Below are 57671 nucleotides of genomic sequence, written 5' to 3' on the forward strand. Positions count from 1 at the left end.
GCAGCGTCAGATGTGTATAAGAGACAGGCCATGCGCAGCGCCGTGTACCCGGCCGAGCCAAATCCCAGAATCACGACGGGATTGGCGTCTGGCTGGCTGCCATTCAAGTTCACGATGCCAGCGCGCACATCGCTCTGAACGTCGAGATTGAAAGACTCGCTCAGCAGCGCGTCCGGGTGAGTAGAGATCTGCGCCGCGCCGCGCTGGGCGCAATCGATCACCAGCGCTACGTATCCGGTTCGCGCCACCTCGCGCGCCAGCTCTTGCAGGTCCTTGGTAATTCCCGGGCTGTCGTGAAGGATGACGACGGTCGTGCGATTGTCCGCGCCCATCGGGACGGCCACGTACGCGGGTAACAGCGTTCCGGCGTTATCGACGGTGAGCCCGCGGCCCTCGATGTCCCACACTGTGGTGGCCGCATCGGCAGCAACCGCCGTCGCGCCGAACGCCGACGCGGCGGTCAGCTGCAAAGCCGTCGCAAGGAACTCCCGTCGCGTCGGTGGTGGCTCATCATCGTCTAAACAACCCAGGCACATACCGCCTCCCGCAGCATGCTCATCGCATGCGCGCCCATTATCGGCACGAGCGGCGAGTGCGCAAGGATGCGCCGTGAAGATGTGATCTACAGCTCACCGTTTACTTGCCGCCCGTTCGGTATCGAGCAGCACACGCTTGCGCTGCATTCCCCAGCGATACCCACCCAGCTCGCCGGTGCCTCGCACGACGCGATGACACGGGATCAATAGCGCCACCGAGTTAGTGGCACAGGCCCTGGCGACTGCTCGTGCAGCACTGGGTTTGCCGATACCGGCCGCGACTTCCGAATACGATCGGACTTCGCCATACGGCAGTTTCTGCAGGTAACGCCACACGATCAATTGGAACGCGGTGCCTCGCACGTCCAGCGGCAGGTCGAGTCGCGGCTCGAGCCCGCTCAGATGTCGATTGAGCGCGGCCATCCATGACTCGAATTCGGTCCGAGAGCTGTCAGGCATCGCTTGCACGGTGGCGGCGGGGAACTGCTGTCGCAGATCGTCGAGCAGCGCTCGATCGCTATCCCCAAACTGCAGGAAACAAATGCCGCGATCGGTGGCGCCGATCATCATCGATCCCAGCGGCGTGGGTCCGCTCGCGTAGGAAATGGTGAGGCCTTTGCCGCCACTGCGATATTCACTCGGCGTCATGCCGAGCTGGCCATCGGCCTTCTCGTAGACGCGGCTGCCGGAACCGAAACCAGCTTGATAGATCGCATCGGCGACGGGCGCTTCGTTGCGAAGCTCCTGCTTGAGCATGCGGACGCGTGCAGCCGTCTGATATTCCTTCGGGCTGCTGCCCATGATGGCCTTGAAGCTGCGCTGCAAATGGAATGGGCTGTAGCCGGAACGTTTCGCGAGCTGTTCCAGGCTGAGCTTGCTGTCGGGCGCAGCTTCGATCTGCCGAGCCAACTCGTGCACCACTTGATTCAACACGTTTGCCGTCGCGCCGGTCGGACGGCAGCGCTTGCATGGTCGCAATCCCGCGCGCTCGGCTGCCTCGGGAGTCGTAAAGAAACGAACGTTCTTGCGCAACGGCCGGCGGGAATTGCACGAGGGCCGGCAATAGACTCCGGTCGTCATGACGCCGTAGAAGAATTCACCATCGCGGCTGGCGTCCCGACTCTGCACCGCGCTCCACAGTTCCTCATCGTTCAATCGTGCGTTCGGCATGGCGGCTCTCCTCTTTGCCTGGCTCGCAGTTTTGCGTGCGGCCGGCTCGGAAGATTCCCGCCTCTTGCTGTGCAATTTTTTGGATTGATGCTTTGCCATACGAACTGAACCCGTGGCCGAAGTGTAGCCGGCCCCTGGCGAAAGTGAGCAGCGGCGATGGCTCTTCCGGGCCAGTGTTCGCTGCCCGTTGGTACGCTGTAATCCAGCCATCGATATGCAGAATACGACGCCATGAACAAGCTCATGAAAATCGTCGGGGGCTCGCTGGTGGGACTGGCCGCGAGTGCCGGTATTGCTGCTGGCGCAGCCGTGTTGCTCAGCGAGCACAAGATGAATCGCGTCGTCGACGTGCCCATCGAGTCGGTGAACTTCAGCTCGTTCAATCCGAGCCTCGAGCGCGGTGAATATCTGTTCACGACGCGCGGCTGCTCGGAATGCCATGGCACGCGCGGCGAAGGCAAGTTGGTGATGGAAGATCCGAGCAGCGGCTTTTATGTTCACTCGCCGAACATCACTCGCGGTGGCGGCGGCGCGGCTGCGACATACAGCGACACCGATTGGGTCGCACTCCTTCGACATGGCCTCAAGCCCGGACGCAAAGCCGCCTTCATCATGCCAAGCGAGGATTACGCACAAATGGCTGACGAGGACGTCGTATCGCTCGTTGCGTACATCCGCTCCATGGCCCCTTCGGCCGAGCGCAAGACGGAGATGCATTTTCCGCTGTTGATGAAAGCGCTCTATGTCGCCGGCATCGCCCAGGACGCGTCCGAGAAGATCGATCACACCAATGTCGCGCCGCGCCGGGTTCCGGAAGAGACGCACGCCCAGGGCGAGTACATCTCCAAGACCTGTAGCGGCTGCCATGGCCCGGGCTTTTCCGGGGGTCAGATTCCTGGTGCTCCGCCGACCTGGCCCGCTGCGGCGAATCTCACTTCCGCGCCGGATAGCGCGATGACGACTCGTTACGCCTCGCTCGAGCAGTTCCGTCAGATGATGCGGAGTGGCAAGCGCGCCGACGGCACCAGCATCGGCCTCATGCCGTTCGAAAGCCTGAGCGCGATGAGCGATTCGGAGCTCGATGCGCTGTTCGGGTTCTTGAAGACCCTGCAACCGAGAGCGACCGGAACGCGCTAGGAGGCCTTCCTCAATCGCAGGCTCAGAGCACGCCAGTGCGCTGCCGCGAACGCCCGCGCTTCGATTTCGTAGCAGTTATGCCAGTAGCCATTGCGCGCCGACTCCTTTAAATATCGCCAGATGGTGAGTCGCCGGTTTTGCCACTGACGCAGCACATGGAAGTACTCGTGCAAGATCAGCTCAGGATCATTCCAAAAATCGTTGGCTGAACCGCTCAGTAAGATGCGGCCTCGGCGCGTAGTCGCTCTCGCGCCGAGGTGGATGCGTGCGTAAAGGGAGTTTTCGATGACGCGGATGTGATCTACGGGCTGGCCGAAGATCTGGCGGAGCGCGTTGGCGACGGGGGCGGGGATGGAGGAACGATGGCCGAACATTGGGCCGCCGCTCGCTACTTGCCTATGCAGAACGTCGTGAAGATCCGCCCCAGCAGATCGTCCGGCGTGAACTCGCCGGTGATTTCGCCGAGGCATTGCTGGGCTTGTCGAAGTTCTTCGGCCATCAATTCGCCGGCGCGCTTGTCCGTGAGTTGTCGTTGCGCTTCGGTCAAATGAGCGTACGCACGATTCAACGCATCCAGATGGCGGCGGCGGGCGGAGATGGTGCTGGTGCCGGCACCCTGGAAGCCCATGCATTCCTTCAGATGCTCACGCAGCAGATCGATGCCTTCGCCCGTTGTCGCCGATACATGCAGCCGCGGCGGTTGTGACTGCTCGTAGCGAGATTGGGCCTGCGCGAGATCGATCTTGTTCAACACCACGCTCACCGGGATTTCCGGCGGCAAGCTGGCGAGTTCGGCTTTCATGCTCTCGTCATCGAGAGCACGCATCGCATCGATCACATAGAGGATGCGGTCGGCGCGAGTCATCTCGTTGCGCGCGCGACGGATGCCTTCGGCTTCGACGACATCGGCGTCTTCGCGAAGACCGGCAGTGTCGGCGACATGCAGAGGCATGCCGTCGATGTGAATGCGCTCGCGCAGCACGTCGCGAGTCGTGCCGGGAATGTCGGTCACGATGGCAGCTTCGTAGCCGGCAAGGCGATTAAGCAAACTGGATTTACCCGCGTTCGGGCGGCCGGCGATGACCACAGTCATGCCTTCGCGTAACAGGGCGCCCTGCTGAGCCTTGGCAGTGATCTGTTCGCAAAGTTCGATGGTCGAAGCGATGCGCTCGTGCAGGACGGTGTCGGCGAGGAAGTCGACTTCCTCTTCTGGAAAATCGATCGCCGCTTCCACATGCATGCGCGTTTCCGTCACCGCTTCAGTGAGCGAATGCACGGCGACGGAAAATTCACCTTGCAGCGATCGCAGCGCTGCGCGCGCCGCCTGGCTCGAACCGCTGTCGATGAGATCGGCGATCGCTTCGGCCTGTGTCAGATCGATCTTGTCATTCAGGAAGGCGCGCTGTGTGAATTCACCCGGCTGGGCGACGCGCGCGCCGAGGCTGAGCACTCGCGCGAGCAGCATGTCCATGACGACAGGACCGCCGTGGCCATGCAGCTCCAAGACATCTTCGCCAGTGAACGAGTTTGGCGCGGGGAAATAGAGGGCGAGACCGCCGTCGAGCATTTCGCCATCGGCATCACGAAAGATGCGCAGCGCGGCGTGACGCGGCTCGGGAAGATCCCCGAGCACTTCGGCAGCGATGGTGGGGACGAGGCGTCCCGAGATTCGCACCATCCCGACGCCACCGCGACCCGGCGGCGTTGCAATCGCCGCGATGGTGTCAGTGTCGCCGGGACGGGTCGTCATCGACTATCGACCGGGTCAGCTCCGGTCTTTCTCTCGCTTGTCTTCCGCCGCGACCAGCTTGTTGATGCGCCACTGCTGAGCGATCGACAGCAAGGTGTTGGTCAGCCAGTACAGCACCAGACCCGCGGGGAACCACGCCATCGTCACCGACATGATGATGGGCATGAACATGAAGATCTTCGCCTGCACCGGGTCGGTGCTCGGCATCGGCTGCAGCTTGAACTGCGCGAACATCGCGCCACCCATCAGGATGGGCAGGATGAAGAACGGATCGCGCGAGCTCAGATCGGTGATCCAGCCGAGGAACGGCGCCTGCCGCATCTCGACGCTCTCCAGCAGCACCCAGTAGAAGGCGAGGAAGAACGGAATCTGGATCAGGATGGGCAAACAGCCGGCGAGCGGATTGATCTTCTCGGTCTTGTAGATCTCCATCATCTTGCGGCCGAGCTGTTCGCGGTCGTCCTTGTAACGTTCCTGAATCGCTTTGATGCGCGGACCGAGGTTGCGCATCTTGGCCATCGAGCGGCCGCTCGCCGCGGTCAGCTTGTAGAACGCCAGCTTGATCAGGAAGGTGACGATGATGATCGCCCAACCCCAGTTGCCGATCACGCTGTGGACCTGTTCGAGCAGCCAGAACAGCGGTCGAGCGAGCACGGTCAGGTACTTGCCATAGTCGGCCACCAGATCGAGCCTGGGTCCGGTCTCGGAAAGCTGCGCCTGCAGCTTGGGTCCGACGAACAATGTTTCCTCTAACGACTGCTTGCCGCCGGCCGGCACCGTCACCAGCGGACCGCGATACGACAGCACGAAATCGTTGCCGCGATCGAGGCTCAGCTGATAGTCGTAAGGCTCGCCGGCGGGCGGCACGGCGGCCGCGACGAAATGATGCTGCAGGGCGGCCATCCAGCCACCGGTAATGGTCGCCTTGAAGGCTCGATCTTCTTCCTTTTCGATGTTGAGCTTGCGATAGCCCTTGCCGTCGAAAATGGCCGGGCCGCGATAGGCATAGGTCTCGACGTTGAAATAGGAACGCTCGACGTGCTCGTAGTGGCGCACCAGCTGCACGTAGGAAGCAGCTCTGTAGTCGCTGCCCGAGGTGTTCACGACGTCATAGGTCAGATCGATCCGGTAGCTGCCCGGCTTGAACTTATAAGTCTTGACGACGGTAATGCCCTGGCCATCCGTCCACGTCAGCGGCACGGACATTTCCTGCTGACCCGCCGCCAGGGTGTATGCGCTGTTGGCGGATTGATAGAGGGCTTGATGCGTCGGCTCGGCACGTTGATCGGCAGCTCGCAGGCCGGAGCGGGCGACGAACAGTGGCGGCGTCGGAGAGAACAGGCGGACCGGCACGTCGGGCCGGTTCTTCTCGACCGGGTATTTCAGCAAGTCGGCGCGGATCAGCTCGCCGCCGCGCGTGCTGATGTCCATCGACAACACGTCGGTCTGCACGTGGATGATGGGTGCGCTGGTGGCAGCTGCCTCGTTTGGTGCAGCTGCCGACGCGCCGGGAGCGGCCGGTGCTTCGGAACGCGCAGACGGCAGGTCGGGCAGCGTTTCGTTGGTCGCGGGTGCATTGCCGTCTGCAGACTGCGTTTGTGTAGACGCAGTGCTCGCCGGGGCAGGCGGAGGAGCATAGTCCTTCTGCCAGGTGATGAAGTTGAGGTACAGGACCAGCGCAAGCGCGGCCCATATGAATACGCGTTGGTTATCCATGAGGAACCGGCTTGGTATTGTGAGGAGGTGGCACCGGATCGTAGCCGCCTTCATTCCAGGGATGACACCGCATCAGGCGGCGCACCGTGAGATAAGTTCCGCGCGCCGCGCCATGCTCTCGCAAGGCTTCTTCGGCGTAGCAGGAACAGCTCGGGTAGAAGCGGCAAGTCGGCCCGAGCATGGGGCTGATCAGATAGCGATAAGCGCGAATGGCGGCGGTCAGCCCATTGACGACTACTGGGCGCATTGCTTTACGACCGTGCGCCAATGTTTTTCCAGACTGCGCACGATGACGGCATTGTCCGCATCGCGAGCACCGGAGCGCGCATTGACGACGATGTCCACCGCAGGCAGTTCATGCTGATGCTGACGAAAAGATTCCCGAACCAGACGCTTGATGCGGTTACGCCGCACAGCGTTCCCGATGATGCGTGCGGCAATCGATAATCCAAGTCTTGGAATCGAACCGCCGCTGTTGCGAGTGAGAACCGCGAAACAAGCGTCGGTGGAGCGGCGTGAGTCCCGGTAGACGCGATCGAATTCGGATTTATGCCGGAGTCGTTGCGCCGGTTGAAAACGTCGGGCCGGGACTGGCAAGTCTGGGGTCGAACGAATGCGAGCGCCGCTGCAAGCGACGCTCTTAGACGGTCAGACGCTTGCGGCCCTTGGCGCGGCGGCGGGCCAACACCTGGCGACCAGCACGGGTGGCCATGCGCGCGCGAAAACCGTGGGTGCGCTGACGGTGAACTTTGCTGGGTTGGTAAGTACGCTTCATGCGGGCATCTCAACGATGTCGTTACTTTGGCTCGGGCCAGAAATCGCGCTAAAACAAGTACATGCTCGCGCGCATAGAGGGCCGGCAAGACTACGCACCACCCCTTCCAGTGTCAAGCGCGAGAGTGCCTTTCGACGCACAAAATTCGCACCCTGAGCCTGTGGATAACTGGCTGTCCAACGGTATAGACTCGCCGCCTCTCGCGTTGACCTGGCGCAGAACAATTCTTTCTTGAGTCGATTAGGGGACGAAACCGTGCAGGGTTCGTTGTGGCGCCGCTGTCTCGCGCAATTGGAAATCGAATTGCCGGAGCAGCAGTTCAATACGTGGATCCGGCCCCTGCAGGCCGTTGAGGACGGACAGACGTTGCGCCTGCTCGCCCCGAACCGTTTCGTGGTCGACTGGGTGAACGAGAACGTCGCCGGTCGGATCACTGAGTTGGTCGATGCGGTGGGCGAACAGCCCGTACCGGCAGTCGTGCTGGAAGTCGGCTCTCGGCCGGCCGCTCCGGCGATGACGATCAATACTCATCAGCCCGCCGCTGCGCGTGCTGCTCCCATCGCGCCGCCGCCGGTCCGCGATATCCCCACTGTCCTGGGCAGCCGGCTCAATCCCGATTTCACCTTCACGAACTTCGTCGAAGGTAAAAGCAACCAGCTCGGCCGTGCCGCGGCCTTCCAGGTCTCGGAAAATCCCGGTCGCGCCTACAACCCGCTGTTCATCTATGGCGGCGTGGGTCTGGGCAAGACACACCTGATGCACGCCGTCGGCAACATGATCAAGGTTCGCAACGAGCGGGCCCGGGTGGCTTACGTGCACTCGGAGCGTTTCGTCGGCGACATGGTCAAGGCGCTTCAGCACAACACCATCAACGACTTCAAAACCGCGTATCGCTCGCTCGATGCGCTGTTGATCGACGACATTCAGTTTTTCGCCGGCAAGGATCGCTCGCAGGAAGAGTTCTTCCACACCTTCAACGCATTGTTCGAAGGCCAGCAGCAGATCATCCTGACCTGCGATCGCTATCCCAAGGAAGTCGACGGCCTGGAGGAGCGCCTCAAGTCGCGCTTCGGCTGGGGACTGACGGTCGCCATCGAGCCGCCCGATGTGGAGACCTGCGTCGCCATCTTGATGAGCAAGGCCGCGCAGACTCGCGTCGAGCTGCCCGAGGAAGTCGCGTTCTTCATGGCCAAGCGCATTCGCTCCAACGTTCGCGAGCTCGAAGGCGCACTGCGTCGCGTGGTCGCCAACTCGCAATTCACCGGGCGCGCGATCACCATGGATTTCGCGAAGGAAGCGCTGCGCGACCTGCTGGCTTTGCAGGATCGGCTCGTGACCATCGAGAACATCCAGAAGACCGTCGCGGAATACTTCAAAATCCGCGTTGCCGATCTTCTGTCGAAACGTCGCAGCCGCTCGATCGCACGGCCGCGGCAAGTCGCGATGGCGCTGGCGAAAGAGTTGACCAGTCATAGCTTGCCGGAGATCGGCGATGCGTTCGGTGGCCGCGATCACACGACGGTGCTGCATGCCTGCCGGGTGATCAAGGAGCTCAGAGAGACGAATACGCGCACCAGCGAGGACTACTCAAACCTGTTGAGAACCCTGGCTGGATGACTGTGGATAATTTGTGCGTTAAGCGTGGGCTTTATTTATCCACAGACAGCACACAGTTTCGAGACAAGCTCAGGCGCAGTTCTCAGAATGGTTTTGATGGCGATAAGCAGCTGATGGAACACGGAAAAAACGGGTTATACACAGGCGACTGCCGCCCTCATAATCATCATAAATTCTTTAAATACTTAATCACTAATTAAGATTGCTAAGGTGACCACGATGAAGTTCAGCGCTGAGCGGGAAAGCATCCTCGCGCCACTGCAAGCGGTAATCGGCGTTGTGGAACGGCGCCAGACCATGCCGATCCTGGCCAACGTCCTGATCGCAGGTCGCGACGATCAACTCTCGATCACGGCTACGGATCTGGAAGTGGAGCTGGTGGCCAAGGCCTCCGTCACTTTGCAGACGCCGGGCGAAATCACACTGCCCGGCCGCAAGCTGCTGGACATCATCAAGGCGCTGCCAGACAAGGCGCAGGTAACCATTGCGGTGGAAGGCGAGCGCGCCACGGTTCGCTCCGGCAAGAGCCGCTTCACGCTGGCCACTCTGCCGGCCAGCGACTTCCCGACCGTAGAGGACATTCGAGCGCAGAAGGCACTGCTGATTTCTCAATCCGCCCTGCGTCGGCTGCTCGACAAGACTCATTTCTCGATGGCGCAGCAGGACGTGCGTTACTACCTCAACGGCATGTTGCTAGAAGCTGACGGGAAAACGCTGCGAACTGTCGCGACTGACGGCCATCGTCTTTCATATTGCGAAACGTCGCTCGAACACGAAGCCGGTGCGGCCCAACAGGTCATCGTGCCGCGTAAAGGCGTGCTGGAGCTGCAGCGGCTGCTCGCCGGCGAAGGCAATGTCGAGCTGGCGATCGGAACCAATCACGTTCGCGCCCAGATCGGCGATATTCGCTTCACTTCGAAGCTGATTGACGGCCGTTTCCCGGAATATAGCCGCGTGATCCCGAGCAATCCGACCAAGCGGATCAATGCCAATCGCGATGTGCTCCGCTCCGCCTTGCAGCGCGCGGCCATTCTTTCGAACGAAAAGTACCGCGGGATTCGCCTTGCGGTTCGTCCCGGGCTCCTGGTTCTGCAGTCGCATAACCCGGAGCAGGAAGAGGCCGAGGAGGAGTTGGAAATCAATTACGCCGGCGAGGAGCTGGAGATTGGCTTCAACGTCAACTACCTGCTCGACGCTCTGGCGGCGGTCGACGGCGGCGATGTGGTGCTCGGTCTGACCGATGCCAACAACAGCTGTCTGCTGAGCTCGGATGGCGCGCCTGGGGCCAAGTACGTCGTCATGCCGATGAGGCTGTAACCCCATGGCGGGCGTGCTCCGGTGCTGACTGCAATTACGGTCGACAACTTCCGTTGCATCGAACACGCCAGCCTCGATTTTGATTCTCGCTCGACCGGCGTCATCGGTGACAACGCCTCCGGCAAGACCAGCTTGCTGGAGGCGATTTACTTTCTAGGTCACGGACGCTCATTCCGCAGCGCTCAAGCGGACAAGCTCAAACGCGAAGGCACCAGCTTCTTTCGGGTGGTCGGCAGGATTGCGGCTCATCGCGGACTGCTGACCGCTGGGCTCGAGTACACCGGCGGCCGAACCCAAGGCCAGCTCGCCGGCCAGGGCATTTCCGGTATCGCGGACATCGCCGAAGTGTTGCCGCTGCAGATCATCGACCCGGGCGTCCATCGATTGGTGGAGGAGGGCTCGGCCCGCCGGCGCCGGTTGATGGACTGGGGAGTGTTTCACGTGAAACGTGAGTTCCTCGGTTACTGGCGCCGGTACCAGCGCGCCCTGTCTCAGCGGAACGCTGCGCTTCGCACCGCTCACGGCGAGGAGTTGATCCACGCCTGGGAACAGGACTTCTGCGCCGCCGGTGCCGAGGTCGATCGATTGCGATCTCACTATGTTGAAGAGCTCAAGCCGCACTTCGAGTCGCTTGCCGCTCGCCTGGTCGGACCAGGCACGACTCTGACCTATCGGCGTGGCTGGCCGGCGGAGGTCGACTTGAGAGAGGCACTCCACGACTCCATTTCTAGAGACCTGCGGCTCAAGACCACGCATGTGGGTCCGCATCGTGCCGATCTCGGTTTCTTGATCGATGGCACGTCCGCCAGGGACCGGGTTTCGCGGGGCCAACAGAAGATGCTGGCGGCGGCTTTTATCCTGTCGCAGCTGCAGTGCCACACCGCTCTCGGAGCGGTCCCGACGACCCTCATGTTGGACGATCCGGCGGCCGAGCTGGATGTGGATAACTTGGGGAAACTTCTTCTGGCGATCGCTGAGATCCCCAGTCAACTGATCGTTACTTCAGTCCACGAGCGGGGGCTGAAGGGCATCGAAATTGGTCGGAGGTTTCACGTGAAACAAGGCCAATTCGAGCCGATGCTATAATCCCGCGGCACTCATTTCAGGCCGGACTATGTCAGATAAAGACGTCTACGATTCCAGCAAAATCAAAGTCTTGAAGGGCCTCGACGCGGTCCGCAAGCGCCCCGGCATGTACATCGGCGATACCGATGACGGTACCGGTCTACACCACATGGTATTTGAGGTCGTCGATAACTCTGTCGACGAAGCGCTGGCGGGACATTGCTCACAAGTGACCGTCACCATCCATGCCGATCAGTCGGTCACTGTGTCCGATGACGGCCGTGGAATACCTGTGGATATCCATCCGGAGGAGGGTCGTTCGGCGGCCGAAGTCATCATGACGGTGCTGCACGCCGGCGGAAAATTCGACGACTCTTCCTACAAGGTTTCGGGCGGCTTGCACGGCGTCGGCGTGTCGGTGGTGAATGCCCTTTCCGAGTACCTGCTCCTGACCATCCACAAGGACGGCAAGCTTCACCAGCAGGAATATCGTCTCGGCGATCCCCAGGCTCCGTTGGCCGAGGCCGGCACGACGCAGAAGCGGGGCACCAGTATTCGCTTCAAGCCCAGCGCCTCCATCTTCACCAATATTGAGTTCGACTACAGCGTGCTGGCCAAGCGGCTCCGCGAGCTGTCGTTCCTCAACTCCGGTGTTCGCATCGAGCTGATCGACGAGCGCGACGACAAGCACGAGACCTTCCACCACGAGGGTGGCATCCGAGAGTTCGTCCGCTACTTGAACCGTAACGCCCAGCCCATCCACGACACCATCATCTGGTTCCGCACTCAGCAGGATGCGATCACGGTGGAGCTGGGCCTGCAGTGGAATGACTCGTACCAGGAGAGCATGTCCTGTTACACGAACAACATTCCCCAGCGGGACGGCGGCACCCATCTGGCTGGCTTCCGTAGCGCGCTGACCCGCACGCTCAATGCCTACATCGACAAGGAGTTCTCGGCCAAGGACAAGGTAGCCATGAGCGGCGACGACGCCCGCGAAGGTCTGACCGCGATCCTGTCCGTGAAGATGCCGGACCCGAAGTTCTCCTCGCAGACCAAGGACAAGCTGGTTTCGTCCGAGATCAAAGGCATCGTCGAGTCGGCGGTGGGCGCGAAGCTGGAAGAGTTCCTGATGGAGCATCCGCCGCAGGCCAAGGCCGTCGCCAACAAGGTGCTGGAGGCTGCCCGCGCCCGCGAAGCGGCGCGCAAGGCTCGTGAAATGACTCGCCGCAAAGGCGCCCTGGACCTGGCCGGCTTGCCCGGCAAGCTGGCCGACTGCCAAGAGAAGGATCCGGCGCTGTCCGAGATGTTCCTGGTCGAGGGTGACTCCGCAGGTGGCTCGGCGAAGCAGGGCAGAGACCGGCGCACTCAGGCCATCCTGCCGCTGAAGGGCAAGATCCTGAACGTCGAGAAGGCACGCTTCGACAAGATGCTGTCGTCAGCCGAAGTGGGCACGCTGATCACCGCGCTCGGCTGCGGAATCGGCGCGGACGACTTCGACGTGAACAAGCTGCGCTATCACCGCATCATCGTCATGACCGACGCGGACGTGGACGGCTCACACATCCGCACCTTGCTGCTCACCTTTTTCTATCGCCAGATGCCGCAGCTGATCGAGCGCGGGCACATCTATATCGCGCAGCCGCCGCTGTTCAAATTGAAGAAGGGCAAGGCCGAGCACTACGTGAAGGACCAGGTCGAGCTCGATTCCATGTTGCTGACTTACGCACTGGAAGACGCGCAGCTGTTCGCCGATCCGGCGCAGACGCCGATGACCGGCTCGGCGCTGGAGACGCTGGCTCGGCGCTGGATGGAAGTGGCCTCGATCATCAGGCGCTCATCGCGTCGCTACGACGAGCGCGTGCTCGAGCAGCTGCTCTACATGCCCGAAGTCACCCCGGCGAACCACGACCAGCTCGACTGGCTGACGCAATGGGGCCGCACGCTGGAGACGCAGCTCAACGCTTACGACGATGCTGCTCGGAAGTATCGCGTGCGAGTTCTGGCTGCTGTCGATGGCGGAACGCCGCGCTTGCTGGTCGCTCGCATCGAGCACGGCATCACTCAAGAGAAGCACATCCATCGCGAGTTCTTCGAGTCGGCCGAGTACCGGAGCATTGCGGATCTCGGCGGCACCCTGTCTGGCTTGTTCAAGCCGGGGGCTTACATTGCCAAGAACGACAACAAGCAGGAAGTGGGTGGCTTCAAGGAAGCGATCAACTGGCTGCTGGAAGCCGGGCGCAAAGGTCAGACCATTCAGCGCTACAAAGGTCTGGGCGAGATGAATCCCGATCAGCTCTGGGATACGACCATCAATCCGGAGACCCGTCGTTTGATCCAGGTGCGCATCGAGGATGCCCTGGCGGCAAACGACATTTTCGCGACCCTGATGGGCGATCAGGTCGAGCCGCGGCGTGAGTTCATCGAAAAGAACGCACTCGCAGTTGCCAATCTTGACATTTAATTAATTTTAATGTAGGGCGGCAGAGGTCAAGGCTTCTGCCGCCCGATACTCAAGATCGACTAAACGGTCAGCCAGCAGCGATTGGCCGACCCGAGGCATCCGACACACCGTTCGCACCGCTTGGCGTAAGAGTCGCGAGTTTCTTCTCGATCCACGCCCGCACCTCTTCGTTGAGCTCGCGAGGATCGCGACCTGCCGCATCGATGGGCGGGCCGATGACCACGCGGATCGTGCCCGGCTTCTTCACCCAGCCGCGACGCGGCCAGTAGTAGCCAGCGTTGTGAGCGACAGGAATGATTTTGCAGCCCGCCTTAGAAGCGAGCAGCGAGCCGCTCACGCCATACTTCCGAGTCTCACCGACGGCGACACGCGTGCCTTCCGGAAAGATCAGAATCCACAGGCCTTCCTGAAGACGCTGCTTGCCCTGCTCGACCACCTGCGTGACCGCCGTGGCGCCGGCCTTGCGATTGATGGCAATGGGCTTGAGGCATTTGACTGCCCAGCCGACCAGCGGGATCCACATCAGCTCGCGCTTGAGTACCCAGGCCTGCGGCGGAAAGACCGCAGCCTGCGCGATGGTTTCCCACGCTGAGGAATGTTTCCACATCGACACGTGCGCGCCCGGCGGAATGTTCTCCTCGCCCTCGACGGTGTAGGTGAGACCGCAAAGCTTGGCGAGGAGCCACATGTTCACGCGGCCCCAACTGCGAGCGATCGCGTACAGCTTCTGGCTGGGCAACCAGCCAAAAAGCAGTACGACCACCGCATAAAGCAGTGTTCCCAGAAACAGCGCGGTGGTGAATAGAATCGACCTCAGCAGCTGCATTACTACTACTACCTCGTCTCAAGTACTACCTCGTCTCAAGCAGCCATCCATGGAGCCTTGGCCAGCCAGTACGTCCGTGTACTGTCGTTCGCCCGGTTCGAGGCGACGTTAAGTCGCCTCGAAAAGACATCCGGGCTCACCCAGGCAGTTTCGACAAGTCCGCTACCTGCAGGAACAGCCCGCGCAGGCGCACCAGCAAGCCTAATCGATTCGCGCGCACGTCCGGATCGTCCGCCATGACCATGACCGAATCGAAAAAGCGATCCACGTCGTCCTTCAAGGTCGCAAGCTGAGTCAGTGCACCGGTGTACTCGCGGCGCGAGAATAGGGGATTGACCGCTCGCTCCATGGAAACAACGTGATCGAACAGCTGGCGTTCCGCCGGCTCGCGGAATTGCCCGATTTCCACCACCCCGGAAAGATCGCCGGTCGCTTTGCGCAAAATGTTCGCGATGCGCTTGTTCGCAGCAGCCAGGCTCGCGGCTTCAGGCAATGCTAGAAATCCTTCCAGCGCCTGCAGGCGTACGTCGATATCGAGCGTCGATTGCGGCTTGCTCGCCAGCACGGCGTCGAACATTTCCGTGGTGATCGTGCGGCCGCTCGCGTCCTCCAGGTATGAGGAGCGCAAACGTTCCATCAAATATCCCCAAATCTCTTCGCCGACGCTTTCGGGCGCCGCGACCGGTTGCAACGAGACCGCTCCGGTCACCAGCTGGCGCAGATCCAAATCGAGCTTGTGCTCGTTGATGGTGCGCAGGATGCCCAGCGCCGCTCGACGCAGTCCGTAAGGATCCTTGGTGCCGGACGGTTTCTGGCCAATGCTGAAAATGCCCGCGATGGTATCGAGCTTGTCTGCGATCGACAGTGAGATGCCGGTCTTCGTGGCGGGCAATTTGTCGCCGGCGAAGCGCGGCCAATACTGTTCCTCGAGGGCCGAGGCGACTTCATCGTTCTCGCCGTCGAGCTGCGCGTAGTACTTTCCCATCAATCCTTGCAGTTCGGGGAACTCACCGACCATGGCAGAGAGCAAGTCACACTTGCTCAGCTTCGCGGCGCGTCCCGCGAGCTCGGCGCTGCCGCCAATGCTTTCGGCAATCCGCTGCGCGAGCGTAACGACGCGCGTGCTCTTGTCGGCGAGAGAGCCGAGCTTCGCCTGGAAGGTAACTGACTTCAGCGCGGCGAAGCGCGTCTCGAGACGCTCCTTCCGATCGGTGTCCCAGAAGAAAGCCGCGTCGGCCAGGCGCGGGCGCACCACGCGCTCATTGCCATCGCGCACCCGATCGGGGTCACGGCTGGCGATGTTTGCAACCGTGATGAAGTAGTTCATCAGCTGCCCATCGGCCGTGCGCACCGGAAAGTAACGTTGATTGTCCTGCATGGTTGCGATCGGCACTTCCTGCGGCAGGCGCAGGAACTGTTCATCGAAGCGGCCCGATAGCGCGACCGGCCATTCGACCAGCGCCGTGACTTCATCGAGCAGCCAATCCTCGATCACCGCGTGCCCGCCGATCGCATCGGCGATTACATTCACCTCGGCGCGAATGCGCTCACGGCGGGTGGCGACGTCGGCCACGACGTGCGCTTTCTGGAGCAGCACTTCGGCGTATTTCGCCGGATTGCTGATCGCCAACTGCTTCGGTCCGTGGAACCGATGGCCCTGCGATTGTTTGCCGGCGCGAATGCCGAGAATCTCGGCTTCGACCACGCTCGAGCCGAACAACATCACGACCCAGTGCACGGGACGAACGAACTCCTGCGAGCCCGCGCCCCAGCGCATGCGCCGCGCGATCGGCAGATCGTCCAGCGACGTGGTGACGATGCCGGGCAACAGTGAAGGCGTAGCCGCGCCCGGCTTCGAACCTTCGAATTGCAGCACCTTGCCTTTCGGACCGTCGACCTGCAGCAGCTGATCGAGAGTCACACCGCACGACGCCGCGAAGCCGAGCGCCGCTTTGGTCGGCTGACCATCGGGACCGAACGCATTCGCAACCGCCGGACCCTGACGTTTGATTTGCTGATCCGGCTGTTGATCCGCAACGCCCGCAACGAACACCGCCAGGCGCCGCGGCGTGGCGTACCACTTCACATCGCCGTGTTTGATAGAGGCGTCGTCGAGGCCCTTGGTCACACCGGCGGCAAATGCCTCGGCCAGCGTGAACAACGATTTCGGCGGCAATTCCTCGGTGCCGATTTCGACCAGAAAGTCACGTTTGCTCATGGGCTCAAACTTCCGCAGGCGCGCGATTCAGCATCGGGAAGCCCAATGCCTCGCGGGTCTTGTAATAGGTTTCGGCGACTTCTTTCGCGAGCGCGCGCACGCGCAGAATGAAGCGCTGGCGCTCGGTGACCGAAATGGCCTTGCGCGCATCGAGCAGATTGAAAGTGTGCGACGTCTTGAGCATCTGCTCATACGCCGGCAGCGCGAGCCCGCTCTCGAGCAGCTTTTTGCACGCCGCTTCATGATCGTCGAAGTGACGGAACAGCAGCGCGGTATCCGCCAGCTCGAAGTTGTACTTGGATTGCTCCACTTCGTTCTGGTGATAAACGTCGCCGTAGGTCACGCGGCCCAGCGGACCGTCGGCCCACAGCAGGTCGTAGACGCTCTGCACGCCTTGCAGATACATCGCCAGGCGTTCCAGACCGTAGGTGATTTCGCCCATCACCGGCTTGCAGTCCAGGCCGCCGACTTGCTGGAAGTACGTGAACTGGGTGACTTCCATGCCGTTGAGCCAGATCTCCCAGCCCAGGCCCCAGGCGCCCAGGGTGGGCGATTCCCAGTTGTCCTCGACCAGGCGGATATCGTGGGTCAGGGGATCGAAGCCGAGCGACGCCAGCGATCCGAGATACAGATCGACGATGTTCGGCGGCGAGGGCTTCAGCACCACCTGGAACTGATAGTAGTGCTGCAGGCGAAACGGATTGTCGCCATAGCGACCGTCCGTTGGCCGGCGCGAGGGCTGCACATAGGCGGCGCTCCACGGCTCGGGGCCGACGGCCCGCAGCAGGGTGCCGGTGTGAAACGTACCTGCGCCCATCTCCATGTCGTAGGGCTGCAGGATCACGCAACCCTGCTTCGACCAGTACGACTGGAGGGCAAAAATCAGGTCCTGAAATGTCCGTGGCGGGACGACGGCTTTCGCTGCGGCCATCTGGGGTCCAGTTCGTGGGGAAAAGCGCGCGAGTATACCGTGCGGGTTATGTTCCAAAACCGCGCTCGATGAGTACCAGGTCTCACGGGCACAGTCCGCAACACCCGTGAAACGCTGATCTGCTACAGATTGGGGCTGAGACAGGCCTGTGGGTGCACGCCTATGGTGCGCGATCCGGTCGATATGCTCCAATTTGGGGCGTGGCTTCGCGGCGTTTTATGCGGCGCTCCATCAATTCCAGGCATTTGCGCCATGACGGTGCGCTGGCATGGTTCCTGCAATTTTGACCTGCGATTCGATGGGCCCAAGCTCGAAGAAAACTCCAGCCATGGCCCATAGCACTGAACAACCTCCTGGCGTCGTAGCGGCGAGCGGCCCGGGACATCTCAATCTCGCTGTCTACCGGAGGAGAACTCATGACGACCCCCGCTGAAGTCCTCAGCATGTTGAAAGAAAAGGAGGTCAAGTTCGTTGACTTGCGCTTCACGGATACCCGCGGCAAGGAGCAGCACGTCACTGTTCCCGCGCACACCGTGGACCAGAGCTTCTTCGACGACGGCAAGATGTTCGACGGCTCGTCGATTGCCGGCTGGAAGGGCATCAACGAGTCCGACATGGTCCTCATGCCGGATCCCACCACCGCGATCCTGGATCCCTTCTTCGAAGAGACCACCCTGATCATCCGCTGCGACGTGCTCGAGCCCTCGACCATGCAGGGTTACGAGCGCGATCCGCGCTCGATCGCCAAACGCGCCGAGGCGTACCTGAAGTCCACCGGCGTCGGTGACAAGGCGCTGTTCGGCCCGGAAAACGAATTCTTCATTTTCGATGACGTGAAGTACGGCACCAACATGCAGGGGTCGTTCTTCGAGATCAATTCCATCGAAGCGGCCTGGTCGTCGGGCAAGGCCTTCGAAGGCGGCAACATGGCGCACCGTCCGGGCGTCAAGGGCGGCTACTTCCCGGTCCCGCCGGTCGACTCCTTCCAGGACATCCGTTCGGCCATGTGTCTGGCGATCGAAGAGCTGGGCATGAAGGTCGAAGTGCACCACCACGAAGTGGCGACTGCCGGCCAGTGCGAAATCGGCGTGAACGCCAACACGCTGGTGAAGAAGGCTGACGAGGTGCAGTTGCTGAAGTACGCGATCCACAACGTCGCGCACGCCTATGGCAAGACCGTCACTTTCATGCCGAAGCCGATCGTCGGCGACAACGGCAGCGGCATGCACGTGCACCAGTCGATCTCGAAGGACGGCAAGCCGCTGTTCGCGGGCGACAAGTACGCCGGCCTGTCGGATATGGCTCTGTATTACATCGGCGGCATCATCAAGCACGCCAAGGCCATCAACGCGTTCACGAACCCCAGCACCAACAGCTACAAGCGCCTGGTGCCGCACTTCGAAGCGCCGGTGATGCTGGCGTACTCCGCGCGCAACCGTTCTGCTTCCATCCGTATTCCCTGGGTTGCGAACCCGAAGGGTCGTCGTATCGAAGTGCGCTTCCCGGATTCCACCGCGAATCCGTACCTCGCGTTCGCGGCCATGATGATGGCCGGCCTCGACGGCATTCAGAACAAGATCCACCCGGGCGAAGCTGCGGACAAGGATCTGTACGACCTGCCGCCGGAAGAGGCGAAGAACATTCCGGAAGTCTGCTACTCGCTGGAACAGGCGCTGCAGGCGCTGGATGCGGATCGCGCCTTCCTCAAGGCCGGTGGTGTGTTCACCGACGACGTGATCGATGCGTACATCGCGCTGAAGATGCAGGAAGTGACCAAGGTGCGTATGTCGACGCACCCGCTGGAGTTCGAGCTGTATTACAGCGTCTAACTACAGCAGTCAGCGGCGGTTCATGTTGGGCGCCGGGTGTCACCACCCGGCGTTCAGCTCCGGACCAGCACCGGTGGGCCGTGCCGTTGACCAATTTTTGCTAATGGTGACGGGCATCACAAATGCGCCGTCACCGCTTTTGTCAGGTCGAGGTGGAGCGGCTATGCTCATTACATATGCGTACGGCGCTTTATGTTCTCCTCGCACTGGCGGCACCGGCCTTCGCCGGCCAGACCGTTTACAAGTGGGTGGACGAAAAAGGCGTCACGCATTTTTCGGATCAGCCCAGGAGCGGGGCGGAAAAAGTGGAGCTGAGCAGCGGCACCAATCGTGCCGACAGCCCGCCGCCTTCTTACACGCCGTCAGCGCCGCAGGAGCCGAAGGCCAAGCCCGGTCCGGCTTACACGCGCTTCGTGATCGCCAGTCCGCAGCAGGATCAGGCCATCATCAACACCGGCGGCAAAGTCACTGTGCAGCTGTCGGCCACGCCCGCAGTCGGGCCGGGTCATACTGTGGCGCTGTATCTGGACGGCGCGCCTGTGTCGGAATTCGGTCCGAACGACATGAGCTACGAGTTCTCGAACATGCCGCGCGGCACGCACACCGTGAAGGCGGTCGTCAGCGAGAACGGCAGGGTGATTCAAGAAACTCCGCCTGTGACTTTCCATGTGCGGCAGGAAACGATCTTCTCAAAGCCGCCGGTGGGACCGGCGCTGCGCAACAACAACCCGCCCAAGCGTACGGCCGGCAACAAGATGACGGCCAAGCAGCCGAGCTACGCAACGCTGAATGGCGGCACGGCGCAGTTCGATCCGCGCACCAATATGCCGGTGAACACCAAGCCTACCAAGCCCGCTGCGGCCGTCGGCCCGAAGGCCGGCATCTAACATCTGTTTCTACCCGCGGGTCGCTCGAGCGAGCGGCCGCGTCGTGCCTTCACTCGTGGTTAGGGTGAACGACACGAATGGCTGCGCAGCCCTCACAACTCATGGCTAGCGTCATGGCCGACTCCGGGCGAATTCTCGACAGCCTCAGCACCAGCGTGCTGATCGTCGATCGCAGCCGTTCGCTGCTTTATCTGAATGTGGCAGCCGAGGCGCTGTTCGGCGTCAGCCGCAATCAAGTGCGCGGCCGGCCGTTGGCTGAATTGTTAGAAGATTCCGCGGTGCTCGATTCAGTTATCGATCGAGCGGCAACCACTTCGCGTCCATTTTCACGACGTGAGCTGGAGCTGCGCCCGATCTACGGCGACGGCGAGCTCATCGTCGATTGCACCGTCGCTCCTTATGAAGAGAGCGGAGCGCCCGGCGCGGTGCTCATCGAGATCAGCGATGCAACTCAGCATCAGCGCATCACGCGTGAAACCGCGTTGCTGACCCAGATCGGCGGCAGTCGCTTGATGATTCGTCAGCTCGCGCATGAAATCAAAAATCCACTCGGTGGCTTGCGAGGAGCCGCGCAGCTGCTGGCGCGTCAGCTCGACGACGCATCGATGCGCGAGTACACGACGGTCATCATCAGCGAAGCCGATCGACTGGTGACACTGGTCGACACCTTGCTCGGTCCCGGACATCTACCTCGCAAGGAATCGATCAACGTTCACGAGCTGCTGGCGCACGTGGGGCATTTGCTCGCGGCCGACGCGCCCGCCGGCGTCGTGATCGATCGCGACTACGATCCGAGCCTGCCGCCCTTGTACCTGGATCGCAATCTGATCATTCAAGCGATGTTGAATCTGGGCAAGAACGCCATGCAGGCGCTCGCGCACAACGTGGCCCAGAACGACGCTCGCGGTGGCCGTTTGGTGTTGCGTACCCGTGCGCTCACCAATGTGAATATCGGCGCACGTCGTCATCGACTCGTTGCCAGCGTGCAGTTCGAGGACAACGGTCCAGGTGTGCCGGAGCATCTGCGCGACACTTTGTTTTATCCGCTCGTCACGGGGCGAGCCGACGGTACTGGACTTGGTCTGGCAGTGGCGCAAGACCTGGTGAGTCGTCATGACGGCCTGATCGAATTCGAGAGCAGGCCCGGTCTAACCATCTTTACTATCTTGTTGCCATTCCATGTTACAGACCACACCGTTGAAGCCCCTTAACGTCTGGCTCGTCGACGACGACGCCTCCATCCGCTGGGTATTGGAGCGCGCGTTGCGCCAGGGCGGTATGGCACCCACGGCCTTCGATCATGCTGACACGGCGCTCGCAGCGCTACGCAGGGATCGTCCCGATGTTTTGATTACTGACATTCGCATGCCCGGTCGCAGCGGCCTGGAGCTGCTGACCGAAATTCGTGACAGTCAGCCCGAGCTGCCAGTCATCGTCATGACGGCGCATTCCGATCTGGACAGCGCGGTCGCTGCTTATCAGGGCGGCGCCTTCGAATATCTGCCCAAGCCGTTCGATATCGATCAGGCGGTCGATCTGGTGCGCCGCGCCGCTCAGCAAAAGACCCGCGTCGAGGAAGCGTCGACGGAAGCGCGCCGCATTCCGGAAATGCTCGGCCAGGCGCCGGCCATGCAGGAAGTGTTTCGCGCGATCGGTCGGTTGTCGCGTTCGAGCATGACAGTGTTGATCACGGGCGAATCCGGTACCGGTAAGGAACTCGTCGCGCGTGCTCTGCATCGTCACAGCCCGCGGGCGAACAAAGCTTTCATCGCCTTGAATACCTCGGCGTTTACGGCCGATCTGCTCGAGTCCGAATTGTTCGGTCACGAGAAGGGCTCGTTTACAGGCGCCGACGCGCAGCGTCGCGGGCGTTTCGAGCAGGCCGATGGCGGCACATTGTTCCTCGACGAAATTGGTGACATGTCCCCGCAGTTGCAGACGCGACTGTTGCGCGTGTTGGCGGAAGGCGAGTTCTATCGTGTCGGCGGTCAGGTGCCGGTGCGAGTCGATGTGCGAGTGATCGCGGCGACCCACCAGGATCTGGAAGGACGTGTGAAACAGAATCTGTTTCGTGAAGATCTGCTGCACCGGTTGAATGTAATTCGTATCGAAGTGCCGCCCCTGCGTCAGCGTCGCGAGGATATTCCCGAGCTGCTGATGCACTATCTGAGCGAGGCCGCGGTCGAGTTGGGCGTTGAGCCGAAAGTGCTGACGCCGGAAGCGGCGGCAGCGTTGTCCAACTTCGATTGGCCGGGCAATGTTCGACAGGTGGTGAACGCGTGCCGTCGCCTGACGGTGACCGCACCGGGTCGCGAGATCAAAGCCGAAGATATTCCCAGCGATCTGGGGGGTATCCCGGGGCCCGCGAAGTTGCAGGACGAGTGGACGCGCCAGCTCACCAACTGGGCCGAGAAGCGGCTCGCCGCCGGCGAGACTCCGCTGCTCGACGACGCCATGCCCGAGTTCGAGCGCACGCTGATCCGCGCCGCTTTGCGTAAGGCGGAAGGCGGTCGTCAGGAAGCGGCGAAGCTGCTCGGCTGGGGGCGAAATACGCTGACGCGCAAGCTGAAAGAGCTGGCGATGGACGACGAATAACAGCGGGCCTGCTACTCTGCCGCCGCCAAAACGGTGGCAGAAGGCCCGCAGTGTTTCACGTCATTCTTTTTCAGCCGGAGATCCCTCCGAACACGGGCAACATTATTCGCCTGTGCGCCAACTCCGGCTCCTCCCTGCATCTGATCCGGCCGCTGGGCTTCGACATCAGCGAGAAAGCCGTGCGCCGTGCGGGCATGGACTACGCCGATCTCGCCAATGTTCGAGCGTGGGATTCTCTGGAGGAGTGCTTCAACGCGATCGCGGTGAAACGCTGGTTTGCGATCTCGACGCGCGGCCAGACCCGCTACGATCAACCGCATTTCGTGCCCGGCGATGCCTTCGTCTTCGGCCCGGAAACGCGCGGGCTGCCGCAGGATCTGTTGGAAACCTGCCCCATCGAGCAGCGCCTGACCATTCCCATGCGCGCCGGCAATCGCAGCTTGAATCTTTCCAATGCGGCCGCGGTCATCGTTTACGAAGCCTGGCGGCAGCTCGGATTTACTGCCGGGCCCTGAGCCTCAGGCCAGATTCAGCTGCCACGACACGCCGAAACGATCATTCACCCAGGCAAATTGCCGGCTGAAACCGTAGTTACCGCGCGGCATCAGCGTCGCTCCCTGCTCCGACAATGCCGCCAACAGCCGGCCAAGCTCTTGTTCCGAGCTGCACTCGATAAAAAACGAAAACGCCGGCGTGAAGGTGAAAGCATGCTTCACGGGACTGTCGATGCACATCACGCTCTGACCGGCGATCGAGAGCGTGGCACGGATCACCGAACCTTCCTGGCCGGGCGCGCCGGGTCCGTAGCGCTGGATGTCGGTGATCCGGGTATCGGGAAACAACGAAGCGTAAAAATTCATCGCCGCTTCGGCTTCGCCCTGGAACATCAGAAACGGTCGAATCGATTCCATCGCTTAACCTCACTCCGGCTTGAGTGCCCGACTCATCAATTCCTTTACGGCATCTTGCGGGGCTACGCCTTCGTAGACGACGCGATAGACCTGCTCGCAGATCGGCATCTCCACAGCGGCGCGCTGCGCGACAGTTCGAACGGCATCGGCGGCAAGAACACCTTCGACAACCTGACCAATCGTCTTCTGTGCGGCGTCGACGTTCTCGCCTGACGCCAGTGCCAAACCAAACCGTCGATTGCGCGACTGATTGTCCGTGCACGTGAGCACCAGATCGCCCAGTCCGGCCAGTCCCATGAAGGTTTCTTTCTTGGCGCCGAGCGCCACACCCAAGCGCGTCATTTCCACCAACCCGCGAGCGATCAGCGCAATGCGCGTGTTGGCGCCAAAACCGAGGCCATCGGAAATGCCTGCGCCTATTGCCATCACATTCTTGATCGCACCGCCGACCTCGACACCGGTGATGTCCGTCGACGTATAAGCACGGAAATTCTGACCGGAGAAGCGCTGCGCCAACTCAGCGGCATAGCTCGGATCCGACGCGGCGATCGTCATCGCAGTCGGCAAGCCGGCGCCAACCTCCTTGGCAAACGTCGGTCCGGAGATAACGGCGGTGGGAACACGCTCGCCCAACACCTCACGCGCCACCTGATGCGGCAGCAAACCCGTGGCAACCTCGAACCCCTTGGTCGCCCAAGCCACTCGTGCGTCAGGCAACAAATGAGGCGCGATCTCCTGCAGCATCCCGCGCAGGGCATGACTTGGCACAGCCACGATGACATCGCGGCTCGCCTGCAGGGCCGTCCTTAGATCAGGCTCAATGCGCAGCTGCTCCGGAAACGGAGCGTCTGGCAAATAGCGGGTGTTACGCCGATCGCGTTGCAGCTCGGCGAGATGCGTCGGGTCGCGTCCCCACAGCAAAGTGGGCAGCGCGACCCGAGCTAACTGGATTGCAAGCGCCGTGCCCCAGGAGCCGGCGCCCAGCACCACGCATGTTGAGCCGTCGGGTGCCGCAGTGGCAGCCTCTGGCGCGACAGACATGGCGCGATCAGTTGACCGTGGCGCTCGGGGCGTCCGGCTGCTGCCCTTGAGCGCGAGCCGCGGCCTGCGCGAACAGCGCGTCGAAGTTCACCGGCGGCAGCAGAAACGGCGGGAAACCGCCCTTCATGAGCAGATCGGAGATCACCTGGCGCGCATAGGGCAGCAGGTAGTTCGGGCAGAAGATGCCGAGCAGACGCTGCATATCGGCCTGCGGCACATTGCGGATGCCGAACGCGCCTGCCTGCTGCAACTCGACCAGCCACAACGTCTTGTCGTCCGCCTGCGCTTCCACGCGCACGGTCAACACCACTTCCTTCATGTCACCGCCGATGTCGTTCACCGCGGTGTTGAGGTTCAGGTTGATCGTCGGGTTGGTGTTCGGATTGACGCGCGGGCCGGTCGGCGCTTCGAAAGACACGTCTTTCAGATACACCGCCTGCGGCGCGAACTGCGGCGCATTGGGGTCGGCGTTCTGGCCGTTGGAGGCGGGTACTTCGTCAACCATGTCGAGTCCTCTGTCGTATTCGTCGAATAATAATGTGCGCGGAATACACGAATGTGACCGGACCCGCGCCGGTCGGCCGCCGGGGCCTGCCAGCCGGCAGGACCTTTACTTGGGCAATTGGGGCAATTGAGCCAGCAGTTTATCCAATTCGCCGGCTCGATCGAGAGCCGCGAGGTCGTCGTAGCCGCCGACATGGCGTTCGCCGATGAAGATCTGCGGCACGGTCCGACGCCCGTTGCTCTTTTGCAGCATCACTTCACGCTCGCCCGGCACTTCGTCGACCTTGATCTCGCGAAAGGCGGCGCCTTTGCGCTCGAACAGATTGCGCGCGCGCTGGCAGTAGCCGCACCACGCGGTCGAATACATCACGATCTCGCTCATCAGTGCTTACCATCCTTCTTGGCGGCACCCTTGACCAACGGCAGGTTCTCCTGCCGCCAGCTGTTCAGACCACCGCTCAAGGTCACCACTTTGTTGAAACCCGAAGCGCGCAGCTGACGCGCGGCCCCGGCCGAGGTAAACCCGGCATCGCAATAGACGATGACCGGCTTCTCCTTGAATTTCTTCAAGGATTCCGCGCGGCTGGCAACTTCAGCCGCAGGGATGTGGCGCGCCTCGATGATGTGTCCAGCCTCGTAGTCCTGGCTGTCTCGAACGTCGACTACCAGCGCGCCGGTGTTGGCGAGCCGGACCGCATCCGCCGTGCCGATGCTGCTGGCACCTCGAGAGCGATGACGCAGCTCGATCACGATCGCAAGAACGGCGAGAATCGCCGCAGCGGCGACCAGGTACGGATGGGCGGTGATGTATTCAACGAATCGATTCATTGCAGCAAGTCGGGATTCAACCCGTGGGGCTGACAAAAGGGCGCGAAGTATAACAGCCGGGCCGCTGCGCCAGTTTCCAAAGGCTTCGGTCCGGAATTAAGCGTAGTAATGTCAAAATTGCGTCTGGTCACGGCCGTGCTGGCGGCCATCGTGTGCACAGGTGGGTTGGGGGCCGGGGCTTTTCAAGCCTGGGCTGCCGGCGCGCCCACCCCTGCGGCCAAGGAAGCCGAGCTCAAGCAGGTCCGTAATCGAATCGACTCCATCCGTCGGAGCATCCAGGCCGAGGCCGAGCGCCGTGATGCGCTGGCAGGGCAGGTCAAGGAGGCCGAACTGAAGATCCAGTCGGCGCGCGAGCGCCTGTCGGATGTTCGTGCCCGCCGCATTGCTGCCGAAAATCGCCTGGCCGATCTCAAAGCCGAGCAGCAGACCACCAACAAGCGCATCGACGAACAGCGGGAGGCGCTCGCCGCCGAAGTGCGCGTCGCTTATATGAACGGCCGCCAGGAGCAGCTGAAGCTGCTGCTCAACCAGCAGGACCCGGCGCAGCTGGGCCGCATGATGGCGTATTACGGATACTTCGGCCGGGCGCGCGCCGAGCGCATCACCGCGATCAGTGAGCATCTGGCCCACCTGGAGCTGCTGGCGGAGGGCATTGCCACCGAAACGGAGCAACTGCGCCAGCTCGAGCAGGATCAAGCCAAGGACGTGAAAGAGCTGGCCGGCGCCCGCGATCAGCGCGCCCGCACGCTCGCGCAGGTGCAATCGAAAATAAAGAATCGCAATGACGAGCTCGCCAAGCTGCAGCGGGAAGCGCAGGCGTTGGAAAAGCTGGTCGAAGAGCTGCGGCGAGCCATCGAAGAATTTCCCGAGCTGGCGGACCAGCCGTTCCAGCGCGTGAAGGGCAAGTTGCCATGGCCGGTGAAAGGCTCGCTGCTGGCGCGCTTCGGACAATTGCGCGCCGGCGGTCCATTGAAATGGCAGGGCTTGGTGATCGGTGCCGAGCGGGGCACCCAGGTGCGCGCGCCGTTTCATGGCCGCGTGGTGTACGCCGACTGGCTACCGGGATTGGGCTTGCTGGTCGTGCTCGATCACGGCGGTGGCTTCATGAGTTTGTATGGTCACAACGAGCAGGTGTATCGCCGTGTCGGCGATCGTGTTCAGCCTGGCGATGTACTTGCCGCTGTAGGCGATGCTGCAGGCATGGGCAAGCCAGGTTTGTATTTCGAGATCCGCAAAGGTCGCTCCGCGCTCGACCCGGCCGATTGGCTGGTGAAACGCTGATTGCGTCGACCACGTAGCTTGTTACATCTGGCAAAGAACATTGAGCGCCGCGCAACGCAGGCGCAGCCGACAACGGCCAGCATCGATATGCATTCTCGCGCAGCTGACACGGCGCGCGGCATGTATCTCTTTTATTGCGCGACGGCGCGGGCTTCCGGGATCGTGCGTCAGCCGATTCTGGTGCGTCCGAAGCGGCTGCTCAGCCGAATCAGCTGTGGGCTGATTGTCGCTGCCAGCATCGGCCTGACAGCCTAGCGTCACCGCGCTTTGACGGGGGTCACGGTTTGGACATCGCGATCTCTCAGTCACAGGTTTTTTGGCCATTCCTTGACCGGTATCCAGGATTCGCGGCGCCCGTGGCCGCATTGTCGCCGTGAGCTGGACGTGTACTATGTTTAAAGGCCGCCGAACTTGAATTCTCAACCCCTCATGTCACGCGTAGTCATGCCGTTCCGTTTCGCGCTGGTGCTGGGCGTCGGCGTCATCATGGGCTTTGGCCTGTCGGTGGGGCGCACGGTCCAGGCGCAGCGGGAGATCGACCGGCCGGTCAGCGTGTTGAGCGACCAAAGTGACAATGACAAGACCGTGCCATGGCAGGACGCGCGACTACTCGCCGAAGTGCTCGAGCACGTCCGCAAGGAATATGTCGAAAAGATCTCCGACCAGGAGCTGATCGAGGCGGCCATCCGCGGCATGATCGCCGACCTCGACGCGCACTCGGCGTTCCTCGATCCGCAGCAGTTCGACGAGATCCGCATCAGCACCACGGGTGAATATTCCGGTGTCGGCATCGAAGTCGCGCTGGAGAACGGCGTGGTGAAAGTGATCAATCCGATCGAAGGCACGCCGGCAGAGAAGGCGGGCGTGCTCGCGGGCGACACCATCCTCGCGGTCGATGGCGTGCCGGTGAATGTCGAGAACCTCAACGACACTATCGACCGGATGCGTGGCAAAGCCGGCACTGCGGTAAAGATCAGCATCGCGCGCGCCGACGTCAAAGATCCTTTGGAATTCACGTTGTCACGTGCCGCTGTGCAGGTTCACAGCGTGCGTAACAAGTTGCTCGACGGTGGCGTCGGCTACGTGCGCATCTCGCACTTCAGTGAGACGACCACGTCGGATCTGGAGCGCTCGCTCGCATCGCTGAAGAAAAAGAACGGCGCTGCGCTGAGCGGTCTGGTGCTCGACCTGCGTAACAATCCCGGCGGCCTGCTCGAAGCGGCGGTTGGCGTGTCGGATGTGTTCCTCGAAAGCGGTGTCATCGTGACGGCCAATGGCCGCGCCGCTGACGCCCGCTTCGAAATGGATGCGCACCCCGGTGACGCCCTCGATGGCGCGCCGATGGTTCTGCTCGTGAATGGCGGATCGGCCTCCGCATCTGAAATCGTCGCGGGCGCTTTGCAGGATCATCAGCGCGCGACGCTGGTTGGCCGGCAGACGTACGGCAAGGGCTCGGTGCAGACCGTTCTGCCGCTGTCCGATGGCCATGCCATCAAGCTCACGACTTCGAAGTACTTCACGCCTTCCGGTGCGTCGATTCACGAGAAGGGCATCAAGCCCGACGTGATCGTCAATGAGAAGGAGTTGCCCAAGGCGAAGGACGGCGTGGATGCCACCGAGAGCTACGGCAACATCAAGGACGATATCGAGCTGCAGCTCGCACTGAGCACCTTGCAGCAGAAGACGATGGGCGTCATTCGGCAGAGTCGCGCTCCGTAACATCGCATGCGCTCGGCTCAGCCTGCAGCGGCCCAGACTCAGGGATTTGCCGCCAGGTCATTGCTGTGTTTGGAACTGCTGACGCTGGCGATCGGCGCGCTGCAATTTGCCTTCGTGCCTGAATCGGTGGAGCGGCCCATGCTGGCCGCGGCCGCGCTCGGTCTGCTGACCGTCAGCATTCTTTTCTCTCGTACCGTACCGGCGTTTCAGCGGCCCATCGCGCGTCAGCATTGTGTCGATATCGCTGCGCTGATCGTCTGTATCACGTTGTTTGCTGTTGCCACCGGCTCGGCGCGCAGCTTCCTCGTGCCGCTGTATCTGATTCCGCTGGTCGGCGCGTCGCTCGCGTTCGGTCTCTGGTGGGTCGTGCTATTGCTGACGGTGGTGATCGCGGCGGCCGGCTTCCTGCTCGGCGCCTTGACGCCACAGACAGATGTTGCAGGTCCCGAGTTCGGCGTGCAGTTGCTGAGTGTGTTGGCGCCCGGCGCGGCAGTCGCGTTGATCATCGCGGCGTTGATCGAACAGATGAACAGTGCCGTGCAAAGAATCAGCGATCTGGCTTCTACGGATGCGATGACCGGTCTGCTGAACCTGCGCTCGTTCGAAGAAATCCTGCACCAGGAACATCGCAAGGCCGAGCGCTTCGGTCGGCCTTATACGATCGTCGTCGTTGACGTGGACAACCTGGCCCACATCAACGAAACCATGGGTCACGAAGCGGGCAGTCAGATCCTGGGGGCAGTGGCTGCGGCCATCACTCGCTCCATTCGCACCTCGGACGTTGCAGCCCGGCTCGGAGGCGACGAGTTCGTGGTGTTGTTGACCGAGGCCGATTCGGCGATGGGTGGAGCGATCGCTACCCGCATTCGAAACAACGTTTACGCCGGCACCGTGTCAGTTGCGAACCGGCTGATCCGCGCCAACGTCAACGTCGGCACGGCCAACTTCCCCGAAGATCATCTTTATCCCAAGGAGCTGATGATCCTGGCCGATCAGAACATGCAGCAGGATCGGACGCTGCGCCGGCCCCCGGAATGACGACCTACCAGGCGGCGCCCGACAGAATCGCGCGCACGGCCCAGATCACGATGCCAATCAGCATCGCCAGGTTCGGGAGCGCGGTGAGCGCGAAGCCGAGCGCGCGAGTTTTCGGATCCCGGACATAAGAAATCGCATAGATGGCTCGGCCCAGGATGAACACCACGCCCAGCGCCGCCGCCCACAACGGACTGATGTAAGTCGCGAAGATCCACAGCGCCGGCAGGAACATCAGCAGCTGCTCCAGGGTGTTCATCTGCACCCGGAAGTGACGCTCGAACACCGCATGACCGGTCGTGGCGGGCGCCGCCACGCCGTATTTAGTTCGGGCGGAGGCGACCTGGAGTCCGAGCCAAAAGAACTGCAGCAGGGCCAATACCGTGACGATTGCGACAAAAGGCATTGCGCTTCCTCATTGACGAAGTGTCAGCTGGCTCCATATCGGTCGTATCATGGCGTCAGCGACGAGCCGGCCACGGCTGTGAGCCGTAGCTTACCCGCCCCGCCGTCGCCTCACGAGGACTGCATCATGACCGGATTTTTCTTGAGAGCCGCCATCGTCGCCCTGGGACTGTGGCTGTCCACGCAGATTTTCGACGGGCTGCAGTTCGACGGCCCGGGCACCTTGCTCGCAGCCGCCTTATTGCTCGGCATCGTCAACGCCATCGTCCGGCCGATCGCGGTGATCCTCACGCTGCCGCTGACCTTGCTGTCGCTCGGCCTGTTCCTGCTGGTCATCAACGCCGGCATGCTCAGCCTGGTGGCGGCGTTGCTGAGCGGCTTCACCATCAACAGCTTCTGGACCGCGCTGGGTGCATCGCTGATCGTCAGCGTCACGTCCTGGCTGGCCTCCGGCATGATCGCCAACACCGGCCGTGTCGAAGTGATCACGATGAAGAAGTAGCGCCCTTCACCGCGACCCGATACAGGATCCAGCCGACCACGGCGAAGATCGCGAGGCCCACCAGCTCGCCGAAGTTCCACGCCTCTGGAAGCGCAAGGATGTCGGCGTTCTTGGTGACGAAAATCGGTATCGCCAACAAGATGCCCATCAGCGCCTCCCCGGTGATCAAGCCTGCCGAGAACAAGACGCCTCCGCGATGCAGGCGCTCAGTGGCATCTGGGTTCGTCGGGTGCGCAACGGCGCGCTCAACCAAATGAGCCAAGATGCCGCCGATGAAGATCGGTATGGTGAGGTCGAGCGGCAAATAAATACCCACTGCGGCTGCCAGCACCGGCGTGCGGAAATTGGAGCCGCGTTTCTTCAATATTTCATCGAGCACGATGATCGCGGCGCCGACCGCCGCGCCAATCCAGATTAGATCCCAAGGCAACTCGCCACCGAACAGCCCTTTGGCTACGGAAGCGATCAACGTCGCTTGAGGAGCCAGCAACGACTTTGGATGTGCCTCGGTCGGCGGGCCGATGCCGTAGGCTTCGTTCAGCACATTGAGCAGCGGCGCCATGATCAGCGCGCAGGACAACGCGCCGATCGCGAGCATCACCTGTTGTCGCCACGGCGTCGCGCCCACCATATAGCCGCACTTGAGATCCTGTAGGTTGTCGCCGGCGATGGCAGCTGCACAGCACACAACCGCGCCAATCATGATTGCCGCAATGGGGCCGAGCGATGCGGCGTTGCTACCCAACAGCGCGGTGAGTACCAGTGAAGCAAACAGGATCGTGCCGAGCGTAATGCCGGAGACGGGGTTGTTGGAGGATCCCACCAAGCCGGCCATATAAGCGGAGACGGAGCTGAACAGGAAGCCTGCAACGATCATGATCAGAGTCATCGGCAGCGACACGGTGAAGTCGTTGACGATTGCCTGATACAACGCCGCCAGCGGAATGGTGAAGGCGACCAGCCCAACCAGCACCGCTTTCATGGGCAGGTCTCGTTCGGTTTCCGCCACGAGGGCGCCCGCACCGGCACGTGCTGCCGCGAGACCGCTACGTACTCCGGAGAGCAACGAATGACGCAGTGAGATCAGCGTCCAGATGCCACCGACGAGCATCGCTCCGACGCCCAGGTATCGAATCTGACTGCTCCAGATGGCAAAGGCTGCGGTCTCGGCGTCCGCATTCGCCAGTCGTGCGCTCAGCTCGGGATTGCCATCGAGGAACAGAGCACTGTAGATGGGAATCGCGATGTTCCATGACAGGATGCCGCCGGCGACGATGACGATGCTGATGTTCAGCCCGATGATGTAGCCGACGCCAAGCAGCGCCGGCGATAGATTCGTGCCGATGTACGCGATGCTGCTGCCGGCGTAACTTGCATGAGCGGCCGAATCGGGCATCACCCGCAGGCCACTGGCGGCCAGCAACTTGGCCAGTCCGCCGAGCGCCGATGCACCCCCGAGCAATTTGATTCCCGGTCCCGGATTTTCGCCTGCCTTGAGCACTTCGGCAGCCGCCTTGCCTTCTGGGAACGCCAGTTTCTGTTCGACGATGAGCGAGCGGCGCAATGGCACCGAGAACAACACTCCCAGCAATCCGCCGAGACCCGCGATCGCGAGGACCCACGAATATCTGAAGTCGTCCCAGTAGTTCAGCAACACCAGCGCCGGCAAAGTGAATATCACGCCCGCTGCGATCGAAGAGCCGGCCGAGGCGCCGGTCTGCACGATGTTGTTCTCGAGGATATGTCCGCCGCCGAAAGCGCGTAACACAGCCATCGATACAACGGCCGCGGGGATCGCGGTTGCGATCGTCAGCCCGGCAAATAGGCCTAGATAGGTGTTCGCCGCGACGAGAATCATCGCGAGCACGATGGAAAGGATGATCGCGCGCGGCGTCAGCTGCGGCGGAGATTGGGTCGCAGGTGTAGTCATTGAATTACCAGCCGCAGGTTTGGCCTTTGTTCTGTTCTTCCAACCAGGCAAGCAGCGGCGCGAAGTATTCCGTGATCGCCGATGCGTCCATCTGCCGTGTGCCGGTCAGTTTCTCCAACGTGTCCTGCCAGGGCTGACTCTGTCCGAGTGCCAGCATCTCGCGGAACCGTTTGCCGGCTTCCTCGTTGCCGTAGATCGAGCATTCATGCAGTGGCCCTTGGAATCCCGCTGCCTGACAGAGCGCGCGATGGAACTGGAACTGCAGGATGTAAGACAGGAAATAACGCGTGTACGGCGTGTTGGCCGGAATGTGATATTTCGCGCCTGGATCGAAATCCTCTTCGGTGCGAGGCACGGGCGCGGCCACGCCCTGATACTGCTCGCGCAGCTGCCACCACGCGGCGTTGTAATTGTCGGGCGTGATCTCGCCGGAAAACACTTTCCAGCGCCATTCATCGATGAGCTTGCCGAACGGCAGGAAGGCGAGCTTGTCGAGCGCCAGCCGCATCTGTTGATTGATGGTGGCTTCCTTGCTGGGCTTCACTGCGTTGGCCAGGCCAATCTGATGCAGATAGGCCGGCGTCATCGACAGATTCACCGTATCGCCGATGGCTTCATGGAAACCGTCATTCGCGCCGCTCTGATACAGATACGGCTGGTCCTTGTAGGACAAGTAATAAAACACGTGGCCGAGCTCGTGATACACCGTCATGAGCTGTTCCTGCGTCGGCTCGATGCATTGCTTGATGCGCACGTCTTCCTTGCCGTCCATGTGCCAGGCGCTGGCGTGACATTGCACATCGCGATCGCGCGGCTTCGCGAGCAACGAACGTTCCCAGAAAGTCTGCGGTAGTTTCGGGAAGCCCAGCGAGACGTAGAAATTCTCGGCCGACTGCGTGATCTTCACCGGATCGTATTTTTGTTTCACCAGCGCCGCGGTGACGTTCATGTCGGTCGCACCACGGTAGGGTTCGACCAGCGGATAAATCTCGCCCCACTGTTGCGCCCACATGTTACCGAGCAGCTGCGCCGGGATCGGCTTGCCCGACGGCACGTGCTCCTGGCCATAGGTCTTCTGCAACTTGCCGCGAACATAGCAATGGAGCGAGCCGTACAACGGTTTCACCTGATCCCACAGGCGCGCGGCCTCCTTGGTGAAATCATCGGGCGGCATGTCGTAGTTCGAGCGCCACATCGCGCCGAGATCCGCGAAACCCAGTTCGCGCGCGCCTTCGTTCGCCAACTCGACGAAGCGCACGTAATCCTTGCGGATCGGACGTGCTGTCGAATGCCAACCGGTCCAGGCCTCGGTGAGCTCATCGTAGTTGCGACTGTTCGCGAGGATGCTGGTGAGCTCGGTTTGATCCTTGCAGGACTCCGGTCCTTTGGGGCAGTACTTGGCCGCGCCGTACATGCCTTCCATCTTCGAAGTAATGCCCGCCAGCTCGGCACGCTTGGAAGCGTCGGCAGGGGCGGGCGCCGCGACCCCGAGCTTGAGCAATTGAATCGAGCGAGCCGCGTTTGGGCTCAGTTGCTCCGGCTTGTAGACCTTGGCTTTTTCGACCGCGCCGCTGAAATACTCCAGCCAGCGCTCGTTGGCCTTCGCGTTCAGGAATTCAGTGTCGACGTTGATGAAGGTCGCGTATGCGAATCCCGCCGCGCTTTGCTCGCGCGACAGCTCCGTCAACTCGCCATTGAGCCGGTCGACGAACGCGTCGGCGCTCTCGGTCTGAGCGGCGGGTTGCTCTGCTTTTCGCTCGCAGCCCGCAATGGCGAGCACGGACGCGACTGCTGCAGTTAATCGCACGCAAAGACGGGTCATGACGGCTCTCCGATGGACTTACTTCACACCCGCCATCATCTTGCGGATGAACGGGGTCAGCACCAGCAACACCGCGCCGGCGATGAAGCCCCACCAGAACAGATACAGGAACTGCCCCGGCATGGCGGGCAGGTTGTTCGGATCGATCTCGCCGGCGAATTGACCTGCGAGGTTGTTGCCGAGCGCCGTGGCGAGGAACCACAGGCCCATCACCTGGCCGACGAAGCGCGCGGGCGCGAGCTTGGTCATCGAGCTCAGGCCCACCGGGCTCAGACATAACTCGCCGAATGTATGCAGCAGATAAGTGAGAATGAGCCAGGTCGGCAGTACCTTGTCGCCTGCGACGACGTAACGCGCGGCGAGGAACATCACCAGGAAGCCGAAGCCCATCAATATCAGGCCGATGGCGAACTTGGCTGGCGCCGACGGATCGAGATTGCGACGCCCCAGGTTCACCCAGATCGCCGCGAACACTGGCGCAAACAGGATGATGAACGCCGGGTTCACCGCTTGCAGCGTGCCCGCCGGCAATTCCCAACCGAACAGATTGCGATCGGTGTGACGCTCGGCGAACAAGTTGAACGATGCGCCTGCCTGCTCGAAGCCCGCCCAGAACATGGCGCAGGCGATGAACAGCGCAATCATCGCAACGATGCGCTTGCGCTCGTCGAGCTGCAGTCCGGCGCCAAACAGCAGGTAAGCGAAAAAGCCGGCGGCCAGCACCACCAACGCCCAGTTGAGTGCTTTCGAGACGGCCACCGGATCGACCTGAACCATGCCGAGCAGCGCTGCGGCCAGCACCGCAACCAGCACGACCATGAACACGACGATGGGCGTCCAGCTCGCCGGCTCACCCATGGGCACGACGCCGGAGCTGCCCAGGTAATGTTTGGTGGCTTGGAACTGCACGAGGCCGATCAGCATGCCGATCGCCGGGAGTGCAAAGCCGGCATTCCAGCCGAATGCGGTGGCCGCCATGGGCACCAGCAATGAGCCCAGCGTCGCGCCGACGTTGATGCCCATGTAAAAAATGGAGAAGCCGGCATCGCGACGCGAGCCGCCTTCGGGATAGAGCTGCGCGACGATGGCGCTGATGTTGGGCTTGAGCAGACCGACGCCGAGCACGATCACCATCAGGCCAATGAAGAACAGCTGCGTATTGCCGGTGGCGAGACAGCCATTGCCGAGCATGATCATCACGCCGCCCCAGAACACGGCGCGCTGCTGACCGATGAGACGATCGGCGATCCAGCCACCCAGCAGCGACAGCAGGTAAGTGCCGGAAATGTAGAGGCCGTAGATGGCGCTGGCGGTCCTATCGTCCAGGCCGAGGCCGCCGTCGGTGATGGCCGCGGTCATGAACAATATCAAGATGGCCCGCATGCCGTAGTAGGTAAAGCGCTCGAACGCTTCGGTGCCGAACAGGGTCATCAGGCCGCGGGGATGACCGAACACCTGTGGGCCATGCGTGGAATCGCGTTCGACGCTTTGATTCATACGGGAAGAGTCTCCCTGCTGCAGCTCGCGAACGCGGCGCTGCTGTTGTTATGACTGGTAAACATGACAAATGTCATGGAGGCGCAGTCTCACCGAAGAATGCGCCGCGGGGCAAGCTTGAGCGGCCCTTAGAAGCTCAAAAGAAGTCGGTGTATACCGAGGCTCAGGTCTCGGTCGGCTCAGTGTCGGCCGCGGCGCTCTCTGCACGCTTCTTCAACAGGAAGCGCGACAGGACGATGCCGATCTCGTACAGCAGATACATGGGCACGGCCATCATCGTCTGCGACAAGGCATCCGGCGGTGTCAGGAAAGCGGCGACGACGAAAATGCCCAGCAGCACGTAGCCGCGGTTCTTGCCCATCGTGTCGATACTGACCATGCCGGTGGAGGCGAGCAGCACGGTCGCAACCGGAATCTCGAACGCCACCCCGAACGCGAAGAACAGCAGCAGCACGAAATCCAGGTAGTTCTGCATGTCCGTCATCATCTGCACGCCGGCCGGCGCGCTGGTGGTGAAGAACGCGAACATCAACGGAAACACGACGAAGTAGGCGAACGCCACGCCGCAATAGAACAGCACGATGCTCGACACCACCAGCGGTACGGCAAAGCGCTTCTCGTGCTTGTACAGGCCGGGCGCGACGAAGGCCCACGCCTGATACAGCACATAAGGCATGGAGATGAAGATGGCGACGAACAGCGCCAGCTTCAGCGGCGCGAGAAACGGCGAGATCAGGCTGGTCGCAATCATCGACGTGCCCGATGGCATCTTCTCGATCAGCGGTGTCGCCACCAGCGTGAACAACTCGTTCGAGAAGTAAGCGCACGGCAGGAAGATGATGCCGACGCAGATCACGGCACGCAGCAACCGATCGCGCAATTCGATCAGATGCGAGATCAGCGTGCCTTCGGCAAGATTTTCGCGCTCGTCAGCACTCATGCGCGAGCTCACTGCACGACTTTGGTAGCGGGCGTTTCGGCGGCCGATTGTGGCGGCGGCTCCATGCCTGAAACCATGGTTTGCAGATCCAGTCCCGAAGCATTGTGAGGGGCGTCGCTGGCGGGTTGCGTCGGCTCGCTCGGCGCGGCTGCCTCCCAGCTCGCAGATGGATCCGGGAAGGTGGTGGTAGCGGCAGCATCGGTCGACGAATCAGTCGAGGAGTCGGTCGGGGGCGGCGCAGGGGAGGCCGGCGGCGGTGCCTGCATGGGCCGGGATTTGGTCATCTCATCCAAGGTGACCTCCTGCTCCAGCTGGGTGCGCAACTGACGCGCCATGGCCCGGGCACGGCCGGTCCAGCGACCGACCTTTTCGGCCAGGCCAGGCAGTTTCTCAGGCCCCAGCACCAGCAGTGCCAGGCCCATGATCAGGACGATCTCACTGAATCCGACTTCGAACATTGCGCGCCGCGCTCAGTACATCAGGCGTTGGAGCTTTTGCTGCCCGTCTTGCCGGCAGGCGTCGAGCTGAAATCGGCGTCTTTCTGCTCCGGGGAATTGAGCTGCTGAGTTTCCTTGTCGTCCTCGTCGTCCATGGCTTTCTTGAAGCCTTTGACAGCGCCACCTAAATCCGAGCCGATCGTCTTCAGCCGCTTGGCGCCGAACACCAGCAGCGCAATGGCGAGGATGATCAGAAGTTCTTTGAAACCGATGCCCATTTGACTCTCCCGCTTCGCAAAGCCGCCGGATCATACGCCACCCACCTGTCATGTGGGTGTAGGCAGCCGTGGAAAACTCTAGCCCTTGCCCGATCCCTCTGGCGGCACCTGCAACCAGAAGGTCACCGGACCGTCATTGGTCAGGCTGACCTGCATGCTGGCGCCAAACTCACCCGTTTGGACCGCGCCCAAGCGCACTCGTGCGCGCTCGACCAGATAATCGAACAGCCGCCGCCCTTCGTCGGGTGCAGCTGCCGGACTGAACCCGGGTCGGGTGCCGCTGCGCGTGTCGGCCGCCAGTGTGAACTGCGAGACCAGCAGCAGCTGTCCGCCGATGTCCTGCAGGCTCCGATTCATCCGACCTTCGGCGTCTGGAAAAACGCGGTAGGTACACAGTCGTTCCAGCAACCGATCCGCCTGTGCCTCGCTGTCGCCGCGCTCCACGCCCACCAATACCAATAATCCCGTCTCGATGCCGCCCACCTGCCGGTCGGCAACACGAACTTCGGCGTGGGTTACGCGCTGGAGCAGGCCAATCATGAGAGACCGGTGATGAATATGGTTCAGCAGGATAGCCGACACGCGGAACGCGTGAATGAAGTTTCCGTCACGGCAAATTTCTTCCACGGAACCGTCAGTATCGCGCCAATCATGGCGCCATGTTCCCACTCAGCACCAGTTTTCTGGTTTTTTCTGATCGCCCAGTGGAGGTATCACCGGCGTCGCCGCCATAAGAAACGACGCCAAGACCAGGCTCAGCTAGTTTCCAGGAGCGAGTGGGAATTTATCGTTACCAATTGGTAATGATTCGGGATCGAGTGTTATTGCGGGCCCGCCGGGGCCCAGAAAAGCAGCATGGTTGTCGAAGCAAGCGCCGCCGCTGACCCGGCCACCGACCCAACTTGGTTATGACAGCTGCTGAACTGTCATGGAGTTTTCTCCACCCAACCCGCTGACCCGTAAAAGAATCTTCCCGCCGTTGTCATTTACCGGTCACGTTCCGGCCCGAGTCTGCGCGCACCGCAAAGCCTCGCCGCAGGAGGTGACCCATGAGCCCGACTCCGAGCAAACCGGTCTTCCGCTTCCGCAGCATCTTCATTTCCGACGTCCATCTGGGCTTCCGTGGCTGCAGCGCGGACTACCTGCTGGATTTCCTGCACTCAGTCGAGTGCGACACGCTTTACCTGGTCGGCGACATCATCGACATGTGGAGCCTGAAGCGCTCGTTCTTCTGGCCGCAGGAACACAACAACGTCATCCGCACCATCCTCGGCAAAGCCAAGGCGGGCACGCGGGTCATCTACATCCCCGGCAATCACGACAGCGTGTTCCGGGAGTACTGCGGCATGGTGTTCGGCAACGTCGAGATCCATCGCGAGTTCGTCCACGAGAACGCCGACGGTCGCAAGTTCCTCGTCCTGCACGGCGATGAGTTCGACAGCGTCATCAAAGCGAGCCCGCTGCTCGAAGCGCTGGGCAATCGCGCCTACGCCTTCATCCTGAAATTGAATCGCTACGTGAATTTCTTCCGGCGTGCGTTTGGCTTTCCGTATTGGTCGATCGCCGCGTTCCTGAAGCACAAGGTGAAGAACGCGGTGACCTACATCGCCAACTTCGAGCGCGCGCTCGCGGACGAAGCGAAGCGGCGCAATCTCGACGGCATCATCTGCGGTCACATTCACCGCGCCGAGATTACCGAGATCGACGGCATCACCTATTGCAACGATGGCGATTGGGTCGAGAGCTGCACGGTGCTGACCGAGGATGACGAAGGTCGCATGTCGTTGCTGCGTTGGACGGAACAGAAACAAGTAGTGGCGCACACGGGGATGGTTGCGACACTGCCGATCGGACAGGCGGCGTGAAGATAGCGATCGTTACAGATGCCTGGCGGCCGCAAACCAATGGTGTCGTCAAAACGTTGAGCACGACCGCCGATGGCTTGCGCGCGCTCGGTCACGACGCGTGCGTCATCGAGCCGAATCAGTTCAAGACATTTCCCTGTCCGACGTACCCGGAAATCAGGCTGTCCTGGCTGCCGTACGGGCGCCTGTCCGAATTGCTCGAAGATTTTGGACCGGACGCGATTCACATCGCCACTGAGGGAACATTGGGCGCAGCTGCGCGGAAATGGTGTTTGCGCCGGCGTTTTCCTTTCACGACGTCGTACCACACGCAATTTCCGGAGTACGTTCGCGCGCGAGTGCCGATTCCACTCGCCGTGAGTTACGCCCATCTGCGTCGCTTTCATTCAGCCGCTGCGCGAACCATGGTGGCAACGCCGGCCATGCAACGTTTGCTCGAATCACGCGGCTTCAAGAACATCGTGCGCTGGACTCGCGGTGTGGATGTTTCTTTGTTCAAGCCGCGGGCCAAGAGCTTCCTCGCTTTCCCCCGGCCCATTGCAATGTATCTAGGCCGAGTCGCGATCGAGAAGAATATCGAAGCGTTCTTGAAGCTCGACCTGCCGGGCACCAAGGTCGTCGTCGGTGACGGTCCGGCGCGCGCCGAGCTGGAAACGAAATATCCGAACACCAAATTCGTTGGCTATAAATTCGGTGAAGAGCTCGCATCCCACGTGGCTGCGGCCGACGTGTTTGTATTCCCCAGCCGCACCGACACGTTCGGTTTGGTATTGCTGGAAGCGATGGCGTGCGGCGTGCCGGTGGCCGCCTATCCTGTCACCGGCCCCATCGACGTCGTCACTCAGGGCGTCACAGGCGAGCTCAACGAAGATCTCCGCGCCGCAGCCTTAGCCGCTCTAAAGCTCGACCCAAACCAGTGCCGCGCATACGCGCTGGCAAACACGTGGGAAACAGCAACACGCCAATTTTTCTCACATCTCGCACCGAGAGCAGCGACGGAGAGTGCGGCAGAGTCAGCACTCGATTCCGCATAGTTCCGCATAACATCGGAAAGCAAATCCGAGACATCGGGCAGCGTCAGGGTGGGGTGTCTCCTCCCGGCAGCTTTGCGGTACATGGACGGGACCGCAACAGCAGGGCTCATCATGGACGTGCGGTGTAGGAGCGCTAGCGCTCCGGCCGTGCCCGGTGCCGGGAGGAGACACCCCACCCTGACGCTGCCAAGCCACCGCCGCCTCTGACGCTTCTGAAGCTGACGCCAGCCGACGGATCACCCCGCGCTAGAGCGACGTCGGGCATTTGCGACATGGGCAACTCCGCCGGTGCCGAGGTAAGAATCAGATTGAAGAGCTGCGCCGAAAGAGCGTAAGTCCGGGATCATGCCCAGCGTCGCGACCGCCGGCCTACAGCAGCCAGCGCGCAATCTGCTCGCGATTGCCAACAAATCCCGGTATGAGCGGTCCAATGACTACGCAGGACCAGGGGGGATTTCATCGTTCATGCACGATTTGTCGGGCCCTGAGGGGCGACGAGGTATCGGCGCAGAGGCGGGGGCAATGTAGCATGCGCCCCGGCTTTGCCATCACTTTGCCCGAATCCCGCCGCAAGCTGGTCGCAGCAAGCCATGCAATGGATGACACGTATTCGAGATGAGCGCACTGAAGAAGTATCGGAAGCAGGTTTTCGCCGGCATTGCCCTGGCCTTTGGCGTCGCGGCGATTGCCTTCACGGTCTGGGTGTTCATGCTCGACCGCAAGATCACCAGCCAGTTCGAGGGGCGCCGCTGGACGCTGCCGGCGCAGGTGTATGCCCAGCCCACCGAGTTGTACGTCGGTCAGGCGTTCAGCGCCGACACGCTCGAGCAGGAATTGCAGCGGCTCGGCTATCAGCGCGTCGACAAGCCCCAGCATGCCGGCAGCTACAGCCGGCAAGGCACGCGCGTCGATTTGATCAATCGTCGTTTCCAATTCTGGGATGCGCTGCAGGAGCCGCAGCTGCTGTCCATCAAAACCAGTCGCACCGGCATCGAGGACATGCGCAATGGTCGCAACGAGGAGGTGCCGATCTTCCGGCTCGACCCGCTGCTGATCGGCAGCATCTTTCCGATTCACGGTGAAGATCGCGTCGTCGTCACGCCCGAGGAAGTCTCGCAGCTGCTGCCCTCGGCGCTCAAAGTGGTCGAGGACCGCAAATTCGACTCGCATTGGGGCGTCAATCCTTCTGCCATCCTGCGCGCCGCGTTCGTGAACCTGCGGGCCGGTCAGATCGAGCAAGGCGGCTCGACGCTGACTCAGCAGCTGGTGAAGAGTTATTTCCTCGACAACCGGCGCACCATGGGCCGCAAGGTCGAGGAAGCCATCATGGCCATGCTGCTGGAAGTGCATTTCAGCAAGCGGGACTTGATGAATGCGTACATCAACGAGATTTATCTGGGGCAGGACGGTCGCCGCGCGATTCACGGCTTCGGTCTGGCCAGTCAGTTTTACTTCGGCAAGCCGCTGGCCGAATTGCAGCTGCACGAAGTCGCCACGCTGGTCGCGATCGTGCGGGGCCCGTCTTATTACGATCCGCGTCGTCATCCCAAGCGGGTCCGCGAGCGCCGCGATATGGTGCTCAAGCTGATGGCCGAGCATGGCGTGATCGCGCCGGACATGGCGCAGAAGGCGGCGAAACGTCCGCTCAGCATCGTCGGCTCCGGCTCGCAGGTCGGTGGCGGTTACTACCCGGCATTCCTCGATCTGGTCCGGCGCACGCTGCGACGTGACTATCGAGAAGAGGATCTGACCGAGGCCGGTCTGCGGATCTTCTCGACGCTCGATCCCACCGTGCAGACGCAAGCCGAAAAGGCGCTGACCACGGAGCTGGATCGACTGGAGAAAACCAGCAAGAAGAAATCCAAGGTGCCGCTGGAAGGCGTGGTCGTGGTCACGGCCCCGCAGAATGGCGAAGTGATCGCGATGGTCGGCGGCCGCCAGGCCAGCTTTGCCGGCTTCAATCGCGCGCTGGATGCGAAGCGCTCGATCGGCTCGCTGGTCAAACCGGTGATCTATCTGGCCGCCATCGAAAGCGGGCAGTACAACGCCGCGTCCGTCGTCGAAGACGGCCCGGTGGCCGTGAAGCTCGCCAACGGCCAGATCTGGCAGCCGAAGAACATTTCCGAGCAGTTCTACGGTCCGGTGCCGCTGGTGCGAGCGCTGGCGCAATCCATGAACCTGGCGACGGTGAATCTCGGCTTGTCGGTGGGCCTGCCGAAAGTGACACGCGAGTTCGTGGCGCTGGGTCTCGAGAAGGAGCCGCCGCAGTTGCCGTCGGTGCTGCTCGGCGCCCTCGATGTTTCTCCGTTGGAAGTAGCGCAGTTGTACAACGCGTTTGCGAATGGCGGGTTCAGCACGCCGCTACGAGCGGTGCGTGCGGTGGTCGACACGGAAGGCAAGCCGCTGAAGTCGTTCGCGCTCGAAGTGACGCCGGTTGCGAGCCCCGATGCGGTATATCAAGTGAATCGCATGATGGTCGAAGTCATCGAGCATGGCAGCGGCCGCAGCGCGCGCGCCAGCATTCCTTCAAACATCGTAGTGGCCGGCAAGTCGGGCACGTCTTCGGATTATCGTGACAGCTGGTTCGCCGGCTTCTCGGGCAATCATCTGGCGGTGGTGTGGATCGGTCATGACGACAACTCGTCCACCGGGCTGACCGGCTCGGCCGGTTCGCTGCCGGTGTGGTCGCGGTTGATGGCAAGTCTTGGAACAACTTCCTGGAGTGCGCCGTTGCCCGAGAGCTTGCAGGAAACCTGGATAGAATTTCCCACCGGTCTGGCAGCCCGGCCGGATTGCGGCGACGAGCCGATCGCCATCGCCGTCCCCAGGGGGACCCAGCTGCCCATGCAGCCGGCGTGTCAGTCCAACGTATTCGGTGAGATCGGCGAGCGCGCCAAGGAATGGTGGCGCGGCGTGACTCGGCAGTAATGGGGAAGCTGAATCGAAGCCGTTCAGTTTCGGGCGAACCTTTGTTGATTGGATAACGGTCTAATAATCTCGTGATTACCTGGCAGCGAAACCTTCCCACGTTGGTAGCTTTGCTCGTCGTTTCGGCGTGCGCGGTTCCTCCTCCTTATCAGCCGCCGGCGCCGCCGGCGCCCGTGCCTCCAACGCAGGAGCCGCCGGTTGAAACACGCCCGGTGCCGCCGCCGGAACAACCCGGCGAGCAACCGCCGCCGCCCGCGCCGGTCATTCGCGAGCCGGTGTTGAGCGCCGCTTCACGAGCGCTGGTGAGCCAGGCACAGCTGCAACTGCAGTCGAAGAACTATCCGGTGGCCGCGTCTTCGATCGAGCGCGCGCTGCGTATCGAGCCCGACAATCCGCTGCTGTGGATCGAGTTGGGCAGGGTGCGGCAGGCGGAAGGAAACTACGTCCAGGCGGAGAACATGGGCCGCAAGGCGGCGTCCATGTCAGTCAATGCGCCCAAGGCAAACTCGGCGGCCTGGACGTTGATTTCCGAGTCGTTGCGCGCACGAGGCAAGAACACCGAAGCGCAGGAAGCGCAATTGCGTGCGCAAGGCGTTCGCTAACAGCAGAGCTTAGCGACGCCAGAACGATGGCGTCGCGATGACCAGCAGCGGGAAGATCTCCAGACGCCCGAGCAGCATCGCGATCACGCACAGCCATTTGCCCGGCTCGTTGATCGAACGGAAGTTCGAGGAGACTTCGCCGAGGCCGACGCCGTAGTTGTTGATGCACGAAGCGATCGCGGAGAACGCTGTGACGTGATCCGCGCCTGCAATCATCATCAATACCATCAGCACCGCGAACAGAATCATGTACGCGGCGAAGAAACCCCACACTGAATCGATGATGCGCGAATCGACCGGTTTGCTGCCGATGCGAACCGGAATCTCGGCGCTGGGATGGATCAGGTGCTGCACCTCGCGCTGGCCCTGTTTCCAGATCAGCAGCCAGCGGATCACTTTCATGCCGCCCGAGGTCGACCCCGCCGAGCCGCTGATGAACGTCGCGAGCAGGAGAATCACCGGAATGGCGCCGGGCCACACCGAGTAGTCGGTCGTGAAGAAACCCGTGCCGGTCTGCGCCGAAATGGCGGTAAAGACCGACTGCCGGATCGCCGTGTCGGTCGTGTAGACCCCCTTGACCAGCAGCATGCCCAGCGTCAGCAGGAACAGGCACGTCACGAGGAACAGGAAGGCGCGAAACTCAGGATCGCGGAAATAATCCTGCAGCCGGCGATGGCGCAGCACGAAGAAGTGCAGCGCGAAGTTCACCGCGCCCAGGAACATGAACAGCGACGCGACGATCTCGACGGCGACGTTGTCGAAGTAACCGAGGCTCGAGTCGTGCGTCGAGTGGCCGCCTGTCGACACCGTCGAGAAGGCGTGCGCGATGGCATCGAACGGCGACATTCCCGCCATCCAATAACAGACTGCGCAAAGCACTGTGAGCGTCACATAGATCACCCACAGGGCCTTGGCCGTCTCGGTGATGCGCGGGGTGAGTCGCACGTCCTTCGCGGGTCGCGGACTTTCCGCTTTCAACAATTGCATGCCGCCGACGCCCAGCATGGGCAGCAGTGCCACCGCCAAAACGACGATACCGATGCCACCGAGCCATTGGATCTGCTGACGGAAATACAAAATGGAAATTGGCAGCTCTTCGAGTCCGACCAGGACCGTCGCGCCCGTGGTCGTGAAACCCGAAACGGCTTCGAAGACCGCATCGGTCAGATCGAGGTCGGGTTTATCCGAAATCAGCAGCGGCACCGCGCCAGCCAGACCCAGCACGATCCAGAACATCGAGACGATCAGGAAGCCGTCGCGCACCCGCAGTTCACGATGCGCCTTGCGAGCCGGCCACCAGACGAGCGCACCGACGGCCAGCATGCCGGCAAACGAGTCGAAGAACGGCTGCCAGTGACCGTCGCCGAAATACAGCGACACCCCGACGGGCGGCAGCATCGTCAGGCTGAACAGCATCAGCAATTGGCCGATGATGCGCTGAACGGTGAGGAAGTTCATTTATGGCGCTTATCTGGCGTGGCGGCGCGGCACATCGAACAGACGCTCGACCGCTTCGACGTGGCGGCGGTCGGTGAGGAACAGAATCACGTGGTCGTCGCGCTGGATCACCGTGTCGTGGTGCGCGATCAAGACCTGGTCGCCGCGGGCGATGGCGGCAATGGTGGTGCCCTCGGGCAACGGAATGTTTTCGATTCGTTTGCCGATGACGCGGCCTTCACCTTGCACGCCGTGCACGATGACTTCCAGCGCCTCGGCCGCGCCCCGTCTCAGCGAGTGCACGCGGACCACGTCGCCACGACGCACGTGAGCGAGCAGCGAGCCGATCGTTACCTGCTGCGGCGACAGGGCGATGTCGATCGAGCCGCTTTGCATGAGCTCGGCGTAAGCGGGCCGGTTGATCAACGCCATCACTTTGTGACAGCCCAGTCGCTTCGCCAGCATCGCCGACAGAATGTTCGCTTCCTCGGCGTTGGTGACGGCGACGAAGACGTCGGCGCTGTCGATGTTCTCTTCGAGCAGCAGCTCCTCGTCGGCAGCGTCGCCACTGAGCACGATGGTGTTGCTCAGCTGCTCGGACACGCGACGGGCACGACGCTGATCGCGTTCGATCAGCTTGACCTGATGGTTCACTTCCAGGGTCTGCGCGAGCCGGAAGCCGATGTTGCCGCCGCCGGCGATGACCACGCGGCGCACCGGATCTTCCAGGCGCTGCATCTCGTTCATGACCAGACGAATGTCCTCGCGAGCGGCGATGAAGAACACCTCGTCGCCATGCTCGATGACAGTACTGCCCTCGGGCTTGATGCTATGCCCGCCACGATAGATCGCCGCGACGCGCGCATCGCGCCCCTCAATGTGCGTGGGCAGTTGTTTCAATTGCTGTCCGACCAGCGCACCGCCCTGCAACGCCTTGACGCCGACCAGACGGATGCGGCCGTCGGCGAAGTCCAGCACTTGCAGCGCGCCGGGATACTTGATCAGGTGCACGACGTGCTCGGTCACCAGCTGCTCGGGGCTGATCGGCACATCGACGGCGAACGCGCGGTCTTCCTGAGAGAAGAGTTTGGTGTGCTTGGCGAAATCGGCGGAGCGGATACGAGCGATGCGCGTCGCGTCCTTGTTGAACAGACTCCACGCGATCTGGCAGGCGACCATGTTGACTTCGTCGCTGTTGGTCAGCGCGATGAAAATGTCGGCGTCGCGTGCGCCGGCAGCTTCCAGCACGCTTGGCTGGGTGCCGCTGCCAACCAGGGTGCGAATGTCGAGCCGGTCCTGCAGATCGCGCAGCAGCTCGTCATTCACGTCGACGACCGTGACTTCGTTGGCCGCTTCGCGCGCCAGATGATAGGCGGCGGTGCGACCGACCTGTCCGGCGCCGAGGATGATGATTTTCATACCGGTTCCAGATTCGCGTACGCCAGCATCAGCCACTTGGTGCCCTGGCGCTCGAAGTTCACCTGCACGCGCGCGTGGCTGCCCTGGCCTTCGAGATCGAGCACGGTGCCTTCACCGAACTTACCGTGACGCACTCGCTGACCAAGGCGCACGCCGCCGGTGTTGGCCGGCTCCTCGTGCACTCGGCCCATGCCGCTGCGATGAGGCGTGTAGATCGGACGCGAGATTTGTATGCGCGGCCGAATTTCTTCGAGCAGCTCGGAGGGAATTTCCTTGATGAAACGCGACGGCGTGCCGTAGCTGTCCACACCGTGCAAGCGTCGCTGCTCGGCGTAGGTGATATACAGCTGTTTCATTGCTCGCGTCGTGCCGACGTAGCACAGGCGACGCTCTTCCTCGAGCCCGTCCACATCGCTGATCGAGCGCTGATGGGGGAACAAGCCGTCTTCCAGGCCGCACAGGAACACCACTGGGAATTCCAGGCCCTTGGCGGAATGCAGCGTCATCATCTGCACGGCATCCTCGCCGGCGCCAGCTTGTTCCTCGCCGGACTCCAGCACGGCATGCGCCAGGAAGTTGGCGAGCGGGGAGACCTCGATTTCGCCTTCCGGTTCATAGCCACGCGCCGCCGACACCAATTCGTTCAAGTTGTCGACGCGCGCTTCGCCGCGATCGCCTTTCTCTTGCTGATAGTGCGCAACCAGGCCGCTGGCGTGAATCACGTGATCGACTTGCTCGTGCAGCGGCAACGTGCGCGTTTGCTCATCCAGCTGTTGAATGAGCACCATGAACGCATGCAACGCCTGGCCACCGCGCGCACCGATTTCTTTGATGCTTGCACCGGCCGCTTCCCACATCGAAGTGGCATTGGCGCGGGCATAGTTGCGGACGACATCCAGCGTTTTGTTGCCGATGCCGCGAGTCGGCAAGTTCACGATGCGCTCGAAAGAAGCGTCATCGGTGCGGTTATGCATCAGCCGCAGATAACCAAGCGCGTCCTTGATTTCGGCACGCTCGAAGAATCGCAAGCCGCCGTACACGCGATAGGGAATGCGATGGGTGAGCAACGCTTCTTCGAACGTTCGCGATTGCGCGTTCGAGCGGTACAGAATCGCGCATTCGCTGCGCAGACCGCCTTTCATCACATATTCGCGAATGCGATTGACGACGAAGTCCGCTTCATCGCGCTCGTTGAACGCAGCGTACAGCTTGACCGGATCGCCTTGCTCGCCGCTGGTCCACAGGTTCTTGCCGAGACGGCCGCCGTTGTTGGAGATCAGCGCATTGGCCGCCGCGAGGATGTTGCCGGTGGAGCGATAGTTCTGCTCCAGTCGAAACATCTGCACGTTGGGGTAGTCGCGCCGATACTGATGCAAATTTTCCACACGAGCGCCGCGCCAGCGATAGATCGACTGATCGTCATCGCCGACCGCGAACGGCAGTCCCTCGGGTCCGGCGAGCAGCTTCAACCACGAGTACTGGATGGTGTTGGTGTCCTGGAACTCGTCGATCAGCACATGTCGGAAGCGCTGGCGATAGTGCGCCAGCAGATCCGGGCGATCGCGGAACAGCTCGTAAGCGCGCAGCAGCAGTTCGGCGAAATCCACGACGCCGGCGCGGTCGCACTGCTCCTGATACTGCTCATACAACTTGATGAACATGCGCCGGGTCGGATCGCCGTCATCCTTGATCTGTTTGGCGCGCAGCCCTTCGTCCTTGCGGGCGTTGATGAACCACATGATCTCCTTCGGGACCCAGCGCTCCTCGTCGAGGTTCTGCGCTTTCAGCAACCGCCGGATGGCGCGCAGCTGATCGTCCGAGTCCATGATCTGGAAGCTTTGCGGCAGGTTGGTGTCGCGCCAATGGATGCGCAGCAAGCGATGCGCGATACCGTGAAAGGTGCCTATCCACAGCGGTGCGCTGGGCACGCCGAGCATGGTTTCGATGCGCGCGCGCATCTCGCCGGCGGCCTTGTTGGTAAAGGTCACGGCCAGAATGCTGTGGGGGGAGAAGCCTTCCACCTGTACCAGCCAGGCGACACGGTGGGTGAGCACGCGCGTTTTGCCGCTGCCAGCACCGGCCAGGACCAGGGTCGGCGCCTGCGGGGCCGCGACGGCGGCGCGCTGAGCGTCGTTAAGTCCTTCAAGTAAATCAGAAACGTCCAGGGCGAGTCCTCAAGACGGGGCGCTGCCCTAGAGGAGGGCAGGGCTGTGAAACCGAGGTCGCGGATTCTAGCAGGGTGGCCGATTCTATATGCTGTGGGGCTAAGGTCGGTCGCCTGGAGGCGTGCATGCGTGTTTGGCGCGGGATGTTACTTTCCCATTGCGCGGTTTTGCTGACGATGGCGGGGTGCTCGAAGACACCAGAGCCCGCGGTCCCGGCGGCGCCTCCGGCGCAAACGGATGCGCCGAGCCGGCCCCTGGGAGCCTCTGCCACATCCGAGCCGTCCGCGGAGTCTGGGCTCGCCATCAAGCGAGGCATTGTTACGGTGTCCGCCGATCGCAGTGCCTTCCGTCCCTGCGGCGAACAGGGCGATCTGCTCCTGGTCGATCAGACCGATGGCGTGCTCACGCGCGAGTTCGGCGGTGAGAAAGACGCTGACGGCGACGATCTGCCCATGAAGCTCTACATCGAGGCGTATGGCGAGCGTGCGGTCGATAAACCGGCGCCCGAGGGCTTCGCGGGTACCTTCATGCTGGAAGAGGCGCTGTATGCCGCGCCGGACGGACAAACGCGCGGCTGCGATTTGCCGCCGCAGGATTACATCGTCGCTACACGCGGTAACGAGCCTTTCTGGAGCGCGGAAGTCACCGAAGCAGCGTTGCTGTGGCGTCAGCCAGACGAGCCCAAGGAAATTTCCATCGCTGCGCCACAGACGCAGGATGCCGAGGGCGCTGTCAGTTACGTCGCTGCCAACAGCGATCACAAGATCGAGTTGTTCATCGAAGCGCAGGGCTGCCGGGATGACATGTCGGGCGAGTACTTCGCATACGCGGCTCGGGCGACGCTGGATGGCAAGAAATACAGCGGTTGCGCGCGTATCGGTGGCAGATCGTTCTGATCACCGTTCCCGCAAGGACAGATCATTGGGCGCGCCCGCGAATCGTTGCGGGCGGTGACGGTGGTATAGCGAACGGAACACCAGTCCGATGGTCAGCGCCAGCAAGGGATCGGTGATCGACGCGTGCTCGCCGGGCAGCCAGATCTGCAGCGCCTCGACGACGGTCGCGATCGTCAGCATCACGCCGAACGCGAAATTCGTGGAAGCGCCCCACTCGCGCACCACCCACAGCAGCGCGCCATAAAGAAACAACTTGCCAAACACCTGCACCCAGTCGACGACGGCCAGATCCCAGCCCGAATCGACCAGTGCGAGGAACGGCCAGAAATCGAACTGCGCGGCTTGCGGTGAAAAATCGAAGGGCGCCAGCTCTTCGATGACCAGCAAGGCGACGACTGCGAGCACCAGCGCAGCCCGTCGCGGCCGTGGCCGCAGTCGATGCATGAGCACGACCATCGGCAGCAACAACAGCAGCGCCAGCAATTCGGCGGGCACGAACGTTTGATTCGCGACGATCAAGCGGCCGATCAACACCGCGGCCATCAGCAACAGCAATGTTTCCAACCGTCGCTGACGGCTCACCAGCGCGGCGACCGCCTGATTCACGACCAGCCAGCAGGTGAGGAAGACCAGCACGGTGACGAAGTCGAACATGGGATTGAACAGCGGTCGCAGCGCCGCTTTCAGTTTGCCCAGATCGAGTTGTGGCACGAACGGCGCGAATCGCCACGCGAGCCAGAGGCCAATCAACAATGCTGCGCCTGGATCACGCGTCGGGCGCTCCGCGCGTGACGGCAGGTGCATCAGATGACTGAGCGCGGTCCAGCCCATGCCGCCGATGGCGCCGAGCAATGTCCCGCCAGAGTTCAGCACCAGATCGGTGAGACTTGGTACGCGCTTCGATACGTACACCTGCGCGACTTCCATTGCGAGCGACAGCAGCGTGCCCAGCACGGTCGCGAGCGTGACCGAGGTGCCACGACGACGGTGCTCGTTCAACCACAAATACAGACAGAAGCCGAGCGGCAGATACAGCAATACGTTGGAAATACGATCGCCGCGGCCGGCACGCGCCCATGACAGCTGGCTGAGCGCGCCGAGCAGATCGTTGGGCGCATCGGGCTTTAGATTGAAGGGATACAGCGAGCCATACAGGATCAGCGCGATGACCGCGGCCGTCAGCCAGGGAATCGAGCTTCGTGGTGTGCGCGCCGGAGCCACGATGCGAGCGGTGGGCTACGTCAGCCGGATAGTCACATAGTGATCGATCAGCAAGGCAGCGAACAGCAGTGCCAGGTAGGTGATCGAGTAACCGAAGGTCTGCATGGGCAGACGCGCATCCTGACGCACTTTCAGCTGCAGAGCGCGGAACAGGAAGAATGCGCCGAGGATCAGCGCCGCCGCGAGATAGATCAGGCCGCTCATGCCGGTGAGGTAAGGCAGCAGCGTCACGATCACGAGCAGGATCGTGTACAGCAGAATATGCAAGCGCGTGAAATCGCTGCTGTACGCGACTGGCAGCATCGGGATACCCGCCTTTGCGTACTCGTCACGGCGTGCAATCGCCAGCGCCCAGAAGTGCGGCGGCGTCCAGGTGAAGATGATCAGGAACAACAGCAACGCGTGCGGATCCACCGAGCCAGTGACGGCGGTCCAACCCAGCACCGGAGGTGCCGCGCCGGCGGCACCGCCAATCACGATGTTCTGCGGAGTCGCGTGCTTGAGCCACACCGTGTAGATCACGGCATAGCCGATCAGTGAGCAGAATGTGAGTACAGCGGTCAGCGCATTCACACAGCCCCACAGCAACACCATCGACAGCACCGCGAGCACCAACGCGTAGCTCAATGCCTGGCGCTCGGTGACATGACCGGTGGGCAGCGGGCGATTGCGGGTGCGCGCCATCTGCTCGTCGAAGCGGCGGTCCAGGACGTGATTGATCGCCGCCGCCGAGGATGCCGCCAGTGCGATGCCCAGCGTGCCAAAAATCAACGCATTGACCGGCGGCAGGCCCGGCGCTGCCAGGAACATGCCGGCAATGGCCGTGAACATGATCAGCATTACCACGCGGGGCTTGCCCAGCTCGTAGTAATCGCGCCAGGAGGCGGCAGGCTGAAATGAAGAGGTTTGCACGGCGGACATAGGCGAGACAGCAGTGACCAACGACAGATTCTACAGGACCTGCCGCGCGCCCGGGCGTCGACCTCAGCGCAACAATCTGTTCACACGCAGAGTCGCAATCAGCAGCAGCGCGGCCACGCCGTTATGTGCTGTGGCCAGCACCAAAGGCAATGCGCGCATCACCATGATCGGACCGAGAATGAGCTGCGCGATCAGCACCACTCCCAGCAATATGCCCGCGGTTCGCAGCGCCGGCGTGGTGCCTCGGCGCCAGGCCAGAAAACTCAGTGCGCCCAGGATCAGGGCCGCGGCGATCGCGCCCAGCCGGTGCACGAAGTGGATGGCCACGCGCGCCGGGTGATCCAGCACACCGCCTTCGTAGTCGATGCCCAGTCCTCGCCACAGCACGAACGCATCCTTCACGTCCATGTGCGGCCAATAGCTGTTCTGGCAGGTCGGGAAGTCCGGACAGGCGAGGGCGGCGTAGTTACTGCTGGTCCAGCCACCGAGCATGATCTGCAGAGCCAGCATCGCCAGTCCGGCGATCGCGAGCTTGCGCAATCCGACGTTGTCCGTGCGCGGCGCGGGCTCGGGCGGACGCATGGCCAGCCACGCCAGCAGCGACAGCGTCGACAAACCACCGACCAGATGCAGCACCACGATCAGCGGCTTGAGCAGCAGCGTGACGGTCCACATGCCTAGCAGCCCTTGGAAAATGACCAGGCCGACCAGCGCGAGCGGCAAAACGACCGGCTGCTGGGGATCGTCGCGATTGCGGATCGCCAGGCCGGCCAGCACCAGGATCAGAAAGCCCAGGCCCGAGGCGAAGTACCGATGCACCATCTCCTTGATGGCCTTGTGGTACTCGAACGGCCGGTGCGGGAACGCCTCGTTGACGGCGTCGACGTTCAGGGCCGCGCTGCCGGCAGTGAAGTGACCATAACATCCCGGCCAGTCGGGGCAGCCCAGGCCCGCGGCACTCAGGCGCACCCAGGCGCCGAGCACGACCACGACTAGCGCGAGCACCACGCCGGCCAGCGCCACGCGGCGAAACAGAAGCAAGCTTGGAGTCATGAACGGGGCGCGATTCGAGGCAATTTTGAGCGGGGCGCAATGATAAGCGCCCCGCCGCCGCTTTTGTGCCTGTTGGGGCGATTTGCCCCGGTCCAGCGCTACTTCGCGAACCACGCAATTCGAGTGAGGAACGTGTAGTCCCCCTCGATCGCCATCAGCCCGATCAGGATCAGTAGCGCCAATGGCGGCACCAGGATGGCCAGTTTCAGCGCCAGCCGTTCCCAGGCCATGTGCATGAAGATCGCTACGATGAAGCTCGCCTTGATTATCATGAACACGATAATCAGCGTCCAGCGCAGTGCGCCCTGCAGCTGGAAGTAATCGACCATGTAGGAAAATGCGCTGAAGACGAACAGTAGCCCCCAGATCCACAGATACAGCTTGATGGGGTGCTGCTGACCTTCCGCATGGGCGCCATGCGCGGCTGCGTGCGCGGGCGGATGATCCGCAGGGACGTCCGCCGGAATATCGTGCTGTCTGACCGCCATGCCGCTCTCCGCAGGTAGGTTGGGACGGGCGCGGCCCGTCACCACAAATAGAAGAACGCGAAAATGAAGACCCACACCAGATCGACGAAGTGCCAGTACAGGCCGGCGACCTCGACGGTCTCGTAACTGCCTTTACGATCGTAGAAGCCGTTCAACACGCGTGACGCGACCACGCTGAGATAGATCACGCCGCCGGTCACGTGCATGCCGTGAAAGCCGGTGATCATGAAGAACGACGAGCCGAACTGCGCCGCGCCCATCGGGTTGCCCCATGGCCGCACGCCTTCATCGACGATCAGCTTGGTCCACTCGAACGCCTGCATGCCGACGAAACACAAGCCCAGCGCTGCTGTCGCAAACATCAGCGCCGCGGTTCGCTTGCGATCGCGCCGATAACCGAAGTTGACCGCCATCGCCATGGTGCCGCTGCTCGTAATCAGCACCATCGTCATGATGGCAATGAGCAGCAACGGAATGTGATGACCGCCGACCGTGAGCGCGAATACTTCGGCCGTATTGGGCCACGGTGCGGTCGTCGACATGCGCACGTTCATGTACGACGTGAGGAAACACGTGAAGATGAAAGTGTCCGAGAGCAGGAAGATCCACATCATCGCCTTGCCCCAGGGCACCGGGAAGGCCTGCTTGTCAGCAGACCAGTCCGCGGTCACGCCTCTGAAACCAGGTTCCAACGTGGCGGGTTCGTGGCTCATGCTTGTCTCTCGCTCAAGTCGATAACAACACAGCGAACAGCCCCAGCCAGACCAGCAGCAGGTAATGCCAGTAGACCGAGGTGAGCTCGACGCTCAAACGCACGTCGATCAGCTCCACGTCTTTGCGCAACGAGCGCCCCAGCGTGCGTGCCCACACGACCAATCCACCCAACAGGTGCAGCGCATGCACGGCTGTGAGCACATAGAAGAATGCGACCGCGGGATTCAACGGAGTGAAAAACTCCGAGTAGCGAATCTCACGCCAGGCAAGCCACTGGCCGATCAGGAACGCGAAGGTGAGCAAGCCCGCTGCAAACAGTTTCCAGCGCGTCTGCTCGAGCTGACTCTTAGCGACCGCTGCGCGCGCCGACTGCATCGTGACGCTGGCAAGAATCAGCACCACCGTGTTGAGCCAGAGGATCGACGGATCGCGGATCGACTGCCAATCGCTTGCCGCCAGTGGGCCATGACCCGCATGCTGGCCCATGCGCATGTAGTAAGCAGACAGGAACAAACCGAACAACGAAGTGACGACCGCAAGAAAGATCCATAGCCCGATGCGCTTTGCCGAAAAGGAAAAGCCCTGCTGCTCCGACACGCCGGTTGCCGGCGCTTCCCACGGCTTGGCTCGCAGCTTGGTCACGAGCACCGCCCAAACGGCGATGCCCGTAGCGAGCGCGAGATAGGCAACAGTCAGGCTCACGTGGGCACTCCATGCTCGCGCCCGGCCGGTGTCTTCTCGGAATGCGGCACGTTCTGCGGAATGAAGTCCTGCGGCGCACCCGGCACGCTGTAGTCGTACGCCCAGCGATGTACTTCAGGCAGGTCTTTGCCCCAGTTGCCGTGCTTCGGCGGCGTCTGCGGGGTCTGCCATTCCAAAGTTGTCGCACGCCACGGATTCGGATCCGCGACCGGACCTTTGAAGTATGAGTGGATGAGGTTGTAGAGGAACACCAGCTGCGTGGCCGCGACCAGCATCGCCGAGATCGAGATCCATTCATTGGCCTCGTGCACCGACGGCGGAATGAACTGAATCGCGTCGGTGTAGCCGTAGTAGCGACGCGGCACGCCGAGAATGCCCATGTAGTGCATCGGCAGGAAGATCGCGTACGCGCCCAGGAACGTCATCCAGAAATGGAACTTGCCGAGGCGCTCATCGAACATGCGTCCGGTGATCTTCGGATACCAGTGATAGATGGCACCGAACACCACCATGATCGGCGACACGCCCATCACCATGTGGAAGTGCGCGACCACGAAGTACGTGCCCGACAGCGGCACGTCGACGGTCACATTGCCAAGAAACAGTCCGGTCAGGCCGCCGTTGATGAACGTGAAGATGAAGCCGATGGCGAACAGCATCGGCACGGTGAGATGCACGTCGCCGCGCCAGATGGTCAGCACCCAGTTGTAAACCTTGATGGCGGTCGGCACCGCGATGATCAGGGTCGTGGTGGCGAAGAAGAAGCCGAAGTACGGATTCATGCCGCTCACGTACATGTGGTGCGCCCACACGACGAAGCTCAGGCAGCCGATCGCCAGAATCGCCCACACCATCATGCGGTAGCCGAAGATGTTGCGGCGTGCGTGCGTGCTGATCAGATCGGACACGATGCCGAACGCCGGCAGCGCGACGATATAAACCTCGGGATGGCCGAAGAACCAGAACAAATGCTGGAACAGCAGCGGGCTGCCGCCGGTGTGCACGGTCTGCTCGCCCATCGAGGACACCGCCGGCATGAAGAAGCTGGTGCCGATCAGGGAATCCAGCGCCATCATGATCGCGGAAACAAACAGCGCCGGAAACGCCAGCAAGCCGAGGATCGACGCCATGAAGATGCCCCACACCGACAGCGGCATGCGCATGAACGTCATGCCGCGGCAGCGGGCCTGCAGCACCGTCGTCACGTAGTTCAAGCCGCCCATGGTGAACGCGACGATGAAGATCGCGAGCGACGCGAGCATACAAATGATGCCCCAGCTTGCGCCTGGGGTGCCGGGCAGTACCGCTTGCGGCGGATACAACGTCCAGCCCGCCCCAGTCGGACCGCCGGGTACGAAGAGTCCGGCGAGCAACACCAGCACGGCGAGCAGATAGAACCAGAAGCTGAGCATGTTCAGGTACGGGAACACCATGTCCCGCGCACCCAGCATCAGCGGAATGAGATAGTTGCCGAACCCGCCAAGAAACAGCGCCGTCAGCAGATAGATCACCATGATCATGCCGTGCATGGTGATGTACTGGTAATAGTCCTGTGGCGCGATGATGTGGAAGGTGTCTGGGAAGCCCAGCTGCAGCCGCATCAGTATCGACATGGTCAACGCCACCAGGCCGATGCTGATCGCCACCGCCGCGTACTGCAGGGCAATGACTTTGTGGTCCTGGCTCCAGATGTACTTGCGGATGAAACTCTGCGGATCGTGCAGGGCGTGCTCGTGATCGCGATCGGCGATTGCTACAAAAGCCATCGAAACACACTCCTTCTACATGTTCTATTGAGCCTTGCTACTGCGCCTGTGGCGGGTCATAAGGTCCGGATGTAGTCGAGAACGTCGGCGACCGCCTGATCGTCCGGCAGCACCTTCGCCATGGATCGCATCTGGACGCCATTGAAGTCCTGTGGATGATCGCCGCGAATGCCGTCGCGGAAGTGCTGTAGCTGGCGCGCCATGTACCAATCGCTCATGTTGGACAGACGAGGGGCGCTCGTTGCCCAGATCCCCTTGGCCGTGTCGCCATGACAGGCCGAGCAGGTTTGATACAACTTCTTGCCGCGTACCGGATCGCCGACCACGCTGGCCGGAGGCCGGACTTCAGGTAGCGTCTTGATATAAGCAACCACGTTGCGGACCGCGGTGTCGTCGGCGAGCATGGAAGCGAACGGAATCATTTGTTTCGCAAACGTGTCCTGCTCGTTCGAGCCGCGCACCCCATCTTTGAAATTCTTGATCTGGTGCGCCAGATA

General features: G+C 61.9%; 54 protein-coding genes (1 of these 54 running past the window's edge). 19 read left to right on the forward strand and 35 right to left on the reverse strand.

All coding sequences use genetic code 11. From position 1 onward, the window contains the following. Both D0550_RS21320 and ada read right to left on the reverse strand, forming a co-directional pair. Positions 1–536: dienelactone hydrolase family protein (locus D0550_RS21320; protein WP_174842510.1), on the reverse strand; the 536-nt coding region annotated here is incomplete at its 3' end. 93 nt (positions 537–629) lie between these two features. Then, complete coding sequence (ada, locus tag D0550_RS21325) at positions 630–1706, reverse strand: bifunctional DNA-binding transcriptional regulator/O6-methylguanine-DNA methyltransferase Ada (protein WP_116811211.1); 1077 nt, start codon at positions 1704–1706, stop codon at positions 630–632. 243 nt (positions 1707–1949) lie between these two features. On the opposite strand from ada, the gene D0550_RS21330 reads away from it, so the two are divergent. Next, the gene (locus D0550_RS21330) at positions 1950–2843 is read left to right on the forward strand and encodes a c-type cytochrome (RefSeq protein WP_161965967.1); all 894 of its coding nucleotides are present in this window, start codon (positions 1950–1952) and stop codon (positions 2841–2843) included. Here D0550_RS21330 and D0550_RS21335 read toward each other — a convergent pair. The 6 genes from D0550_RS21335 to rpmH are packed head-to-tail and all read right to left on the reverse strand — an operon-like array spanning position 2840 to position 7084. Further along, entirely contained in the window at positions 2840–3217 is a 378-nt protein-coding gene (locus D0550_RS21335; RefSeq protein ID WP_161965968.1) for an eCIS core domain-containing protein, read from the reverse strand. The two genes, D0550_RS21330 and D0550_RS21335, sit on opposite strands and share 4 nt — an antisense overlap. Before the next feature lie 14 nt (positions 3218–3231). After that, entirely contained in the window at positions 3232–4593 is a 1362-nt protein-coding gene (mnmE, locus tag D0550_RS21340) for a tRNA uridine-5-carboxymethylaminomethyl(34) synthesis GTPase MnmE (RefSeq protein ID WP_116811214.1), read from the reverse strand. 15 nt (positions 4594–4608) lie between these two features. Then, the gene (yidC, locus tag D0550_RS21345) at positions 4609–6309 is read right to left on the reverse strand and encodes a membrane protein insertase YidC (protein WP_161965969.1); all 1701 of its coding nucleotides are present in this window, start codon (positions 6307–6309) and stop codon (positions 4609–4611) included. Next, entirely contained in the window at positions 6302–6556 is a 255-nt protein-coding gene (gene yidD, locus D0550_RS21350; protein ID WP_116811216.1) for a membrane protein insertion efficiency factor YidD, read from the reverse strand. Before yidD ends, yidC begins: the two co-directional genes overlap by 8 nt. Beyond that, positions 6544–6906, reverse strand: a complete 363-nt coding sequence (rnpA, locus tag D0550_RS21355) for a ribonuclease P protein component (RefSeq protein ID WP_116811217.1) — start codon at positions 6904–6906, stop codon at positions 6544–6546. Before rnpA ends, yidD begins: the two co-directional genes overlap by 13 nt. Before the next feature lie 43 nt (positions 6907–6949). After that, on the reverse strand, positions 6950–7084 hold the full coding sequence (rpmH, locus tag D0550_RS21360) for a 50S ribosomal protein L34 (RefSeq protein ID WP_116811218.1): 135 nt from the start codon (positions 7082–7084) through the stop codon (positions 6950–6952). 255 nt (positions 7085–7339) lie between these two features. On the opposite strand from rpmH, the gene dnaA reads away from it, so the two are divergent. The 4 genes from dnaA to gyrB all read left to right on the forward strand — a co-directional run bounded on the left by dnaA (position 7340) and on the right by gyrB (position 13547). Next, positions 7340–8701, forward strand: coding sequence for a chromosomal replication initiator protein DnaA (gene dnaA / locus D0550_RS21365; RefSeq protein WP_116811219.1), 1362 nt, complete (start codon positions 7340–7342; stop codon positions 8699–8701). Between the two features lie 219 nt (positions 8702–8920). Continuing rightward, positions 8921–10018 carry a DNA polymerase III subunit beta gene (dnaN, locus tag D0550_RS21370; protein ID WP_116811220.1) on the forward strand — a complete coding sequence of 366 codons (1098 nt, stop codon included), beginning with the start codon at positions 8921–8923 and terminating at the stop codon, positions 10016–10018. A 21-nt stretch (positions 10019–10039) separates the two neighbouring features. Then, a complete protein-coding gene (gene recF / locus D0550_RS21375) occupies positions 10040–11104 on the forward strand; it encodes a DNA replication/repair protein RecF (protein ID WP_116811221.1) in 1065 nt (354 codons plus the stop codon). Between the two features lie 28 nt (positions 11105–11132). Further along, positions 11133–13547, forward strand: coding sequence for a DNA topoisomerase (ATP-hydrolyzing) subunit B (gene gyrB / locus D0550_RS21380; protein WP_116811222.1), 2415 nt, complete (start codon positions 11133–11135; stop codon positions 13545–13547). A gap of 67 nt (positions 13548–13614) precedes the next feature. Here gyrB and D0550_RS21385 read toward each other — a convergent pair whose 3' ends face one another. From D0550_RS21385 to glyQ, 3 genes are all read right to left on the reverse strand, one after another. Then, a complete protein-coding gene (locus tag D0550_RS21385; protein ID WP_116811223.1) occupies positions 13615–14373 on the reverse strand; it encodes a lysophospholipid acyltransferase family protein in 759 nt (252 codons plus the stop codon). A gap of 136 nt (positions 14374–14509) precedes the next feature. Beyond that, positions 14510–16591 (reverse strand): glycine--tRNA ligase subunit beta, encoded by a 2082-nt coding sequence (gene glyS, locus D0550_RS21390; protein ID WP_116811224.1) that lies wholly within the window; start codon positions 16589–16591, stop codon positions 14510–14512. 4 nt (positions 16592–16595) lie between these two features. Further along, entirely contained in the window at positions 16596–17522 is a 927-nt protein-coding gene (gene glyQ, locus D0550_RS21395; protein WP_116811225.1) for a glycine--tRNA ligase subunit alpha, read from the reverse strand. A gap of 416 nt (positions 17523–17938) precedes the next feature. Between glyQ and glnA the strand changes: the two genes are divergently transcribed. The 5 genes from glnA (at position 17939) to D0550_RS21420 (ending at position 23348) form a co-directional block, all read left to right on the forward strand. After that, entirely contained in the window at positions 17939–19351 is a 1413-nt protein-coding gene (glnA, locus tag D0550_RS21400; protein WP_116811226.1) for a glutamate--ammonia ligase, read from the forward strand. 176 nt (positions 19352–19527) lie between these two features. After that, positions 19528–20238 carry a DUF4124 domain-containing protein gene (locus D0550_RS21405; RefSeq protein ID WP_161965970.1) on the forward strand — a complete coding sequence of 237 codons (711 nt, stop codon included), beginning with the start codon at positions 19528–19530 and terminating at the stop codon, positions 20236–20238. Positions 20239–20351: 113 nt separating this feature from the next. Next, positions 20352–21449: a nitrogen regulation protein NR(II) gene (gene glnL / locus D0550_RS21410; RefSeq protein WP_206606453.1), complete on the forward strand. Its 1098-nt coding sequence runs from the start codon at positions 20352–20354 to the stop codon at positions 21447–21449. Continuing rightward, the gene (gene ntrC / locus D0550_RS21415; protein ID WP_116811228.1) at positions 21418–22833 is read left to right on the forward strand and encodes a nitrogen regulation protein NR(I); all 1416 of its coding nucleotides are present in this window, start codon (positions 21418–21420) and stop codon (positions 22831–22833) included. Before glnL ends, ntrC begins: the two co-directional genes overlap by 32 nt. Positions 22834–22883: 50 nt before the next feature. Then, positions 22884–23348, forward strand: coding sequence for a tRNA (cytidine(34)-2'-O)-methyltransferase (locus D0550_RS21420; protein ID WP_116811229.1), 465 nt, complete (start codon positions 22884–22886; stop codon positions 23346–23348). A gap of 3 nt (positions 23349–23351) precedes the next feature. Here the strand turns inward: D0550_RS21420 and D0550_RS21425 are convergent, their stop codons facing one another. The 5 genes from D0550_RS21425 to D0550_RS21445 all read right to left on the reverse strand — a co-directional run bounded on the left by D0550_RS21425 (position 23352) and on the right by D0550_RS21445 (position 26117). After that, positions 23352–23744: a VOC family protein gene (locus D0550_RS21425; RefSeq protein ID WP_116811230.1), complete on the reverse strand. Its 393-nt coding sequence runs from the start codon at positions 23742–23744 to the stop codon at positions 23352–23354. A 9-nt stretch (positions 23745–23753) separates the two neighbouring features. Beyond that, the gene (gpsA, locus tag D0550_RS21430) at positions 23754–24785 is read right to left on the reverse strand and encodes an NAD(P)H-dependent glycerol-3-phosphate dehydrogenase (protein WP_116811231.1); all 1032 of its coding nucleotides are present in this window, start codon (positions 24783–24785) and stop codon (positions 23754–23756) included. Between the two features lie 7 nt (positions 24786–24792). After that, positions 24793–25290: a protein-export chaperone SecB gene (secB, locus tag D0550_RS21435; protein ID WP_116811232.1), complete on the reverse strand. Its 498-nt coding sequence runs from the start codon at positions 25288–25290 to the stop codon at positions 24793–24795. 105 nt (positions 25291–25395) lie between these two features. Next, positions 25396–25671 carry a glutaredoxin 3 gene (gene grxC / locus D0550_RS21440; protein WP_116811233.1) on the reverse strand — a complete coding sequence of 92 codons (276 nt, stop codon included), beginning with the start codon at positions 25669–25671 and terminating at the stop codon, positions 25396–25398. Continuing rightward, complete coding sequence (locus tag D0550_RS21445) at positions 25671–26117, reverse strand: rhodanese-like domain-containing protein (protein ID WP_116811234.1); 447 nt, start codon at positions 26115–26117, stop codon at positions 25671–25673. Before D0550_RS21445 ends, grxC begins: the two co-directional genes overlap by 1 nt. Before the next feature lie 108 nt (positions 26118–26225). Between D0550_RS21445 and D0550_RS21450 the strand changes: the two genes are divergently transcribed. The 3 genes from D0550_RS21450 (at position 26226) to D0550_RS21465 (ending at position 30155) form a co-directional block, all read left to right on the forward strand. Next, positions 26226–27398, forward strand: a complete 1173-nt coding sequence (locus D0550_RS21450; RefSeq protein ID WP_116811235.1) for a murein hydrolase activator EnvC family protein — start codon at positions 26226–26228, stop codon at positions 27396–27398. Positions 27399–27827: 429 nt separating this feature from the next. Further along, positions 27828–29117, forward strand: coding sequence for a S41 family peptidase (locus tag D0550_RS21460; RefSeq protein WP_116811237.1), 1290 nt, complete (start codon positions 27828–27830; stop codon positions 29115–29117). A 6-nt stretch (positions 29118–29123) separates the two neighbouring features. Continuing rightward, positions 29124–30155: a GGDEF domain-containing protein gene (locus tag D0550_RS21465; RefSeq protein WP_116811238.1), complete on the forward strand. Its 1032-nt coding sequence runs from the start codon at positions 29124–29126 to the stop codon at positions 30153–30155. 4 nt (positions 30156–30159) lie between these two features. Here the strand turns inward: D0550_RS21465 and D0550_RS21470 are convergent, their stop codons facing one another. After that, complete coding sequence (locus D0550_RS21470) at positions 30160–30558, reverse strand: MAPEG family protein (RefSeq protein ID WP_116811239.1); 399 nt, start codon at positions 30556–30558, stop codon at positions 30160–30162. Between the two features lie 126 nt (positions 30559–30684). On the opposite strand from D0550_RS21470, the gene D0550_RS21475 reads away from it, so the two are divergent. Next, positions 30685–31059 (forward strand): phage holin family protein, encoded by a 375-nt coding sequence (locus tag D0550_RS21475; RefSeq protein ID WP_116811275.1) that lies wholly within the window; start codon positions 30685–30687, stop codon positions 31057–31059. Here D0550_RS21475 and D0550_RS21480 read toward each other — a convergent pair. The 7 genes from D0550_RS21480 to dtd form a co-directional block, all read right to left on the reverse strand. Beyond that, positions 31043–32989, reverse strand: coding sequence for an OPT family oligopeptide transporter (locus D0550_RS21480; protein WP_116811240.1), 1947 nt, complete (start codon positions 32987–32989; stop codon positions 31043–31045). The genes D0550_RS21475 and D0550_RS21480 overlap by 17 nt on opposite strands. Before the next feature lie 4 nt (positions 32990–32993). After that, positions 32994–34811 carry a M2 family metallopeptidase gene (locus D0550_RS21485; RefSeq protein ID WP_116811241.1) on the reverse strand — a complete coding sequence of 606 codons (1818 nt, stop codon included), beginning with the start codon at positions 34809–34811 and terminating at the stop codon, positions 32994–32996. Positions 34812–34829: 18 nt separating this feature from the next. Beyond that, positions 34830–36308 carry a peptide MFS transporter gene (locus tag D0550_RS21490; protein WP_116811242.1) on the reverse strand — a complete coding sequence of 493 codons (1479 nt, stop codon included), beginning with the start codon at positions 36306–36308 and terminating at the stop codon, positions 34830–34832. 163 nt (positions 36309–36471) lie between these two features. Continuing rightward, complete coding sequence (gene tatC / locus D0550_RS21495; protein ID WP_116811276.1) at positions 36472–37248, reverse strand: twin-arginine translocase subunit TatC; 777 nt, start codon at positions 37246–37248, stop codon at positions 36472–36474. An 8-nt stretch (positions 37249–37256) separates the two neighbouring features. Next, the gene (gene tatB, locus D0550_RS21500) at positions 37257–37706 is read right to left on the reverse strand and encodes a Sec-independent protein translocase protein TatB (protein WP_116811243.1); all 450 of its coding nucleotides are present in this window, start codon (positions 37704–37706) and stop codon (positions 37257–37259) included. Positions 37707–37726: 20 nt separating this feature from the next. Then, positions 37727–37963, reverse strand: a complete 237-nt coding sequence (gene tatA / locus D0550_RS21505) for a twin-arginine translocase TatA/TatE family subunit (protein WP_116811244.1) — start codon at positions 37961–37963, stop codon at positions 37727–37729. Positions 37964–38041: 78 nt separating this feature from the next. Continuing rightward, positions 38042–38503, reverse strand: a complete 462-nt coding sequence (gene dtd, locus D0550_RS21510; RefSeq protein ID WP_116811245.1) for a D-aminoacyl-tRNA deacylase — start codon at positions 38501–38503, stop codon at positions 38042–38044. A 509-nt stretch (positions 38504–39012) separates the two neighbouring features. On the opposite strand from dtd, the gene D0550_RS21515 reads away from it, so the two are divergent. From D0550_RS21515 to D0550_RS21530, 4 genes are all read left to right on the forward strand, one after another. Beyond that, positions 39013–39828 carry a UDP-2,3-diacylglucosamine diphosphatase gene (locus tag D0550_RS21515; RefSeq protein ID WP_116811246.1) on the forward strand — a complete coding sequence of 272 codons (816 nt, stop codon included), beginning with the start codon at positions 39013–39015 and terminating at the stop codon, positions 39826–39828. Beyond that, positions 39825–40862, forward strand: a complete 1038-nt coding sequence (locus D0550_RS21520; protein ID WP_116811247.1) for a glycosyltransferase family 4 protein — start codon at positions 39825–39827, stop codon at positions 40860–40862. The genes D0550_RS21515 and D0550_RS21520 overlap by 4 nt, the downstream gene beginning before the upstream one ends. A 615-nt stretch (positions 40863–41477) precedes the next feature. Then, on the forward strand, positions 41478–43790 hold the full coding sequence (mrcB, locus tag D0550_RS21525) for a penicillin-binding protein 1B (protein ID WP_116811248.1): 2313 nt from the start codon (positions 41478–41480) through the stop codon (positions 43788–43790). A gap of 173 nt (positions 43791–43963) precedes the next feature. Then, the gene (locus D0550_RS21530) at positions 43964–44392 is read left to right on the forward strand and encodes a tetratricopeptide repeat protein (protein ID WP_153067259.1); all 429 of its coding nucleotides are present in this window, start codon (positions 43964–43966) and stop codon (positions 44390–44392) included. A gap of 9 nt (positions 44393–44401) precedes the next feature. Here the strand turns inward: D0550_RS21530 and D0550_RS21535 are convergent, their stop codons facing one another. From D0550_RS21535 to uvrD, 3 genes are read right to left on the reverse strand one after another with little or no spacing between them, the layout of a single operon-like run. Continuing rightward, entirely contained in the window at positions 44402–45850 is a 1449-nt protein-coding gene (locus D0550_RS21535; RefSeq protein WP_116811250.1) for a TrkH family potassium uptake protein, read from the reverse strand. 9 nt (positions 45851–45859) lie between these two features. After that, positions 45860–47248, reverse strand: a complete 1389-nt coding sequence (gene trkA / locus D0550_RS21540; RefSeq protein WP_116811251.1) for a Trk system potassium transporter TrkA — start codon at positions 47246–47248, stop codon at positions 45860–45862. After that, on the reverse strand, positions 47245–49413 hold the full coding sequence (uvrD, locus tag D0550_RS21545; protein ID WP_116811252.1) for a DNA helicase II: 2169 nt from the start codon (positions 49411–49413) through the stop codon (positions 47245–47247). The genes trkA and uvrD overlap by 4 nt, the downstream gene beginning before the upstream one ends. A 323-nt stretch (positions 49414–49736) precedes the next feature. On the opposite strand from uvrD, the gene D0550_RS21550 reads away from it, so the two are divergent. Continuing rightward, complete coding sequence (locus D0550_RS21550) at positions 49737–50309, forward strand: COG3650 family protein (RefSeq protein ID WP_116811253.1); 573 nt, start codon at positions 49737–49739, stop codon at positions 50307–50309. Here D0550_RS21550 and D0550_RS21555 read toward each other — a convergent pair whose 3' ends face one another. The 8 genes from D0550_RS21555 to D0550_RS21590 form a co-directional block, all read right to left on the reverse strand. Then, positions 50310–51530 carry a VanZ family protein gene (locus D0550_RS21555; RefSeq protein WP_161965971.1) on the reverse strand — a complete coding sequence of 407 codons (1221 nt, stop codon included), beginning with the start codon at positions 51528–51530 and terminating at the stop codon, positions 50310–50312. It lies immediately after the preceding gene. Between the two features lie 15 nt (positions 51531–51545). Beyond that, positions 51546–52451, reverse strand: a complete 906-nt coding sequence (gene cyoE, locus D0550_RS21560) for a heme o synthase (RefSeq protein WP_116811255.1) — start codon at positions 52449–52451, stop codon at positions 51546–51548. 63 nt (positions 52452–52514) lie between these two features. Next, a complete protein-coding gene (locus tag D0550_RS21565) occupies positions 52515–53492 on the reverse strand; it encodes a COX15/CtaA family protein (RefSeq protein WP_206606454.1) in 978 nt (325 codons plus the stop codon). A gap of 110 nt (positions 53493–53602) precedes the next feature. Beyond that, positions 53603–53992: a cytochrome C oxidase subunit IV family protein gene (locus D0550_RS21570; protein WP_116811277.1), complete on the reverse strand. Its 390-nt coding sequence runs from the start codon at positions 53990–53992 to the stop codon at positions 53603–53605. A 38-nt stretch (positions 53993–54030) separates the two neighbouring features. Continuing rightward, a complete protein-coding gene (locus D0550_RS21575; RefSeq protein ID WP_116811257.1) occupies positions 54031–54705 on the reverse strand; it encodes a heme-copper oxidase subunit III family protein in 675 nt (224 codons plus the stop codon). A gap of 13 nt (positions 54706–54718) precedes the next feature. Continuing rightward, positions 54719–55408, reverse strand: coding sequence for a cytochrome c oxidase subunit 3 (locus tag D0550_RS21580; RefSeq protein ID WP_161965972.1), 690 nt, complete (start codon positions 55406–55408; stop codon positions 54719–54721). Next, on the reverse strand, positions 55405–57174 hold the full coding sequence (locus D0550_RS21585) for a cbb3-type cytochrome c oxidase subunit I (RefSeq protein ID WP_116811259.1): 1770 nt from the start codon (positions 57172–57174) through the stop codon (positions 55405–55407). Before D0550_RS21585 ends, D0550_RS21580 begins: the two co-directional genes overlap by 4 nt. Positions 57175–57230: 56 nt before the next feature. Continuing rightward, positions 57231–57671 carry the final stretch of a c-type cytochrome gene (locus D0550_RS21590; RefSeq protein ID WP_116811260.1) on the reverse strand. 912 nt of this gene lie beyond the right edge of the window, so 441 of the gene's 1353 nt are visible here — the last part of the coding sequence; its start codon lies beyond the right edge, outside the window — the gene reads right to left on this strand; it ends in the stop codon at positions 57231–57233.

The organism is Steroidobacter cummioxidans, from assembly GCF_003104955.1.

Bases quoted from the DNA above. Each gene is read 5' to 3' on its own strand.
- ada (WP_116811211.1), bottom strand. From the start codon at position 1,706: ATGCCGAACGCACGATTGAACGATGAGGAACTGTGGAGCGCGGTGCAG.
- D0550_RS21330 (WP_161965967.1), top strand. From the start codon at position 1,950: ATGAAAATCGTCGGGGGCTCGCTGGTGGGACTGGCCGCGAGTGCCGGT.
- D0550_RS21335 (WP_161965968.1), bottom strand. From the start codon at position 3,217: ATGTTCGGCCATCGTTCCTCCATCCCCGCCCCCGTCGCCAACGCGCTC.
- mnmE (WP_116811214.1), bottom strand. From the start codon at position 4,593: ATGACGACCCGTCCCGGCGACACTGACACCATCGCGGCGATTGCAACG.
- yidC (WP_161965969.1), bottom strand. From the start codon at position 6,309: ATGGATAACCAACGCGTATTCATATGGGCCGCGCTTGCGCTGGTCCTG.
- yidD (WP_116811216.1), bottom strand. From the start codon at position 6,556: ATGCGCCCAGTAGTCGTCAATGGGCTGACCGCCGCCATTCGCGCTTAT.
- rpmH (WP_116811218.1), bottom strand. From the start codon at position 7,084: ATGAAGCGTACTTACCAACCCAGCAAAGTTCACCGTCAGCGCACCCAC.
- dnaN (WP_116811220.1), top strand. From the start codon at position 8,921: ATGAAGTTCAGCGCTGAGCGGGAAAGCATCCTCGCGCCACTGCAAGCG.
- gyrB (WP_116811222.1), top strand. From the start codon at position 11,133: ATGTCAGATAAAGACGTCTACGATTCCAGCAAAATCAAAGTCTTGAAG.
- D0550_RS21385 (WP_116811223.1), bottom strand. From the start codon at position 14,373: ATGCAGCTGCTGAGGTCGATTCTATTCACCACCGCGCTGTTTCTGGGA.
- glyS (WP_116811224.1), bottom strand. From the start codon at position 16,591: ATGAGCAAACGTGACTTTCTGGTCGAAATCGGCACCGAGGAATTGCCG.
- glyQ (WP_116811225.1), bottom strand. From the start codon at position 17,522: ATGGCCGCAGCGAAAGCCGTCGTCCCGCCACGGACATTTCAGGACCTG.
- glnA (WP_116811226.1), top strand. From the start codon at position 17,939: ATGACGACCCCCGCTGAAGTCCTCAGCATGTTGAAAGAAAAGGAGGTC.
- D0550_RS21405 (WP_161965970.1), top strand. From the start codon at position 19,528: ATGCGTACGGCGCTTTATGTTCTCCTCGCACTGGCGGCACCGGCCTTC.
- glnL (WP_206606453.1), top strand. From the start codon at position 20,352: ATGGCCGACTCCGGGCGAATTCTCGACAGCCTCAGCACCAGCGTGCTG.
- ntrC (WP_116811228.1), top strand. From the start codon at position 21,418: ATGTTACAGACCACACCGTTGAAGCCCCTTAACGTCTGGCTCGTCGAC.
- D0550_RS21425 (WP_116811230.1), bottom strand. From the start codon at position 23,744: ATGGAATCGATTCGACCGTTTCTGATGTTCCAGGGCGAAGCCGAAGCG.
- gpsA (WP_116811231.1), bottom strand. From the start codon at position 24,785: ATGTCTGTCGCGCCAGAGGCTGCCACTGCGGCACCCGACGGCTCAACA.
- secB (WP_116811232.1), bottom strand. From the start codon at position 25,290: ATGGTTGACGAAGTACCCGCCTCCAACGGCCAGAACGCCGACCCCAAT.
- grxC (WP_116811233.1), bottom strand. From the start codon at position 25,671: ATGAGCGAGATCGTGATGTATTCGACCGCGTGGTGCGGCTACTGCCAG.
- D0550_RS21445 (WP_116811234.1), bottom strand. From the start codon at position 26,117: ATGAATCGATTCGTTGAATACATCACCGCCCATCCGTACCTGGTCGCC.
- D0550_RS21450 (WP_116811235.1), top strand. From the start codon at position 26,226: ATGTCAAAATTGCGTCTGGTCACGGCCGTGCTGGCGGCCATCGTGTGC.
- D0550_RS21460 (WP_116811237.1), top strand. From the start codon at position 27,828: ATGTCACGCGTAGTCATGCCGTTCCGTTTCGCGCTGGTGCTGGGCGTC.
- D0550_RS21465 (WP_116811238.1), top strand. From the start codon at position 29,124: ATGCGCTCGGCTCAGCCTGCAGCGGCCCAGACTCAGGGATTTGCCGCC.
- D0550_RS21470 (WP_116811239.1), bottom strand. From the start codon at position 30,558: ATGCCTTTTGTCGCAATCGTCACGGTATTGGCCCTGCTGCAGTTCTTT.
- D0550_RS21475 (WP_116811275.1), top strand. From the start codon at position 30,685: ATGACCGGATTTTTCTTGAGAGCCGCCATCGTCGCCCTGGGACTGTGG.
- D0550_RS21480 (WP_116811240.1), bottom strand. From the start codon at position 32,989: ATGACTACACCTGCGACCCAATCTCCGCCGCAGCTGACGCCGCGCGCG.
- D0550_RS21485 (WP_116811241.1), bottom strand. From the start codon at position 34,811: ATGACCCGTCTTTGCGTGCGATTAACTGCAGCAGTCGCGTCCGTGCTC.
- D0550_RS21490 (WP_116811242.1), bottom strand. From the start codon at position 36,308: ATGAATCAAAGCGTCGAACGCGATTCCACGCATGGCCCACAGGTGTTC.
- tatC (WP_116811276.1), bottom strand. From the start codon at position 37,248: ATGAGTGCTGACGAGCGCGAAAATCTTGCCGAAGGCACGCTGATCTCG.
- tatB (WP_116811243.1), bottom strand. From the start codon at position 37,706: ATGTTCGAAGTCGGATTCAGTGAGATCGTCCTGATCATGGGCCTGGCA.
- tatA (WP_116811244.1), bottom strand. From the start codon at position 37,963: ATGGGCATCGGTTTCAAAGAACTTCTGATCATCCTCGCCATTGCGCTG.
- dtd (WP_116811245.1), bottom strand. From the start codon at position 38,503: ATGATTGGCCTGCTCCAGCGCGTAACCCACGCCGAAGTTCGTGTTGCC.
- D0550_RS21515 (WP_116811246.1), top strand. From the start codon at position 39,013: ATGAGCCCGACTCCGAGCAAACCGGTCTTCCGCTTCCGCAGCATCTTC.
- mrcB (WP_116811248.1), top strand. From the start codon at position 41,478: ATGAGCGCACTGAAGAAGTATCGGAAGCAGGTTTTCGCCGGCATTGCC.
- D0550_RS21535 (WP_116811250.1), bottom strand. From the start codon at position 45,850: ATGAACTTCCTCACCGTTCAGCGCATCATCGGCCAATTGCTGATGCTG.
- trkA (WP_116811251.1), bottom strand. From the start codon at position 47,248: ATGAAAATCATCATCCTCGGCGCCGGACAGGTCGGTCGCACCGCCGCC.
- cyoE (WP_116811255.1), bottom strand. From the start codon at position 52,451: ATGTCCGCCGTGCAAACCTCTTCATTTCAGCCTGCCGCCTCCTGGCGC.
- D0550_RS21570 (WP_116811277.1), bottom strand. From the start codon at position 53,992: ATGGCGGTCAGACAGCACGATATTCCGGCGGACGTCCCTGCGGATCAT.
- D0550_RS21575 (WP_116811257.1), bottom strand. From the start codon at position 54,705: ATGAGCCACGAACCCGCCACGTTGGAACCTGGTTTCAGAGGCGTGACC.
- D0550_RS21585 (WP_116811259.1), bottom strand. From the start codon at position 57,174: ATGGCTTTTGTAGCAATCGCCGATCGCGATCACGAGCACGCCCTGCAC.